Origin of the sequence: Nitrospirillum iridis (genome assembly GCF_014205765.1) — a bacterium.
In the GTDB taxonomy this organism is placed as follows: domain Bacteria; phylum Pseudomonadota; class Alphaproteobacteria; order Azospirillales; family Azospirillaceae; genus Nitrospirillum; species Nitrospirillum iridis.
The window spans coordinates 167,465-221,193 of sequence record NZ_JACIIZ010000008.1 but is presented as its reverse complement, the minus strand read 5'-3'; the positions used below and the strand labels follow the sequence as shown (position 1 = coordinate 221,193).

Sequence of the window (53,729 nt, the reverse complement as noted above, 5' to 3'; positions counted from 1 at the left end):
GCGGCGTGGTCGGCGGCTACGACGACTATCCGGAGCTGTATACCCGCTGGTTCCAGTACGCGACCTTCCTGCCGGTGCTGCGCACCCACGGCAGCCGCCCGGCCAATGAGATCTGGTCCTACGGTCCCGACGCCCAGGCCATTTTGGAAAAGTACGTGAAGCTGCGCTACCAGCTGATCCCGTACATCTACTCCCTGGGCTACAAGACCTATCAGACCGGCGCGCCCTTCCTGCGGGCCCTGCCGCTGGACTTCCCCAACGATCCGGCCGTGACCGACATGCGGGACGAATACATGTTCGGCCCGGCCCTGCTGGTGACCCCGGTGACGGAACAGGGGGCGACCACCCGTCAGGTCTATCTGCCGGCCGGCAGCGACTGGTACGATTTCTGGACGGACAAGCGCTACACCGGCGGCCAGACGGTAACGGTGGCCGCCCCCATCGACCGCATCCCGGTGTTCGTCAAGGCGGGCTCCATCCTGCCGCTGGGCTCCCCCATCGAGAACACCCACCAGAAGCAGACCATCGCCAAGGTCAAGGTCTATCCCGGTGCCGACGGCCACTTCACCCTGTTCCAGGACGACGGCTTCACCTATGCCTACGAACAGGGTGGTGGCACGGTCACCCAGCTGAGCTGGAGCGAGGCCACCCACAGCCTGACCCATACCGGCGGCAAGGGCTGGAGCGAGCCCGACGCCAAGGTGGTGGACGTCGTGCAGGCCAAGTAAGCGGCCGGCACAGGGGTTTGACGGAAACGGGGCGGGTCGTTGGCGATCCGCCCCTTTTTTATTTTGCTGTGACCCGTGTGGTTGATGCGCCCGCTGGAATGGGGCTTCAATCCAGGTCCCCAACGATGAGAAGCCCGATGACCGACCTGTCCGCCTTCCCCATCACCACGCGCTGGCCGGCCCAGCATCCCGACCGCATCCAGCTCTATTCCGTGCCCACGCCCAACGGCGTGAAGGTTTCCATCATGCTGGAGGAAACCGGCCTGGCCTATGAGCCGCACGCCATCAACATCGGCCAGAACGAGACCTGGACGCCGGAATATCTGTCGTTGAACCCCAACGGCAAGATCCCCGCCATCATCGACCCCAACGGGCCGGAGGGCGCCCCCATCGCCCTGTTCGAATCGGGCGCCATCCTGGTCTATCTGGCGGAAAAGACGGGCAAGTTCATCCCGGCCGGCGCCACCGCGCGCTATGAGACGCTGCAGTGGGTGTTCTTCCAGATGGCGGCCATCGGCCCCATGTTCGGCCAGGTCGGCTTCTTCCACAAATTCGCCGGCAAGGACTATGAGGACAAGCGTCCGTTGAAGCGCTACGTCGACGAGTCCAAGCGCCTGTTGGGCGTGCTGGAGGGCCGTCTGGCCGGCCGGCGGTGGATCATGGGCGATGACTACACCATCGCCGATATCGCCACGCTGGGGTGGGTGCGCGGTTTCGTCGGCTTCTACGGCGCCGGCGACCTGGTGGATTACGCCAGCCTGACCCACGTGCCCGCCTGGCTGGAACGGGGCCTCGCCCGCCCCGCCGTGCAGCGCGGCCTGGACATCCCCAAGCGGCCGGGGTGAGGGCATGGCCGCGGGCCAACTGAGCTACTTCCGCGGCCGGTGGCCAGAGGAGGTTGTTCCCGAGGGCTTTCCGGAATGGATGCTCTATGAGGTGGACAGAGACGGGGACAATGTCCTTCGCTGGGTCGAAGTGTTCACGGACGGTAAGATCGAACGGAACAGCGTGTCCCTTGAAGAACAGTGGGGAGCTTCTTGTCCCTCCCTGCTCGACAGTTCCTTCGAGGAAATCATCGGAATGAGTGTGGTTCACCCCATTCTGAAAGCTGACTTCGAGGCGCTGTGGAACCAGGGCGTGGACACCCCGTTCTGGGAGGTGGGGAAGCCTAGATAGCCTCCGCGTTCAGCGCCGCCCGCCAGTGGGCGGCGCGGTCCTTCAGCTGGGCGCGGGCCAGATAGGCGCTCTCCTCCGGTTCCAGCCGTTCCAGCACCTCGAAGCTGAAGGTGGCGGCACCGTGGGCGGTCCAGGCGGCCTGCAGGCCCCGGTGGGTATGGCCGCCGTGGCGCAGGCTGAACCACAGCCGGTTCTGGATGGTGTCCAGGGTCGGCGTGGGTCCCACCCAGACGGTGCCGGGCAGGGCGGCGCAACGCAGGGCGTAGATGCCGGGCTCCCCCTCCCGCTTCTTGTAATCGGCGATGGCCGCCTTCCTGTCCTGTCCCTGCATGACCCACCTATTTTACCCGGGTAATATCTCGACCTTATAATACCCGGGTAAAATAGGGTCAAGCCTCCCACCGCACATGCTATGCGGCTGCCAAGTTTGTCGCGGGGCCGCTGACTTTCGCCGGGCCAGCCCCATATCAGGCAGCGGCCCACCCGCCAAAGCCACCCACGGTCCGACCCCGGCCTTTACCGGGGCGGCCGGCACCCCAGCAGAAGAGGGTTCCCCCATGACGCAATCGGCACAGTCATCCACCCCCACCGCCGTCATCATCGGCGCCTCCCGTGGCCTGGGCCTGGCGCTGGCCCAGGAATATCTGGCGCGGGGCTGGCAGGTCATCGGCACCGTGCGTCCCGACTCGCCGCCGGGGGCGCTGCACCGGGCCGCCGAGGCGTCCCAGGGCCGCCTGACGGTGGAGACGGTCGACATCGTCCATGCCGACCAGATCGCGGCCCTGCGCCAGCGCCTGGCCGGCCGCCGGGTCGATGTCCTGTTCGTCAACGCCGGCGTCACCAACGACCCGGCGGAGACGATCGGCCAGGTGTCGACGGAGGAATTCAACCGGGTGATGGTGACCAACGCCCTGGCGCCCCTGCGCTGTGTCGAGGAGCTGGGCGGCCTGGTGACCCCCAAGGGCACCATCGCCGTCATGTCCTCGGGCCTGGGCAGCGTCGCCAACAACGTCGGCGGCGGGTGGGAGGTCTATCGCGCCAGCAAGGCGGCGGTGAACACCCTGATGCGCTCCTACGCCGCCCGCCAGCCGGCCGGCGGCCGCACCCTGCTGGTGATCGCGCCCGGCTGGGTGCGCACCGACATGGGCGGGCCGGCGGCCATGCTGGACATTTCCGACAGCATCCCCCGCGTGGTCGACGTGGTGACCGCCCAGGCCGGCAAGTCTGGCCTGCAGTACCTGGATTATCAGGGCCAGACCGTCCCGTGGTGAGCCGTCAGGGAGCATGAGGGCATGAGCAAGATCGCATTCCTGGGCCTGGGCGGGATGGGCGCCCGCATGGCCGCGAACCTGATCAAGGCGGGCCACGCCGTCACGGTGTGGAACCGCTCCCCCGGCCCGGTGGCGGGCCTGGTGGCACAGGGGGCCACGGCCGCCCCCAGCCCGCGCGCGGCGGCGGAGGGGGCGGAATTCGTCCTCGCCATGGTGGCCGACGACATCGCGTCCCGCGCCGTCTGGCTGGATGGGGAGACCGGCGCCCTGGCCGGCCTCGCCCCCGGCGCGCTGGCCATCGAGTGCAGCACCATCTCCCCCGCCTGGGCGGGGGAGATGGTGGCGGCGGTGACCGGCGCGGGCGCCGCCTTTCTGGAGGCGCCGGTAGTGGGCTCCCTGCCCCAGGCGCAGGAGGGCAAGCTGATCATCCTGGCCGGCGGTGACGCGGTGGCCTACGCCCAGGCCCAGCCGGCGCTCGCCCCCTTGGCATCGGCCATCCACCATGTCGGGCCCGTGGGGCGGGGTGCGGTGCTGAAGCTGGCGGTGAATAGCCTGCTGGGCATCCAGCTGGCCGCCTGGGCGGAGATGATGGGCTTCCTGGGCAAGGCCGGGTTCGACGGGCCCGCCGCCCTGGACATCCTGGCGACCCTGCCCGTGGCCAGCCCGGCCGCCGCCAACTATGCCCGCATGATGCTGGCCGGCGACTTCGCCGTGCGGTTCCCCGTTGACCTGATGGCCAAGGACTTCCGCTACGCGACGCACGGGGCGGACGCGGTCAAGGCCGACACCCCGGTGGCGGATGCGACCCTGGGGGTGCTGGAACGCGCGGCGGAGGCCGGCTTCGGGGCGGACAACGTCTCGGCCCTCATCCGCCTGTATACCGTACAGTGACGCCCTCAACCGCCGGGCGCCGGCGTCCGGCGGCTTGGCTTGTCCTCGTTTTCCAGTTTGCTGGCGTTCCCCGGAAAACTCCGGCGGACGCGGTCGCGTCCTACAGCGGTATGAGGCATGTCTCATACCGTTGGCATCAAGCTTCGGCGGCTGGCCGGGGCCGCGCGGGCCGCTGGGCCAACGCGATGCCCAGCACCACCAGGCCGCCACCCACCAGATGGTAGGGGTGCAGCACCTCGCCCAGCAGCAGGGCGGCCAGCACGGCGGTGGTGATGGGCAGCAGGTTCATGAAGATGGCGGTGCGCCCCGGTCCCAGATGCTTCACCCCCTGCATCCACAGCACCGGCGCCAGGATGGAGGTCGGGATGCCGGCATACGCCACCATGGCGATGGTGGCGGGCGTGGCCGGTGCCGATGGCGCCATGAGATAGCCCGGCAGCAGGAAGACCAGGCCCGCCGCCACCTGGGCATAGAGCGATGTCCACACCGGCAGGGGCAGGGGCCAGCGCTTCAGGCAGACGCCATAGGCCGCGTAGGCGAGGCAGGCACCCAGCATGAGGGCGTCGCCCCGGCCCACGCCGTGGGACCACAGGCGGCCATAATCGCCCTGGCCCAGCACGAACAGGATGCCGGCCAGTGACACCAGCCCGCCGACCACGGCCAGGGGGCCATGCCGCTGCCGCAGCCACACGGCGCTGATACCCAGGGTCAGCAAGGGCACCAGCGCCACGAAGATGCCGATGTTGGTGGCGCTGGTGCTGGCCGCCGCGTAGTAGGCCAACCCCTGGTACAGCGCCATACCCAGTAGGCCCAGAACGACGATCTGGGGCAGGTGCCGGCGGATGACCGCCCGCCGCGCCCAGCTGCCCCGCAGGCAGAACGGCGTCAGCAGCACGAACGCCAGGAACCAGCGGTCGAAGGCGATGACGCTGGGCGGGATGGCGCCGGCCGAGGCCCGGGTCACCAGGTTGTTGCCGGTCCAGATCAGCACGGCCATCAAGGGGAAGGTCAGGTATAGGCGGGGTGTCATGGCGCTTGTCCTCATGGGACGGCGACCCTAATGCCGCACGCGGCCGGACTGTAGAGCGACTTTGCCACGGCAGGTATCAGTCCAGGCCACTGGCTGGCCGGCCGGGCGAATGCCGCCAGGCGGGGCGGGTGAGATGCGCGGTGAAGAAATCAGCCAGAGCCTCTACCTTCGCGGGCCGGGCCCGGGTGGTCGGCGTCACCAGGTACAGCCCGCCCAGGGGCAGCGACCAGCCATCCAGCACGGTCACCAGCCGGCCATCGGCCAGATACTCGGCGGCCACGAATTCCGGAAGCTCGGCGATGGCCAAGCCATCCAGCACGGTGGGCAGCAGCGCCTCCGCATTGGTGGTGCGCAGAGGCCCGGTGGGGGTCACCACCGCCTCCTCCCCCGCCGGTGTGGCCAGGCGCCAGACATCCTGCCGGGCGCGGTAGGCGTAGCCCAGGCAGTGATGGGCCGCCAGCTCGCCCGGATGGTGGGGCCGGCCATAGCGATTGATGTAGGCGGGGGCCGCCACGATGTGCCGCGCGATCGGGCACAACTGGCGGGCCACCAGCGAACTGTCGGGCAGCACGGCGATGCGCAGGGCGGCGTCGAAGCCCTCACCGATCAGATCCACCACCGCGTCGCTCAGGTGCAGGTCGACGGTGATCTCCGGATATTCCCGCAGGAAGGCTGGGATCAGCGGTGCCACCCAGCGCACCCCGAAGGTCATGGGGACCGCCAGGCGCACCACGCCTCGGGGCCGGGTGGACAGCTCCCGCGCCGCGTCCTCCACCGCCTCCGCCTCGGCATAGAGGCGCGACGCCCGCGCGGCCAGGGCGGCCCCCACGTCGGTCAGGGCCAGACGGCGCGAGGTGCGGTTGAACAGGCGGGCGCCCAGCCTGTCCTCCAGCCGGCTGACGCCGCGCGACACGGTGGCGACGGAAACGCCCATGGCGCGGGCGGCGGCGGCGTACGACCGCTCCTCCGCCACCTTGGCGAACATGGCCAGGCCTTCGAAATCCGGCACCTTGGTCATCGCGAAACCGACATCATCAAACCTGCAACGATAGTTTTCAGTCCTTTCTATTTTGAAATGACGGCTTTGGCGACATCTTTCACCCATCAGCCGCCCACGACGCGGCGGCGGTCACCAAGGCACTGAAAGGAAAGATGAAATGGCTCGCAAACTTGAAGGTAAGATCGCTGTTGTCACCGGCGGCACCAGCGGCATCGGCTTCGCCACCGCCCAGGCGTTCGCCGCCGAAGGCGCCCGCGTCTTCGTCACCGGCCGCCGCGAGGCGGAACTGCGCGCGGCGGTGGCGGCCATCGGGCCCAACGCCACGGGCATCCAGGCCGACAGCGCCAAGCCGGCGGACCTGAACCGCCTCTATGAACAGATCAAGGCCCAGGCCGGGCGCATCGACGTGCTGTTCGCCAACGCCGGCGGCGGCAGCATGCTGCCGCTGGGCCAGATCACGGAGGAGCATTACGACGATATCTTCGGCCGCAACGTGAAGGCCGTGCTGTTCACGGTGCAGAAGGCGCTGCCCCTGCTGGTCGACGGCGCATCCGTCATCCTCACAGGCTCGATCGCCGGCAGCACCGGCACGGCGGCTTTCAGCGTCTACGGCGCGTCGAAAGCGGCGGTGCGCAGCCTGGCCCGCGGTTGGACCCTGGACCTGAAGGAACGCGGCATCCGTGTCAACGTCATCAGCCCCGGCCCCGTCCGCACGCCAGGTCTGGTGGAACTGGCCGGCCCCGATGCCGCCCAACAGCAGGGACTGCTGGACTACATGGCCAGCCAGGTGCCGCTGGGCCGCGTGGGCGAGCCGGAGGAGATCGCCAAGGCCGTCCTGTTCCTGGCGTCGGACGACAGCCGGTATGTGGCGGGCGCCGAGCTGTTCATCGATGGTGGCCTGGCCCAGGTCTAAGGGGCTGGCTTGCGACAAGGGTGCGGCCCCGGGGAGCTTTCTTCCCGGGGTCGTCGGCCTTGGGCAAAGTGGCCCCCTGCTCGCGATGATGGGCTGGTATATCAAGGGGGCGTCTCTTCTTGATCTTCCGGGAAACCGACCCCATGCCCTATCTCTGGCTGGAATCGCTGCACGCCGCCGCCGCCGTCACCTTCGTGGCCGGCCTGTTGGCCGCCGCCCTGCTGCTGGCCTTCGTGCCCAGCGCCGATGCCGTTTCCCCGGCGTTCTGGCGGGCGGCGCGGGCCTGGCACCGCTGGGTGACGGGGCCGGCCATCCTGCTGGTCTGGGGCCTGGGCCTCACCCTCGCGCTGAAGGGGGGATGGCTGCCCGCCGCCGGGTGGCTGTGGGCCAAGCTGGCCCTGGTCACGGCCTTGTCCGGCCTGCATGGGGCGCAAGCCGGGGCGTTGCGCCGCCTGGCCAACGGGCAGGAGGACAGGCGCGCGGCCTTCATCCGCTTCATCCCCGCCTTGATCGTGCTGGCGGTGGTGGGCATCCTGTTCCTGGTGATCGCCAAGCCCTTCTGAAGGCGGCTTTTCCTTATGCCGTGGGCCGCGCGCGCGCCCGGCCCGTGCCGAAAGGGCGCGCTGTCACAAAGCGGTAAGATATCAGGGCATTGACGTTGGCCGTTTTTGCCCGGCATCACAGAGGCCGGGCGGCGGCGGGACCGCCCCGTTTTGCGGGAGGGGCCATGGGCACGACGCGCGCGGCGGCGGACATCAGTGAGGAACATGGCCTGATCTGCGGGTTCCTCATCCGCGGCGGGACGGTGACGCCTGTCCCCTGGCCGGGCATCTCCGCCGCCATGGCCCAGGCGGACGGCCTGGTCTGGCTGCATTTCAACCTGGTGGACGTGCGGGCGCGGCAATGGATCGAGGCCATGCCCACCCTGCCGCGCGGCGGCCGCCAGGCCCTGCTGGGCCAGGACAGTCATTTCCGTCTGGAACCGGCGGGGGAGGAGGGGCTGACCGGTGTGCTGGCCGATCTGCACCACCGCTTCGACGATCCGGCCGGCGGCCTGGGCCAGCTGCGCATCTACATGGAATCCCGCCTGGTGATCACCGCCCGGCGTCAGCCGCTGATGGCGGTGGACCAGCTGCGCCGGTCCATCGCCCAGGGCTTGGCGCCCGTCAGCGCGGTGGACCTGGTCGCCCACCTGATGTTCCACCTGACCGACACCGTGGCGGCGGAGGTCAGCGAACTGGCCGACGACGTCGATGACGTGGAGGACGCCCTGCTGGCCGACCGGTTGGAGGATGAGGGGGAGAAGCTGGGCCGCATCCGCCGCACCTCCGCCCGCCTGCGCCGGCACCTGGGGCCGCAGCGCACCGCCTTGAACGTGGCGCTGGGCCGCATGCCCCACTGGTGTGGCGGGGAGGATCGCTCCCGCCTGCGCCAGGGGATCGACCGTCTGGAAGGTGTCAGCCAGGATCTGGACCTGGTGCAGGAGCGCGCCCGGCTGTTGCAGGACGAGCTGTCCAACCGCTTCAGCGAGGCCACCAACCGCAACCTCTACGTCCTGTCCATCGTCACCACCATCCTGCTGCCGGTGAACCTGATCACCGGCATCTTCGGCATGAACGTGGGCGGATTGCCGTGGAGCGGCCATGACGCCGGCTTCCTCTGGGTCTGCGGCGTCATGATCTTCACGATCGTGGCTTCCCTGGTGGTGCTGCACTGGCGGCGGTTGTTCTAGCCGCATCGACCTGCGCCCTGGGCGCTTCAGCGGGGCCCCGGTTGCCGCCACGCCGTCACCAGCGCGTCGCCGCTGGTGACGGCATGCCCCAGCGCCCCCCGGCCGTTCGGCTGGTCCGACACATCGGTCAGGGTGAAGGTCGCCGCGATGACCAGCATGGCGACGCCCGCCGCCAGGGCGGTCACCAGGGCGGCATCGGCCAGTGGATGGCGCGCCAGAGCCTCAGCACAGCGCGGGCATCGCCCTCCGCTTCCGTCCAGCCGCACGCCGCAGCTTTCGCAAGCAGGGGCGTCAGTCGATGGCATCGGCGGCAACGTCCAGCGGGGCCGCCACAACATTACCGGCCACCGGCACCACCTTGACCACGGCGCTGGCGGTCCGCACCGGCAGGGCGATCAGGCCGCTGCAACCGCTGAGGCCGGCGGCCAGGGTCAGCATCAGCAGGGCGAAGGGGAGCTTATGCGGGCGGCGGATCGTCATGTCGGGATTCCGGGGTGGCTGTTGGCGGGGGCGTCGAAGGGACGCGGGATCGGGGCGGGGCCCCGTTCTTGCCGCCAAGCATACCAGGAGTGTTTCCAAAATACAAACCATCCAGTCGGTTTGCATGGACGTCTTATTCCAGGGGCGCGGGATCACGCCATACGCCGCAGCCGGGACAAGGCCCGTCCCGTGATGAACCGGCGCTTCAGAACCATCCGCGCCCTGTTCCCCGATCCGGTGGAGCGGCTATCTGGGCCCGGTGGCGCAAGGCCCTGAAACGCGAAAGGCGCCCGGGAGGGCGCCTTCGATCTGCCGTGTCATGATTCCATGTCTTGGAAGAGACTGGAGCGGGCGAAGGGATTCGAACCCTCGACCCCAACCTTGGCAAGGTTGTGCTCTACCCCTGAGCTACGCCCGCGTACCACAGTCTCTGACCTTCACAGGGGATGTCCCCCGTAAAAGCGAAAGGCCGAACCTGCCGGCCCGGCCTTTTCTTTCGCTTGATCTTCCCGGAGGAAGACTGGAGCGGGCGAAGGGATTCGAACCCTCGACCCCAACCTTGGCAAGGTTGTGCTCTACCCCTGAGCTACGCCCGCGCTCCATCCCGTCGTTCGACGCTGACCTTGCGATCAGTGCCCCCCGGCGGTGAGCGCGGATAATATGCAGGTGCGGATCGAATGCAAGCGCTTTTTTCAGGGAAAAATCGGGTGGCTTTTTTCCCCGTGCCGGGACGGCTATAAGGTACCGGTCACCCGCGGTGGCCGGTGACGCCAGGGGTTCATCCCCCTTGCGGCGGCGGCCCCCCGGGATCATTTCAGGGACCTATGCGCGGGGCCCATGCCGCGCCCCAGGGGTGGGGCGGCGGTCCCGCGGCTGAGAAGGGATGGAGAACCCATGCAGTTTCCGACCAGTGCCGCCCCCGGCGGCAACGCCCCGGTGGACAAGTCCAGCCTGATCAAGGACAGCAGCGACCGCACCTTCATGGCCGATGTCGTCGAGGCCTCGCGCGAGGTGCCGGTGCTGGTGGACTTCTGGGCGCCGTGGTGCGGCCCCTGCAAGACCCTGGGTCCCATCATCGAGAAGGCCGTGCTGGCCGCCAAGGGGGCGGTGAAGCTGGTCAAGATCGACACCGACCAGAACCCGGCCATCGCCGGCCAGCTGCGCATCCAGTCCATCCCCGCCGTCTACGCCTTCTTCCAGGGCCGCCCGGTGGATGGCTTCACCGGCGCCCTGCCGGAAAGCCAGGTGAAGCAGTTCATCGACCGCCTAGTGCAGATAGCGGGGGGCGTGCCCGGCGCCGCCGACATCGCCGCCGTGCTGGAGGAGGCCGGCCAGCTGCTGGAGTCGGGCGATGCCCAGACCGCCGCCGCCCTGTACAACGAGGTCCTGGGCGAGGAGCCGGAGAACGCCATCGCCTACGCCGGCCTGATCCGCTGCCTGCTGGCGGCCGACCAGGCCGACACGGCGCAGGAGATGCTGGACCAGGCGCCGGCGGCCCTGGCCAAGGCGCCGGAGATCGTGGCGCTCCGCACCCAGATGGAGCTGGCCCGCCAGGCGGCGGACATGGGCCCGCTGGGTGACCTGGAACGGGCGGTTGCGGCCGACCCCGACAACCACCAGGCGCGCTATGACCTTGCCCTGGCGCTTTACGCCGGCGGGCAGCAGGAGGCGGCGGTGGACCATCTGCTGGACATCGTGAAGCGTGACCGCGAGTGGAACGAGCAGGCGGCCCGCAAGCAGTTGGTGAAGTTTTTCGAGGCGCTGGGCTTTAAGCATCCGCTGGCCATCGCGGGTCGGCGTAAGCTCTCCTCCATCCTGTTCTCCTGACGCCGCTGGTGTGATGCCCCCCTTCGCCCCCACGTTCGACCAGTTGCCGGCCAGCATCCCCATCTTCCCCTTGACGGGGGTGCTGCTTCTGCCCAGGGCCCGGTTGCCGCTCAACATCTTCGAGCCGCGCTACCTGGCCATGGTGCAGGACAGTCTGGGCAGCGACCGGCTCATCGGCATGATCCAGCCCATGGAACCGGGCGCGGAGGGGGACGGCGGCGTTGAGCCACCGCTGGCCGGCATCGGCTGCTGCGGCCGGCTGACGGCCTTCGCCGAAACCGACGACGGCCGGTACCTGATCACGCTGACCGGCCTCTGCCGCTTCCGCATCCAGCAGGAGGTGTCGACCATGCGCGGCTATCGCCGCGTCGTGGCCGACTGGTCGCCCTTCGCCGGCGACTATGCGGTGCCGGCCAACGGCGGCTTCGATCGTGTCGGCCTGCTGGCGGGGTTGCGGCCCTACTTCACCCGTCGCGACCTGACGGTCAATTGGCAGGCGCTGGAATCGGCGCCCGACGAACAGCTGATCTCGTCCCTGGCCATGCTGTGCCCCTTCACGCCGGCGGAGAAGCAGGCCCTACTGGAGGCGCCGGATTTCGCCGCCCGCGCGTCGATGCTGCTGGCATTGGTGCAGATGGCGGTGCATGAATCGGTGGACGGCGACACCGCGCGCCATTGATGTCGATTTCAAGGACCCTTTCCCATGTCCGATACCGCCAAGGTCGATCCCAAGCTGTTGGAGATCCTGGTCTGTCCCCTGACCAAGGGGCCGCTCAGCTATGACGCCCAGCGCCAGGAACTGATCAGCCCGCAGGCGCGCCTGGCCTATCCCATCCGCGACGGCATCCCCATCATGCTGGTGGATGAAGCCCGCCCGCTGGATGATTGAGGGACGGGCCATGACCCAGGAGACGTTCGCCACCGACGCCCACGGCACCCGGCACTGGCCCACGGAAGTGCGCCTGAAGCGGGCCGAGGGCGTGCTGGTCATCAGCTTCGACGATGGCGCCCGCGCCACCCTGCCGGCGGAATATCTGCGGGTGGAAAGCCCGTCGGCCGAGGTGCAGGGCCACAGCCCCGACCAGAAGCAGACCGTCCCGGGCAAGCGCGCCGTGGCCATCACCGCGCTGGAGCCGGTGGGCAACTACGGCGTCCGCCTGATCTTCGACGACGGCCACGACACCGGCATCTTCTCCTGGAAGTATTTGTACGAGCTGGGCCTGGACTATGACGAGCGCTGGGCCCGCTATCTCGCCGAGCTGGAGGCCAAGGGCCTCAACCGCGACACCGCCCCCCACCGGCATGGCCCCAGTTGTGGCTCGGGCGGCGGCGGATGTGGGTGATCACGTGGTCCACGGATTGATCACTTTCACAGCGCCAGCCTCGTAAGGCGACGTATCCCGGGACGCCACGATGAACCCGCGTGAAGCGGCAATGGCAGCGATATATCCATCAGGGGTGGGGAAACCACGACCGCGGTTTCGTGCCCCTATGGCCAAGATGGCATGATGACGAGCGGCGGCCGTGTCGAAGGGCAGCACCCGCCCCTCGAACAGCGCCAACAGCCCATCCAAGGTTTGGGTCATCGCGGCCTTGCGTCGGCCCTCGGGCAGCGCCGCGATGCCGAACCACAGCTCCGCGAGTGTCACACTGCTGAGGTAAAGCGTTTCGGCGGCTTGGTTATTCAGCCAGGCGCGGACGGTTGGATTCGGGTCCGGCTTCATCGCCTCTGAGACGACGTTGGTATCCAGGACTATCATTCAAACGTCATCGGCTCGGCTGGCGTTCTATCCCGCACTTCGTCGAAGATGGCGAAATCATCATTGCTAAGCCCTGCTTCCCGGCTGAGCTCCGCGAGCGCGTCCCCCAACAGAAGGCGTTTTTGCGGCTTAACGGCACGCTCGAGGATATCGCGTATTTCCGCCTCGGCGCTGCGACCATGTTGCGCCGCGCGCACCCGCAGAGCGCGGTGAACCTCATCCGGCACGTTTCTCACTGTGATGGACGCCATGACAGCACCTCAATGGCAATGCTTGAGATGTTTGCATAATCCCAAAACGCAAGCAGTTGCGCAATGCGGTGTTCGGCACGCGGCTCAAAGGCTGGGCGTTCCCGGTATCAACCCGCTCGCCAATATCCCGTCGATCACGAACTGGCAGGCCAGGGCTGACAGCAGAATGCCCAGCACCCGGTTCAGCACCGTGATGCCGGTGACGCCCAGGATGCGGCCGACCTGGGCCGCGAACAGCAGCACCAGCAGGGTCAGGGCCAGGATGCCCGCCAGCACGCCCAGGACCACGGCCTGCCGGGCCGGGTCGCCATGGGCGCGGCCCATGAACAGCACGATGGTGGTCATGGTGCCAGGGCCGCTGATCAGCGGGATGGCCAGGGGGAAGACGGAGATATCGGCGCGGTGGCGCGCCTCTTCCCGCTCATTCGCCGTCGCCGTGCGCACGCCGCTTTCGCGGGCGAAGACCATGTCGATGGCCACCAGCATCAGCAGCACGCCGCCGGCGATGCGGAAGGCGGCGAAGCCGATGCCCAGCGCCCGCAGCAGCAGGTCGCCGGCGAAGGCGAAGAAAAACAGGATCAAGGCCGCGATCAGCACGCCCTTGACCGCCATGCGGCGCCGATAGCGCTGGTCCATGCCGGCGGTCAGGCCGACGAACATGGGGCCCAGTCCCACCGGGTCGATGGTGACGAACAGGGCGACGGCGGTGGTGAGGATGAGGTCCGGCACGGGGGAGGGCCCAAAAAAGAGGTAGGCCTTGAGGGCGGAAAGCGGCCGCCCCGGCAGACCCTTCAGGGTCTAGCGCGTTGGGGCGCCTGCTGCAAGCGGCGGCGCGCGGGGGGCAGGGGTGACGAACTTGAAGAGTCGTTCAAGTTGACTTCACCCCCAGCGGGGCCGTAAGCAATGCTGCGGTGCGTCCATGCCCGGGAGAGGGGCCGGCACCACATTCCAAAACATTCTAGGGGGCCGTCCGGAAGAACGATGAGCAAGAAGGTCTACCCCGACGCCGTAACCGCCCTGGCCGGGCTGTTGCGCAACGATATCACCGTCATGGCCGGCGGCTTCGGCCTGTGCGGCATCCCGGAAAACCTGATCGAAGCGATCCGCCTCTCGGGTGTGACCGGGCTGACGGTCGTCTCCAACAACGCCGGCGTGGATGGCTTCGGCCTGGGCGTGCTGTTGGAAACCAGGCAGATCAAGAAGATGGTCAGCAGCTACGTGGGTGAGAACAAGCTGTTCGCCCAGCAGTACCTGTCCGGCGCGCTTGAGCTGGAATTCAACCCGCAGGGCACGCTGGCCGAGCGCATCCGCGCCGGGGGCGCCGGCATCCCCGCCTTCTTCACCAAGACGGGCGTGGGCACGCTGGTGGCCGAGGGCAAGGAACTGCGCGAGTTCGACGGCGAGACCTATGTGATGGAGCGCGGCATCGTCGCCGACCTGTCCATCGTCAAGGCCTGGAAGGGCGACACGGAAGGCAACCTCGTCTATCGCAAGACGGCGCGGAACTTCAATCCGATGATGGCCACCGCCGGCAAGGTGACCGTGGCCGAGGTCGAGGAATTGGTGGAACCCGGCAGTATCGACCCGGACCACATCCACACCCCCGGCATCTTCGTCCAGCGCATCATCCAGGGTGCGACCTACGAGAAGCGCATCGAGCAGCGCACCATCCGCAAGCGCGCCTGAAGGAGATAGCCAATGGCTTGGACCCGTGAGGACATCGCCGCCCGCGCCGCGAAGGAGCTGCGCGACGGTTTCTACGTCAACCTGGGCATCGGCATCCCGACGCTGGTGGCCAACTACATCCCTGACGGCGTGCACGTCACGCTGCAGAGCGAGAACGGCATGCTGGGCATGGGCCCCTTCCCCTTCGAGGGGGAGGAGGATGCCGACCTGATCAACGCTGGTAAGCAGACCATCACTGAACTGCCTTACAGCAGCTTCTTCAGCTCGGCCGACAGCTTCGCCATGATCCGGGGCGGCCATATCGACCTGTCGGTGCTGGGCGCCATGCAGGTCGCGGCCAACGGCGATCTGGCCAACTGGATGATCCCGGGCAAGATGGTCAAGGGCATGGGCGGCGCCATGGACCTGGTGGCCGGCGTGAAGAAGGTCGTGGTGGTCATGGAACACTGCGCGGTCGACAAGCAGACCGGCGCGCTGGAGCCCAAGATCCTGAAGGCCTGCACCCTGCCGCTGACCGGCACCCGGGTGGTGGACTTGATCATCACCGATCTTGGCGTCTTCGCCGTGGACAAACACGGCGACGGCGGCCTGACCCTCACCGAAGTCGCCCCCGGCGTGACGGTGGCGGAGGTCACGTCCAAGACCGAGGCTGAATTCAAGGTGGGCTTCTGAGCGGGTTTCCGCTTGGGGGCCGTTGACCGTGACCGGTCCACGGCTATCGCGAGCGCTTGAAAAAAGCGGCGGGTCGTCCCTGATGGGGCGGCCCGTTCGCCTTTTGGGGGTCAACTACCGGCGCGGCCGGTGGTGGTGACCCGCAGGTGGGTCAGCGTGCCGTCGGCCCGCATGGCGGCGATGGCGGCGTTCAACGCCGCCATGGACAGGGGGGAGTGGACGGCGTTGGCGCAGCGTTCCTCATGCTCGCCCATCGGCTGGGGCAGGACGGCCAGGCTGTCGGCCCATGTCCTGTCCGTCGCCTGGCGGTAGTCGACCTCCAGGTCCGTGGTCAGGATGGCGTCCACCCGGCGGTTGCGCAGCTTCAGGAAATTGCTTTCAGCCGAGGGCGCGTCCTCCCGCTGCCAGGTGCCGTCGATGAAGGCCGCCTCGATCTCCGGCGGATAACGGAAGCCCAGGATGGCCCCCACGCGCCGGCCGGCCAAATCGCTCAGGCCGCGCAGGTGGCCGGTATCGGCCCGGCGGATGGCCATCACGCTGTGGCTGATGAGGATCGGGATGGAAAAGCGGGGGACGGCCAGCCGGGGCAGCCAGTCGGGGCTATAGCCGCAAGCCAGGTCGATCAGGCCATCGGCCAGATCGCTTTCCAGGCGGTTGCGGGGGACCAGGCGATACAGCGGCTTGAAGCCGCCGCGCCGGGCGATCTCATCGCCGATGGCCTTGATCAGCCCGCCCGAAACCTCCCCGTCGCGTATCAGCACCAGCGGTGGCTGTTCCGTTTCCAGAATGCCGAAAACCAGGGTGTTGCCGCTGCCCGGGGGCGCCTCGGCCCTGGCTTGGCCACCGAAGGCGAAGGGTGCCGCCACCCCCGCCAGGATCGCGAGCAGGCGCAAAACCGCGCGGAAGATGGGTCGCGGCACGGGCGCTGGGTATCCTTACTTCCGGGAAGACCGGTGGGCCGGTGACCCCTCCATCTAAGGCCCTGTCGCGGCTCCGTTCAAGGGGGGACAGCCGCCCTGAGGGGCGACGGGGTCAGGACCGGGCGCGCCAGCCGGGCGACTCCGCGTCCAGCAGCCGTTCCAGCTGCTGCACCCGCTGTTCCAGCCGGTCGGCCCGCGCCAGCAGGTCGCCGGCGGCGGTGTCCGACAGGCCCTGGGCCTGCAACTCGCGCCAGCGGGTCATGTGGCGCAGCACCAGGGCGGTGATGGGGATCAGCAGGGCGACGATGGGAATGAGAAGGGGGGACATGGGGCTTCGTCCTGTCAGCGCCCGGCCAGTTCGCCGAGCTTGCGGTTGAGGTCGAATTCGGGGCTGGTGACGTGCCGTTCCATCTGGCCCACCCGGTATTCCAACTCATCGAAGCAGCGGAAGCGCTGGTTCTGTTGGGCCCGGCGCGACTGGGTCATGATCTCGATATCCTGCCAGCGCCGCAGCGCATGCAGCACCAGGGCGACGATGGGGATCATCAGCGCGACAAGGGGAACAAGTAACGGCGACATGGCAAGGCCACCTGCTGGGTCAAGGGAGGGATCGCGGACAAGCCGGGAACAGGGACGGGAATCCCGAAAGACGCCCCGTTCTCCTCCGCGCAATCTTAAGATTATTTTGTGCCTGGCGACAGGGCCCAAGGCAACCATCGGGTGGTCGCCGGGGTTGGCCCCCGAAAATCAGGGCTCAGCTGTTGGGCCCGCCCCCGGGGAAGGGGCCAAGGTCCGCCCGCTTCCCGATGATCCGGTGGAGACTTACTTTTCCAGATCCTTGAACTGCCGCCGCAGATCGAACTCCCGCGAAGCGACGGCGGTTTCCATGGCGCCGATCTCGCGATCCAGGTCACGGAACTTGGCGCGCAGTCCGGCCAGGGTCTGGTCGGGCCGGGTGGTGACCGACCGCCAGAACACCTCTTCCTCGCGGCTCTCGTACAGCCCCTGGGGCTGCGGCTTCAGCACGATGGCCAGGACGATGTAGGCGATGATCGTGGCCGGGAAGAAGAACAGCAGGCCCAGGACCATGCCCAGCCGCACCAGCCAGGCGTCGACGCTGAAATAGTCGGCGACGCCGGCGCAGACACCGGCCACCTTGCCGGCGCGGGGGTTGCGGAACAGGCGGTGGGGGTTGGGGCTGCGGAACGCCGCCCCGCCATGACCGCCGCCGGAACCGGCGGAAGGATTTGTCCAACGGCTGTTGCCGCCAGACCAACCCTGTCCCCCCCCCGGGGGGCGCCGCCCCGGGAAGGGCGGCGGATTAGAGCCTCTACCAGTCATTGCCGTGCCCTCCAGCCCGGGGCCTCCGCATCCAGGATCTTTTCAAGCTGCTGGATGCGGCTGTCCATTTCGGTGGCGCTGTGCCACAGGTCCGAAAGCATGCGCTCATCATCGACCGAAAGGGTCTTGGCGACCCGCCATTTGGTCACGTAGTGGGCGATGATCCACACCGGCGCCACGATGACCATGAAGATAATGGGTACGGCGACAAGTGCGTCCAGGTCCATGGACAGATTACCCCTGATTCTTGGTCGCGAGCTTGGCCTTCAGGGCCTGCAGCTCGGATTCGACCTTGTCATTGTTTTCCAGCTCGGCGATCTCGTCCGCCAGGCTGCGCTTGCGGCCCATGTCGAGGACCTCGGCTTTGCCTTCCAGGACGTCCAGGTTGCGCTCGATCTGTTCGAAACGCGAGAACGCATCGGTGATGCGGTCGTCGTGCAACTGGGTCTTAACCTTCAGACGCGCGGTGGCGGTCTTCTGGCGGGCGACGATGGCGCGTTCCCGCGTCTTGGCGTCCTGCAGCTTGGCCTGCAGCTGGCCGATATCGTCGTTGGTTTTCGCCAGCACCTCGTCCAGGCGGCCGAGATCGATGGTCAGGCCATCGGCGGCTTCGGTGATCTTGGCGCGGGCCATCAGCGCGCCCTTGGCCAGGTCCTCGCGGTCCTTGGACAGGGCCAACTCGGCCTTGCGCTGCCATTCCTCGGCTTCACGGCGAAGCTCAACCAGGCGGCGCTCGATCTCCTTCTTTTCCGCCACGGTCTTCACCGCGGCGGAGCGAACCTCGACCAGCGTGTCTTCCATCTCCTGGATGACAAGGCGGATGATCTTCTCCGGCTCCTCGGCGCGATCCAGGATGGCGTTCAGGTTGGAATTGATGATGTCGCTGAGGCGCGAAAAGATGCCCATGAGTCAGGTCTCCTTCAGGCAAGGGCGATGAAAAGGTTGCTCAACACGGTGGCGACCGCAAGGATGATCCAAGCTTCGGGCGGCACGGCGCGGAAATCCTCCGCCAACATGGCCAGATGGTTCTGGGCCCGGCTGGAGAAGAAGCCGGCGTCGCCGGACTTGTCATGGATCGTGTGGTCGGTCATCGCTGCATTCCCCTTCGATGAGTGCCTTGCATTCGATCGTGTGTCCCTACTTTAGCAAGGGGTGTGCCAGTCTTCCGAGAAGCCGATAACGCATTGATATTAAAAGAAACAGGGGCGTGCCCCCAAGGGCGGCGGCAGGCCTTTGTATCTGAATTGACGATTATGTGGCGAATTTCGCCAACTGATGCCATCATCCGCGAAACAGCCCCGTTTTTTTGAGGCGAGCGAATCACCGATGGCGTCCTCATCTTCCCCGCCGTCCCTGGTCGGCCAGGCCGCGTCCTTCCTGCAACTGATGGAGCATGTGTCGCGGGCGGCCCCGCTGAACCGCCCCACCCTGGTCATCGGCGAGCGTGGCACGGGCAAGGAGCTGGTGGCCGCGCGCCTGCATTATCTGTCCGCGCGCTGGGACAAGCCCTTCATCAAGCTGAATTGCGCGGCCTTGTCGGAAACCCTGCTGGAGACGGAACTGTTCGGGCATGAGCAGGGCGCCTTCACCGGTGCCGCCAAGCGCCATGTCGGCCGCTTCGAGCTGGCCGACGGCGGCACCCTGTTCCTGGATGAGATCGCCACCAGTTCGGCCTCCGTCCAGGAGAAGATCCTGCGCGTGGTCGAGTATGGGGAGTTCGAGCGCGTGGGCGGCACCCAGACGGTGTCGGTGGATGTGCGGGTGGTGGGCGCCACCAACGCCGACTTGCCCCGCATGGCCGCGGCCGGAAAGTTCCGGGCCGACCTGCTGGACCGCTTGTCCTTCGACGTGGTGACCATTCCGCCCCTGCGGTCGCGCAGCGACGACATCCCCATGCTGGTCGACCATTTCGGCATCGCCATGGCGCGTGAGCTGGGGCGGCCCTTCTTCCCCGGCTTCGCGCCCAAGGCCATGGCCCAGCTGCTGGCCTATTCCTGGCCGGGCAACATCCGCGAATTGAAGAATGTGGTCGAACGGGCGGTGTATCGCGCCCAAGGGGCGGAGCGCCCCATCGATGAGGTGGTGTTCGACCCCTTCGATTCCCCCTTCCGGCCAACCCCCATGCCCGGCGACCGCCGCGCTGTCGCCGAGCCCGCGCTTGCCGGGGATGACGGAGCGGCGGTGGAGGCGCCCGCCGTTGCGGCCCCTCCGGTGGGTTCGGTGCCGGGCGCGTCCGGGGGGCCCTGCAACTTCCTGGAACAGGTGGCGGATTTCGAGAAGGCGCTGCTGCGCGCGGCGCTGGAGCGCAACCAGTTCCATCAGAAGCGCGCCGCCGCCGATCTGGGCCTGAACTATCACCAGTTCCGGGGTTATTTGCGCAAATACGACCTGCTGGACCGCCGCACGGCGGTGGGGTGAGCCAGAACCTTCTTTCTGCATGCGGCCAAACGACGCCCTTAAAACGCCCTTTTTGCCAACTAACGCTGCGTTGGGGCCCTGGGGCGCCCGGGCGGTGGCCATGGGACAAAAGGGGTCAGGGTTGACCAGCCGGCGCTTTCCGCGAGTCGCCCCATGCCATAGATAAGGCCTGTCACCGTCTATCCCGGATTATCCCGGCGTCTTGAGATCAAGGACGCCCCAGTCGAGCCGCCCGCCTTGAGCCCTGACGACACCGACACCTCCTTGCGCGCTTTCCGCCCCGTGGCCAGCCAGCCGGCGCCCCGTCGCAAGCCGGCGCCCCCCGCCAAGCCGGCGGCGGCGGCCAAGGCGTCGCCGCGCCCGCGCCAGGACGAGGGGGATCAAGGTGGCGGTGGTCAGCCGCCCCGCCGCCCACCGCCCGCCCGCCGCCCATCGCCGAATGGCCGGCGCCGCGCCGGGGGCCCCCGTATGCCCTGGTGGGCGCGGGCGTTGGTGGTGCTGGCCATCTGGGGGGTGATGGTCTTCGCCGGCGGGGTGGCCTACTTCGCCTACGACCTGCCGGAAATCAGCCAGGTGGCCCAGTTCCAGCGCCGCCCGGCCGTCACCGTGCTGGCCGAGGACGGCAGCAAGCTGGCCCGCTTCGGCGACATGCGCGGCGAGACGCTGGAGGTGTCTGAGATCTCGCCCGACCTGGTCCACGCCGTCCTGGCGGTCGAGGATCGGCGCTTCTACAGTCATTTCGGTGTCGATCCGATCGGCATCGCCCGGGCGATCTGGATCGATTATCGCACCGGCCACATGCGCCAGGGGGCTTCCACCATCACCCAGCAGTTGGCGCGCAACCTGTTCCTGTCGCCGGCCAAGACCATGCGGCGCAAGGTGCAGGAGGCCATGCTGGCCCTGATGCTGGAGCATCGCTACACCAAGGACCAGATCCTGGGCGCCTACCTGAACCGGGTCTATTTGGGCTCTGGTACTTACGGCGTGGACGCGGCGGCCCGCACCTACTTCGAAAAGTCGGCGACCGAGGTGAACCTGCGCGAGGCGGCGATCCTGGCCGGCTTGCTGAAGGCGCCCTCCAAATACTCGCCCAGCGCCAACAACGAACGCACCGAACAGCGCATGGCGGTGGTGCTGGCCACCATGGTGGATGCCGGCTACATCACCGTGGATCAGGCCAAGGCGGTGGTGAACCAGCCGGCCCAGGTCCGCCGCAACCCCTCGGTGGAAGGCGATGGCCGCTATTTCGCCGCCTGGGTGGCCGACCAGGTCAACGCCTTCATCGGTCCCAACCACGGCGACCTGGTGGTGCACACCACCTATGACGCCAAGATGCAGCGGGCGGCCACGGCGCATGTGGCGGAGATCCTGAACGGCCCCGGCGTGGCCGCCAACGTGCACCAGGCGGCCGTGGTCATCATGGCGCCGGATGGCGCGGTGAAGGCCATGGTGGGCGGCCGCGACTACGACGAAAGCCAGTTCAACCGCGCGACCCAGGCCCTGCGCCAGCCCGGCTCGTCGTTCAAGCCCTTCGTCTACCTGGCGGCGCTGGAAGCCGGCCGCACGCCCGACGACCTGATCCTCGACGCGCCCTACAAGCGCGGCAAGTGGGAGCCGAAGAACTTCGAGCCCGGCTACATGGGGGAGATCCCGTTGCGCACGGCGCTGGCCCATTCGGTGAACACCGCCACCATCCGCCTGCTGGAAACCGTGGGCATTGACCGCGCCATCGCCGTGGCTCGGCGCCTGGGGATCACCGCGCCCTTGCGCCGCGACCTGTCGCTGGCGCTGGGCACAAGCGAGGTGACGCCGCTGGAGCTGACCGGCGCCTACACCGCCATCGCCAATGGCGGCCGCGCCGTCTTCCCCTATGGCATCACCGAGATCCGCGACGCCGACGACAGCGTGCTGTACCAGCGCAAGGGCAGTGGTGCGGGCTACGCCATCTCCGCCGCCGAGGACGCCAACCTGGTGCGCATGATGATGGGCGTGGTGCAGGTCGGCACCGGCCGCTCCGCCCAGTTGCCCGATCGCCCCATCGCCGGCAAGACCGGCACCACCCAGGACTATCGCGACGCCTGGTTCATGGGCTTCACCGCCGACTATGTCACCGGCGTGTGGCTGGGCAACGACGATGGCGATGAGATGAAGCGCATCACCGGCGGCACCCTGCCGGCCAAGCTGTGGAAGGCCATCATGACCGACCTGGAGCAAGGCCTGCCGCCCCGCGACCTCATCCCGCTGCAGCCCGCCGTGGTACAGGACCAGGCCCCCGACGGCCCGGCTGTGCCGCCCATGGCCACGGTGGAAACCGTGCCGCTGGACGGCGCCCCCGCCGCCGGTGACCCCAGCGGCCAGGCCAAGCCCGAGGCGGCGCAGAAGGCCGAGGACCAGGACGACGACAAGGACGTCCCCGAACAGGCACCGTCCAACAAGCCCGACCCCATTGGGGATTTGCTGAGCAAGCTGAAGAAGGAGCAGTGATGCCAGCGGCATGAGATTTTAGCTCATGCCGGCCTATGTCTCACTCCACCGGCTGATACAGGATGACATCCTCGAATGCCGCCAGTGCCGGTTCCACCTCCGTGGCGATGGGGTTGTGGTGGGCCAGCACACGGGCGGCGAAGCGGTTGGCGATCAGCAGCTTGCGGCCATCGCCCAGCTTCAGGTCGGCCACCGCCTCCTCGCACAGCAGGGCGGTGGCCAGGGTGTCGGACAGCAGGTCCAGCAGGCGCCGTCCGTGGCGGGGCGCCTGGTCCGGGTTGCGGCGCAGGTGGGCCAGGGCGGCACGGCATTCCTCCAGCGCCCCTTCCAGGATAGCGGCGGTGTCGCCCGCCTGCGGCGGCAGGTCCGAGAGGGCCGCACCCACCCTGCCTAGGAAGATCTGGTCGCCCGGCCGCTTGCCCGCCACCAGGCGCAGCAGTTCCAGCGCCTGGATGTTGGCCGGCCCCTCCCACACCGCCGTCACCAGGCAATCGCGATAGAGCCGCGCGGTGGGGAATTCCTCGGTGTAGCCGTTGCCGCCCACCATCTCCACGGCCGTGCGGCAGGCCTTCACCGCCTGGTCGGCGGTGCGGTACTTGGCCAGCGCCGTCACCAGGCGCAGCCAGTCGCCGCCCTGCTCCGGGTCGCTGTCGCCGGTGGCCAGCGCGTCGAAGGCGAACACCGACTCGAAGGACAGCGCCACCGCCGCCTCCAGTTCCATCTGCATGTCCAGCAACTGGTCCTGCACCATGGGGTACCGGATCACCGTCTGGCCGAAGGCTGGGCGGTGCACCGACCAGCCCAGCGATTCGACGAAGGCGCGGCGCAGCAGGCCGGCGGAGGCCACGGCGTTATGGATGCGGCTGTATTCCAGGGCGGCCATCATGACCTTCAGCCCCTCGCCCGGGCCGGCCACCTCGAACGCCGTGGCGCCCAACAGGTCCAGCTCCGCCGTCGCCAGGCCACGGGTGCCCACCTTCTCCTTCAGGCGGCGGACGGTGTGGGCGTTGAGCCGCCCGTCCTCCAGGTGGCTGGGCACCAGATAGCAGCCCAGGCCCTTTCCCCCTAAAGGCGCGCCCTCGGGGCGGGCGGTCGCCAGGGCCAGGCCGGATCCCGCGTTGCTGGTGAACCATTTCAGGCCGTGCAGGGCCCAGGCCTCGTCCGTCTTCACCGCCCGCGTGGTGCTGGCGCCCACGTCCGATCCGCCGTGCAGTTCCGTCGCCCAGGTGCCGCCGGACAGGGCCTTGCCGTCCATGCGGATGAGATCGGGCAGGAAGCGGTCGCGCACCGCGTCCGGCGCGATGGTGTTCAGCACATGGGCCACCGCGCCCGTCATGGTGACGGGGCAATGGATGGACACGTCCGCCTGGCTCAGCAGATAGCCCAGGGTGAAGCAGGCGAGGTGCCGGCCGGACGATCCCTTCTGATAGGGCAGCCCCACCGCCCCCCGGGCATAGGCCTCGGCATGGCAGGCGAGATAGCGCGGGTTGAAGACGATGGCGCCGCCCTGGTGGCCGTTCGGGCCATAGGGCTGGGGCGTGTGCCGGGGTGGGGCGTGGCGGTCGGTGTATTCCGCCTGCTCGTCCAGCGGGCCGCCGGCCCAGGCGCCGAAATCGGCCAGCCGCTCCTCGTTGCGCCGCAACTCCTCGGGCGCGCGGCGCTCCAGCAGGCGCTGCAGGTTGATATCGTCGATATACAGGTTGGTGCCCCGGGCGGTGCGGGGAACCTCATCGGGTTCGATCATGGCGCGCGTGTCTCCCTCATTTGGCGGCAGTGTGCGCCGGGGACCGTATGGGCTCAACCCGGCCCGTTCGCCACCGCGATAAGGGCCGCGATCAGGCGGTCGGCCTCGATGGTCAGGTGATGGCGATGGCGCGCTGGCCCCGTCCAGACCAGGGTCAGCGCCGTGCCGCCGCCGGGCGCACCTTCCAAGGAGAGGCGGCGTTCGCCCCGCGCCGGCAGCCGCATACGATGAATCAGGCGGCCGGGGGCCGTGCCGGCCGCCACGGAGAAGGCCTCCCGTCGCTGAACCCGGAAAAATCCCTGGGTACGTACGGGCCCAGCCAAGCGCCAGACTTCCTGGCCGCCGCCTACCCGTTCGGCGGTGACGAAACCCCGCCAATCCGGGTGGGACCCGTAGTCGGCCAACAGTCGCCATATGCGATCCTGGTCGGGCGCCAGGACGGCGGCCCGGGTGATGGTGCAGGGGGGACTTCGGGTCAGCGACGACAGCAGGCCCAATGTCAGCCGCCGCCGGCCAGGCCGGGGAACAGGGCGCGCAGGCCGGTGGCGATGGTTTCCACCGCGACCGAGGCCAGCAGCAGGCCGAACAGGCGGCTCATGATGTTCAGGCCGATCTGGCCCAGGCGGTTGCCGATGGGACCGGCCAGGCGCAAGGAGCCCCACAACAGCAGACAGACGAAGACGATGCAGCCGATGATCAGGCCGCCATGCATGGGACCATGGCCCTTCTGCATCTGGATGATGACAGTGGTGATGGCGCCGGGGCCGGCCAGCAGCGGCAACCCTAAGGGCACCACGCCGATGGCACTGCGCCCCTCCGCCTCGCTGGCCTCGCCTTCCGTCTGCTTCATGGCCGAGACGTTGGCGTTCAGCATGGACAGCGCGATCAGCAGCAGCACCAGGCCGCCGCCCACGCGGAAGCTGTCCAGGCTGGTTCCCAGCAGGCGCAGGACCAGGTCGCCCACCAGGGCCGAGACGATCAGCACCGAGGCCACGGTCAGCACCGCCTGCTGGGCGATGAGGTTACGTTCCCGCTCGCTGCGACCCTCGGTCAACCCTAAGAAGATGGGAATGGCGGCGAAGGGCGTCAGGATGGCGAACAGCGCGATGACGAATTTGCTGTATTCCTGCCATGACGCCACGAACGATGAAAAATCCAAGGCCACCCCCGCTTCCCATCCCGCGCCCAATCGCGGGTGGGGCAGAGTACCGTTGGTGACACCGCCCCTTCAACGCTCAAGCGAAACCCGTTTCAGCGGAAAAAAGCGGCCACGATGGCCAACGCCGTATCCACCGCACCCGCGTCCACGTCCAGGTGGGTGACCCAGCGCTGGGTGCCGTAGGTGCTGGTGACGGCGACGCCGTTTTCCTTCAGGTGGGCGTTGAAGGCCTCCGCCACCTCGGCGGCCACGGCCACGAACAGGATGTTGGTGTCGGGCGGGGTGACCGTCAGGGCGGGGAAGGCTGACAGGCCATCCGCCAGGCGGCGGGCGTTGGCATGGTCGTCCGCCAGCCGCGCCACATTGTGCTCCAACGCGTACAGGCCGGCGGCGGCCAGGATGCCCACCTGGCGCAAGCCGCCGCCCAGCATCTTGCGGATGCGCCGGGCGCGCTGGATCAGGTCTGCCTCGCCCACCAGCACGCTACCCACCGGGGCGCCCAGACCCTTGGACAGGCAGACGGACACGGTGTCGAAACCGGCGGCCACCTCCGCCGCCGGTACGCCCAGGGCCGTGGCGGCGTTGAACACGCGGGCACCGTCCAGATGGGTGGCCAGGCCATGGGCCCGAACCAGGGCGACGGCGTCCTTCATGTAGGCCAGGGGCAGGGCCCGGCCGCCCAGGGTGTTTTCCAGCGCCAGCAGACGGGTGCGGGCGAAATGCGGGTCGTCCGGCTTGATGGCCGCCTGGATGTCGGCCAGGGCCAGGGTGCCGTCCGCCTGGTGGGCGATGGGCTGGGGCTGGATGCTGCCCAGCACGGCGGCGCCCCCGGCCTCCCAGCGGTAGCAGTGGGCCATCTGGCCGACGATGTACTCATCCCCCCGGCCGCAATGGGCCATCAGCGCCGCCAGGTTGGACTGGGTGCCGGAGGGCAGGTACAGGCCCGCCGCCTTGCCCAGCATCCCGGCCGTCCGCTCCTCCAGCCGCTTCACCGTCGGATCGTCGCCGAACACGTCATCGCCCACCTCGGCATTCGCCATGGCCTGGCGCATGGCGGGCGAGGGGCGAGTGACGGTGTCGCTGCGGAAGTCGTAGCGGATCATGGAAAGGTCCTTTCAGGCGAAGTCAGCCAACGGCGCGGCGATTTTTACCATAAAAGGATAGAAGCTGGACCTGGGAGGCGGCGCGATCAGAATAGGCGTTGCAAGAGCAGGTCCATGCGCTGATGCAGAATGCGCAATATCTCGGTCAAGCCAGCGTGGTGCCGATAGACGATCAGATGTTTTTCGACCGCCAAAATGCGACAGCCTTCGGCCAAGTCGTCCCGCTTCCGGCTGCCGGGCATTGAGGGGGTGCCGCCCAATTTGCGAAAGGCGTGGGTCAGTTGGCCGGTATAGGTCAGAGCCTGGGCCTCGCCCCATTGTTTGGCTGTATATGCCGCGATGCACTCCAGGTCGGCTTCCGCCAATTCGGTGAGGCGGAAGGACATGGATCAACCGTGTTGGGATTGGCGGGCTCGAGCAATGCCGCGGGCAATGATCTCTTCCACGGTGCGGGTAGAGAAAAGGCCGGCGTCCGCCTGGCGAACACCTTCCTGCACGGCGGCGCGCAACGCCTCCATTTCCAGCTGCTCCAACCGGGCGGCCAAGGCGGCGTCCAGGACGGTATCAAGGTCCTGGCCGGTGAGCGCCTGCAATTGGGCCAACCGTTCGGCGGTGCTGTCCTGAATGTCGATGCGCTGGGTCATGGCCCCAAGTATATGCGGGCGGGAATGGGGTTTGTCCATTCCCGCCCGCGCGGCCGTCCTACTTGATGCCGTCGCCCAGCGCCTGGTCGATCAGGGCCCTGGTCTCGGCCACGCCGTAGAGGGCGATGAAGCTGCCCATGCGGGGGCCGGTGCTCTGGCCCAGCAGCACCTCATAGAGGGCCAGGAACCAGGCGCGCAGCTCGGGGAAGGCATGGCGCTTGCCGATCTCATAGACCTCGTTCTGCAGGGCCTCGGCGTTGGTCAGGTCTTCGGCCGGCCACTTCTCCAGCGATGCCCGCAGTTCTTCCAGGGCCGCGCGCTCCATATCGGTCGGGGCGCGATAGACCTTGGTGGGCTTCACCCGGTCCTGGTAGTAGGCGACGGCGTAGGCCACCAGCCGGTTCAGGAAGGGGCTGTTGGCGGGGGTCGCGGCCGGGGCGTAGCGGCTGATGAAGCCCCACATCACGTCCGCGTTCTCCGCGTTGGCGGCACCGGCCAGGTTCAGCAGGATGCCGAAGGACAGGTTGGTCTTCAACTGGTCCGCCGCGGTCGCCCACGCCGGCACCTGGCCGTTGTGGATGTGCCAGGCCGGGTTCTCCAGCGCCTTGGCCGGTTCCTCAACCTTCAGCTTGTCGACGAAGGTCAGGTAGTCGTCGACCGCGCGCGGGATGACGTCGAAGAACAGCTTCTTGGCGGCGCGCGGCTTCTGGAACATGTAGAGGGCCAGGCTTTCCGGCGGGGCGTAGCGCAGCCACTCCTCCATCGTCAGGCCGTTGCCCTTGGACTTGCTGATCTTCTGGCCCTTGTCGTCCAGGAACAGCTCGTAATTGAAGCCTTCCGGCGGCGTGCCGCCCAGGATGCGGCAGATCTTCCCCGCCAGCTCGACGGAGGGGATCAGGTCCTTGCCCGCCATCTCATAATCGACACCCAGGGCGAACCAGCGCATGCCCCAGTCGGGCTTCCACTGCAGCTTCACGGCACCGCCGGTGACGGGCGTCTCAACCTTGCGGCCATCCTCGTCCTGGAACACCACGGTGCCGGCGTCCGGGTTGATCTCCAGCATCGGCACCTGCAGCACCCGGCCGCTGCTGGGGCTGACGGGCAGGAAGGGGCTGTAAGTCGCCCGGCGTTCCTCGCCCAGGGTGGGCAGCATCACGCCCATGATCTCATCATAGTGGCGCAGAACGGCCAGCAGGGCGGGGTCGAAGCGGCCGGAGGTGTACCAGTCGGTGCTGCTCTGGAATTCGTACTCGAAGCCATAGCTGTCGAGGAAAGCCTGCAGTCGGGCGTTGTTGTGGTGGCCGAAGCTTTCATGGGTGCCGAAGGGGTCCGGCACCTTGGTCAGCGGCTTGCCCAGATGCTGGGCCACCATCTCGCGGTTGGGGATGTTGTCCGGCACCTTGCGCAGGCCGTCCATGTCGTCGGAAAAGGCGAACAGGCGGGTGGGCACGCCGGGGGCCAGGCGCTGGAAGGCCTGGCGCACCATGGTGGTGCGGGCGACCTCGCCAAAGGTGCCGATGTGCGGCAGGCCCGACGGGCCGTAGCCGGTTTCGAACAGGACGTAGCCTTTGGGCGGGGCCTTGTCGCCGTAGCGCGCGACCAGTTTGCGCGCCTCCTCAAACGGCCAAGCCTTCGCCTCGCGTGCCAGTTCCTGTTCCGTCGCCATCGCGGTCACTCACGTTCAAATCGAATGGATATGGATGTCCGATCCCGCCATTTCGCGAGTCGGGCCCGGCACCCTAGGCGCTGCCAGGGGTGGGGTCAATCCGGGGTCTAGGCGGCCCCGCCTTGCGCCGTCGGCGCGTCCTCGCAAGAATCGAGAACCCAGCGTTTGCGCGCCTCCGGCAAGGTGTCGCTGGCGATGGCGTCGCGCACCTCGCGCAGCAGGCGGTTCATGGTGGCGACGTTGTGGATGGACAGCAGCTGCAGGGCCAGCAACTCACCCGCCTTCAGCAGGTGGTGGATGTAGGCGCGGCTGAAATTGCGGCAGGCATAGCAGTCGCAGGACGGGTCGATGGGGGTGGGGTCATCGCGGAAGCGGGAGTTGCGCATGTTCATCCGCTCCCCCTTCGCCTTGGGCGCCAAGGCCCAGCCGTGGCGGGCGATGCGGGTGGGGCTGACGCAGTCGAAGGTGTCGATGCCCTGGACCACGCCGGCGAAGATGTCGCGGATGCCACCGATGCCCAGCAGGTGCACGGGCCGGTCGGGATGGGTGTGGGGCATGGTCATGGCCACCACCTCATCCATCTGCGCGGTGTTGGCGCCCAGGCTGCCGCCCACGGCCGTGCCGAAGAAGGGGCGGTCCTTGGTGTATGTCGCGCTTTCCTTGCGCAGATCCTCATACACGCCGCCCTGGATGATGCCGTAGAGCGCCTGGGGCAGGCCGTTGTAGCTGAGGCCGCCGCCCCGGGCGAACTCCTTCAGGCTGCGGTCGCCCCAGCGATGGCTCAGCGCCATGGACTTGGCGGTGTAGGCGCGGTCGACATGGAAGGGTGTGCACTCGTCGAACTGCACGATCAGGTCGGCGCCCAGCTTGCGCTGGATGTCGATGGAGGATTCGGGGCTGAGGAACAGCTTCTCGCCATTCATGTAGCTGCGGAAGGTGGCGCCCTTCTCGCTGATCTTCAGCAGGGTGGTCTCGCGCGTCTGGGTGCGGCGGCCCTTGATCTCGTCCGCCACCGAGCCGTGACCCATGGAGAAAATCTGGAAGCCGCCCGAATCGGTCAGCATGGGCCCGTCCCAGCCCATGAAGCGGTGCAGGCCGCCCATCTTGGCGACGATGTCGGCGCCCGGTTGGATCATCAGGTGATAGGTGTTGGACAGGATGATGTCCGTCTTCTCCGCCCGCATCTGCGCCGGCGTCACGCCCTTGATGGAGGCCTTGGTGCCGCAGAAGATGAAGTTGGGGGTGGCGATGGTGCCGTGCGGCGTCGTCAGCAGGCCCAGGCGCGCCCGGCTGTCGGAGGCCTTGTGGGTGATCTCGAACGAGAACCCGGGGTAGCTGGTGGGCAGGGCATCGGACATGGGGGCCACTCTAAGACTCGAAAGAAAAAAGGAAGGACGCTCAGGCGCCTCTGGTGCCGAGATGGGGGGCCAGCGCCCGGCGCGACAGGTACATGAACGGGGTGTCCAGCAGGCTGGAGGCCACCCGCATCAGATACGTGCCCAGGATGTAGGTGAACACCAGGGCATGCCAGTCCACCGGGTTCTCGGCGAACACCCGCCAGGCCAGCACGCTGAAGACGGTGTTGTCGATCAGGGCTGACACCAGGGTGGAACCGTTGTTGCGCAGCCACAGATGCTTCTGCCCGGTGGCGCCCCGGATCTTTTGATAGATCCAGACGTCGCACAGCTGGCTCGCCAAATATGACACCATGCCCGAGGCGAACAGCGCCGGTGCCGGCAGGAACAATGCTGCCAGATGGTCCTGGGTCGGCAGGGCCCAGGCCATGTCCTCACCCGCCTGCTGCGCCGTCATGGGGCGGAAGCCCAGGGTCAGCAGCATCATCAGCGTGAACAGCAGGTATCCCGCGAAGCTGAGGTAGATGCCACGCCGCGCCGCGTCCCGCCCGTAATGCTCAGTCAGGATGTCGGTGGCGAGGTATGTGGAGCTGAACAGGATCGTGCCCATGGCCACGGGGTGTTCGTAGAAGGGGAATTGAACCGCCTTCAACACCTCGACGTTGGCGCCGATGATGGCGACGATGATGTAGATATAGAGGCCGGACTGTCCGAACAGCCGAGCGAGCGCCAGGATGGCGCTGAAGCAGAACAGCATCTGCCCAACCAGCAACAGGGCTGGCGGCACGCCATTCAGAAAGTCGACCAAAGCGGCGGGGGAGAGCGTCATGGTCCTGAGGCCCCGACCCGCGGGCAAGGCAAGCGTCACGCGGGATGTCGACCGGCCGCAAATGGGGCAATCACCCACGCGGGCCGTTCTCAAGGACACCCCTCAACCAAGGATCGGGGCGGCACCCGATGGGGCCGCCCCATTCCCGGAAGGCGTGCGATGCTTAGGCGGCGGCCTTGTTGGCCAGGACCTTGGCGATGCGGCGCTTCACGCGGCGCGCATCCAGCGACAGCTCGCTGTCGCGCATGTCCAGCAGGGCGCTATCCAGACCGCCCTTGTGCTCGATCGTGCGGATGCCCTTGGTGGACAGGCGCAGACGGACCATGGTGCCCAGCGCGTCGCTCAGCAGCGAGGTCTCCTGGAGGTTGGGCAGGAAACGCCGACGAGTCTTGTTGTTGGCATGGCTAACGTTGTTGCCGAACTGCAGACCTTTGCCGGTCACATCGCACTTGCGGGCCATTGGAGCACCTTCACGGAATAACAAGAATGACGACCCCGGGGCACACCGCTCCGGAGGGAAGCGGCGATATAACCGAAGGGGCGGCGGAGAGTCAAGGGCACCCCTGGAAAAACCAGGGGCCAGTCATCAGCATCCCTGCCATGGCCAATCATGGAATCTGACACAGCACAGGGGCTCACGACCACGGGGCGCTACTGATGATGCCTCGGGCGCCGGGAGTCAATGCCGTGTCGCCGTCTTGGGGTCCCGGTCGGGGGCTATTCGCCGAGGGCCGTCGGCAACTCAATCCCCCGTCCGGGACATTTCCAGATCGACGCGGTGGGGCTTGCCCTTGTGGAGGAACTCCCCGACGAAGCTCAGCCTGTCCTTGGTGCGGGCATAGGTGATGCGCTCCCCGGCGTGGGCGCCTTGGCCCTCGAACGCCACGTCGCCGGGGCCGCAACGGGTGGCGACGAAGGTGACGGGGGCGGACTTGTCCTCCCAGGCGCGGGCCAGGGTGCCGTCGAAATGGCGCATCCGCAGGGTCACCCGGCCATTGGCCAGCGACAGGCTCAACGCTTCGATGAAACGCGGGGCGCCGTCCTTGGACGTTTCCCAGGCGCTGCCGGCCAGGGCCCCGCCGGGCAGCAGCACCCAGCGCTCCTCCCCGGGAGAATCGATGGCGGTATTGCGCCAGGCGCCCTGCAGCCAATGCAGGGCGTCCAGCGTGCAGTCCGCCGCCCGCGCGGGGGCTGACGCCATCAGCGGCAACAGCAGGACGGCGCGGAACCAGCGTCTCTTCATGGGGTTTCCCTCATCCCTCGCGGCGGAAGCGCGCCAGCAGGGCGCGGGCGGCCATGGCCGGTGTCTGGGTGCCGGCCGTCACCGCTGATTCGGCGGCGCCCAACTGGGCGCGCACGGCCGGGTCGCCGGTGAACGCCGACAGCAGGCTCTCGCGGATCTCGTTCCACATCCAGGCCCGCGCCTGGTCCGCCCGGCGCCGGTCCAGACCGCCGCTGGCCGCCTGGATGTCGCGGAAGCGGGTGATGGTGTCCCACACCCCGTCCACCCCCTGGGTGGTCAGGGCGGAACAGCTCAGCACCGGTACCGTCCAGTCCGTCACGGCGGGGCGCAGCAGGGCCAGGGCGTGGCGGTACTCGGCCACGGCGTGGCGGGCCTGGGAAACCAGGTCGCCGTCGGCCTTGTTCACCACCACCAGATCCGCCAACTCCACGATGCCCTTCTTCAGGCCCTGCAACTCATCGCCGCCGGCTGGCAGCAGCAGCAGCAGGAACAAATCCACCATATCGGCCACCGCCGTCTCCGACTGGCCCACGCCCACCGTTTCCACGATGATGACGTCGAATCCCGCCGCTTCGCACAGCAGCATGGCCTCGCGCGTGCGCCGGGCCACGCCCCCCAAGGTGCTGCCGGCGGGCGACGGGCGGATGAAGGCCGCCGGTGCGCGTGACAGCTGTTCCATGCGGGTCTTGTCGCCCAGGATGGAACCGCCGGTGCGCTGGCTGGACGGGTCGATGGCCAGCACCGCCACCTTGTGGCCCTTGCCGATGACGTGCAGGCCGAAGGTCTCGATGAAGGTGGACTTGCCCACCCCCGGCACGCCGGTGATGCCCACCCGCACCGACTGCCCGGTATGGGGCAACAGTCGGGCCAGCAAGGCGTCCGCCTGGGCGCGGTGGTCGGCGCGGGTCGATTCGATCAAGGTGATGGCCCGCGCCAGGGCACGCCGGTCCCCCGCCAACAGGGGCGCCGCCAGGCCGGTGGGATCACCAGCGGAATCCGGGTGCGACTCGGGATGACGGGCGATGTCGGCGTTCATGGGATCAGGCAGCCTCGAAGAAACGTCCTCGGGTCGGTCCATACCTCAGAACTTTGGTCCGGGCGATTCCCGATGTCAAAAGCGGGAACCTTAGGCGGAGGCGGGCTGGGGTTGCGTGGAGACGACCCCATCCTTCGCCGGATCGGCCGTCTGCTGGCGGACCCACAAGGCGGCATAGGCGCCGCCCATAGCCAGCAGGTCGGCGTGGCGGCCGCGTTCGCGCACGCGGCCTTCCTCCAGCACGATGATCTCGTCGGCATCCACCACGGTGGACAGGCGGTGGGCGATGATCAGGGTGGTGCGGCCCCGGCTGACCTCGCGCAGGTTACGTTGAATCTCCCGCTCGGTGTGGGTGTCCAGGGCGCTGGTGGCCTCGTCGAACATCAGGATGGGCGGGTTCTTCAGGATGGTGCGGGCGATGGCCACGCGCTGCTTCTCGCCGCCGGACAGTTTCAGGCCGCGCTCGCCCACCGTGGTGTTCCAGCCGTCGGGCAGGCCCGCGATGAAGCCGTCGATGTGGGCCAGGGCCGCCGCATGCTCCACCTCGCCTTGCGTGGCGTCGGTGCGGCCGTAGGCGACGTTGTAGCGGATGGTGTCGTTGAACAGCACCGTGTCCTGGGGAACGATGCCGATGGCGGCGCGCAGGCTGGCCTGCGTCACCGCCGAAATCTCCTGCCCGTCGATCAGGATGCGGCCGCCGCTGGCGTCGTAGAAGCGGAACAGCAGGCGCGACAGGGTGGATTTGCCGGCACCGCTGGGGCCGACGATGGCGACGGTCCGCCCGGCGGGCACGGTGAAGCTGACGCCCTTCAGGATCGGCCTGCGGGGGTCATAGCCGAAGGACACGTCCTCGAACCGCACCTCGCCGCCATTGACGACCAGGGGCTGGGCGCCCGGCTTGTCGGCGATCTCCCGGTCCACGCCCAGCAGCACGAACATCTTCTCCATGTCGATCAGGGCTTCCTTCACCCCGCGATAGACGAAGCCGAAGATGTTCAGCGGCTGGTACAGCTGCAGCAGATAGGTGTTCACCAGGACGAAGTCGCCCAGCGTCAGGGTACCGGCCTGGATACCGCTGGCCGCCATCCACATGACGGCCACCAGGCCCAGGGCGATGATGAAGCTCTGGCCCACGTTCAGCACGGACAGCGAGGTCTGGGTGCGCACCGCCGCCTGCTCATAGACCTTCAGCGCGCGATCGTAGCGCTGGGCCTCATGCTCCTCATTGCCGAAATACTTCACCGTCTCATAGTTCAGCAGGGTGTCGATGGCGCGGGCGCTGGCCTTGGTGTCGCTTTCCACCATCTGGCGGCGGATGCGGGTGCGCCAGTTGGAGATGACGACGGTGAAGGTGATGTAGCCCGCCACCGCGACGAAGGTGACGACCGCGAACCAGATGTTGAACAGCCGCCACAGGATGCCGGTGACCAGCAGGATCTCCAGCACCGTGGGCAGGATGTTGAACAGGGCGGTCGAGAGCAGCGTCTCGATCGCCTTGGTGCCCCGCTCGATGGAGCGGGACAGGCCCCCGGTCTGCCGTTCCAGGTGGAAACGCAGCGACAGGCCGTGCAGGTGGCGGAAGACGCTCAGCGCCGCCTTGCGCATCGCGCGCTGGGCCACCCGCTCGAACACGCTGTCGCGCAGCTCGCCGAAGGCCAGCGACAGCACGCGGGCCAGGCCGTAGGACAGGATGGCCAGCACCGGCACCACGGCCGCGTGGGCGGTGATGCCGGCGCCCAGCTGATCCACCGCGTGCTTGTAGAAGATGGGGATGGTGACGCTGGCGCTCTTGGCGCCCAGCAGCAGGAGCATGGACACGATGACCCGCCCGCGCGTGCCCCAGTCGCCCTGGGGCCAGATGTAGGGCATCAGCATGGCCAGCGCCCTGCCCTCGCCCATCTCGGGCCGGGTGGGCCGCGTCTCGGGAGCAGGCGGCGCGGAATGGGGAGAGGCGGTGTTCGGGGCGGCGGTCTGGGTCATCAGCACTACATGGGGCGGAGGGGCCGGGGGAACAGGGGCGGGAAGGGAGAGGCGGCCATGTCGTGCCGCCTGCAGGGGATGCCGGTCAACGGGGGTCGTTCAGCGGCGGTCGTTCAGCAGGCTGCGGATGGCCTCGGCCAGCAGGCGATAGGCGCGGTCGTCGCCCTTGTCGGCGGCGGCCGCCGCCTTGTCCGCGTGGGCGCGGAAGCGGGCATAGCCCTGGTCGCGGCGCAGGGTGTCGCGGGCGCCGGCGGCCAGCACCGCGTCCAGGCTGGAGGGTGTCTCCGCCTCCTGGGGGTGGGGTGGCTGGCCACCCCTGGGTCGGGGGGCCGAGGGGCGTGGGGCCGGCCGTTTGGGTGGTTTGACAGGGGACATGGGCGGGGCGTCCTGCGCCGAAACCGAAAGAATCCATCATGCCCCGATCAGGACGGCATCGCCAGCGCCGGCCCTGGCGGTACTTGGCGGTCGGGGGGGAAGACGACGGTGACTCGGGTGCCGCCGCCGGGGGGGCATTCCACCGACAGCGTGCCGCCGTGCAGGTCCATCAGGCGGCGGACGATGAACAGGCCCAGGCCGCTGCCGCCATGGCGCCGACGCAACGATGGCTCCGCCTGCAGGAAAGGCTGGGTGCCCAGGTGGTCCAGCACATAGCGGGAGATACCGGGGCCGGTGTCGGCCACCGACAGCGCGACTCCGTCCTGGCGGATTTCACCCGTGACCGTCACCTGGCCGCCGTCGGGCGTGAACTTGACGGCGTTGCCCAGAAGGTTCAGCAGCACCTGGCGCAGGGCCGTGGGGTCCAACATGGCATGCAGGCCGGTGGCGCCCGGGGACACGGTGATGTCCAGTTGTCGTTTCAGATTGCCGGCCTGGATCTGCCGCACGGCCACGGCGATCTCCGCCGCGATGTCCACCACCTTGTCCTCCAGCTCGAACCGGCCGGCCTCCATGCGCGCCACGTCCAGGATGTTGTTCACCAGTTCCAGCAGGTGCAGGCCGCTGACCCTTATGTCCTCCGCATATTCGGCATAGCGTGGGTCGCCCACGGGACCGTAGGTCTGCTCGGTGATCAATTCACTGAAGCCGATGATGGCGTTCAAGGGCGTGCGCAACTCATGGCTCATGCTGGCCAGGAAGGCGGTCTTGCTGCGGCTGGCCATTTCCGCGTCGTGGCGGGCCCGGGCCAGTTGGGCATCCGTCTCCTTGCGCACGGTGATGTCCATCAGCGAGCCCAGCAGTCGGGACGGTTTGGCGTCGCCGACGCCTTGGGGCCAAACGCCCTGGCCGCGCCCGTGGAACCAGCGGGTCTGGCCATCGGCGCAGACCATGGGCAGTTCCAGGTCGAAGGGCTGGCGCAGGCGCAAATGGGTGCGGACATGGCTGAACACCCGGGCCCGTTCCGTCCGCGGGATCATGCCCAGGATGCGCCGCGCGCCGCACGCGCCCGCCGGCAGGCGCAGCAAGGTCAGGGCCTGGGCGGACAGGTGCAGGCTGCCGTCCCCCAAGTGCCAATCCCAGATGCCGACGGCGGACCCGGCCGTCGCCAGTTCATACCGTTCCTTTTCCTGCTCCACGGCTTCCGCCGCCACGTGCTGGGCCGTCAGGTCGACGGCCACCCCGATATAGCCCAGCCGCTCACCCTCGCGCGCGGTGACGGGCACGGCCTCGCACAGCACCCAGACGATGCGCCCGTCGGGGCGACGGATACGGAACTCCTCGGCATAGCGTTGGCCCGCCTGGGTGGCGGCGAGCCAGCGTGACTGCGCCCGCTTATGGTCGTCGGGATGGATCAGCCACCATTCCCAGCTGCCGCCGGGCTCCAGCTCCTCCGGCATGCCGGTGATTTCGCGCAGGCGGGGATTGCGGTAGGTGATGTTGCCGTCGGCGTCGACATGGAAGATGCCCACCGGGGCCATTTCCGACAGCGCGCTGTAGCGCGCCTCGCTGATCGCCAGATCCCGGGCCTTGCGCGCATCGACGGCGAAGACACGTGCCAGGACGCGGTGCAGCAGGAAGGCCGTCACCAGGACGAAGCCAATTCCCTTGACCGGGGCCATCCACGCCGACGGGCCATGCCCGAGGGACGGCGCCAGCGCCTGAAGCACAATGTCGGACCCCAGGACCCACAGCCCGCCCAGCAAGGCATAGCCCAGGCAAATCCGTGTCGCCGCCCCGAACCGCACCCTGCGCCCGTCCTTCGTGCCATTCCGGGGCATCCTCTCGAAAGGGGGAGGGGACGGCCGGTTGTCTCTACCAATGGGCTAGTTTAGGCACGGGCTTCGATTCGGCGCAATCGGCCCTAGGGCAGACGCGCCACTGGACGGTAGGGATAGGAACTTATTCGCCGCCCAACACGATATCGCCGCTGCCCGACTTGCCGATGCGCGGCGTGCCGGTGTGCTTGGCGATGGTTATGGTGCCGCTGCCCCCCATGAACAGGTTGGGGTCCTTGGCGGTGCCGTCGAAGGTGAAGTCGCCCTGGCCCAGGACGGCGACTTTCAGCTGGTCGGCGGACCCGTCGGTGATGTGGATGTCGCCCCGGCCGTTGATGACCGTTTCGATCACGCCGTCCACCCGGTCGGCGGAAACGTCGCCATTGCCATAAACGGCCAGGCGCAACGCCTTGCTGATGGTGCCCAGTGAAATGTCGGCCTGCCCCATCACCCGGATCTCGGCATCGGCCGCCCGGCCGACATGCAGGTCGCCATGGCCGGCGATGATGAACTTCAGCGACTCCGTCACCTCGTCCACGCTGACCTCGCCGCTCTCGGCGATGTTGGCCTGCAGCGACTTGACCTTCTTCAGCGAGACTTCGGCCTTGCGCACGTCCAGCACGACGTCGCCGTCCAGCGCGCCATCCACCGTCAGCTCCCCTGACAGGCCGGTGGCCACCAGCTTGGTCTTGGACGGCACGGTGATGGTCAGTTCGGTCGACCGTCCGCTGCCCGATATTTGCAGGCTGCCGTCGGCGGCAGCGGCGCGCACGGCCCCGCCGCTGCTGGTCACGGTGATGACGGTGGTGCTGTCGGACGGACGGATGACCGTGTTGCCGGACAGGTTGGCCAGGTTCAGCACCGGCTGGGCCGGGAATTCCTGGCTGGCATCGCTGAGCGCCCTTGCATCGCGGGCGGCGGCCCGGGCGGCGGTGGCCGCGGCCATGGCGTCGCGCTTGATGGCGTCCACGTCCAGGCCCTTCATCGCCTCTTCCACGTCGCGGCGAATCTGGTCCGCGTCCGCCCGGCTGATGGGGCTTACGGGAGCAACGGGTGCCACCGGCGCCATGGGGGGGATGGGCGGGATCGGCGGAATGCTTCCGTCCATCTTGATCTTGACCTTGGTCGCGTGGGACGACCCGGTTTCATGCCGGCCGATAAAGGTGAAGCCCAGCGAAACCACGACCACGATGATGGCGATGACGCCACCGGCGGGTATGCCCGGCGTGAGGCGGGGCCGGGGGGGAAGGACACTGGTTTCCATGGGGCGTACCCTGCGCGACATCGTAGAATTCCCCCGACTATTGGCCACTTGAAACCGCCTGTCCGCAGCGTTTGCCTAACCGTTACACTTTTAACCCGCCCGTTACACGATCGCCAGGGGCGCGAGTGGCCCCCAAGCGGCCTACCACCGTCTTTACCACGCCAGGCGGTTCATGGCGGCGCTGACGCGCAAGCCGGCGTGTGCGGCCAGGTCGGCCAGGCGCCCCAGGTCCGGCAGGTCGGCCAACGGATCGGCCACGCCCAACTCCTCGCGGTGGATGCCGCCGGTGATCAGCAGGCCGTCGATGCCGGCGGCGTTGGCGCCCGCCATGTCGGTGCGCAGGCTGTCGCCCACCGCCAGGATGCGCGCCGGCGGAATGCCGCCCAGCAGGTCGAAGCAGCGGGCGTAGACGCTCGCATAGGGCTTGCCGTGCTGGCGGACATCACCGCCCAGTTCCTCATACCGCCGCGCCAGTTCCCCGGCGCAAATCACCAGCTGCGCGCCGACATGCACCACCAGATCAGGGTTGGCGCATACCATGGGGAGGTTCAGCGCGGCGCAGGCGGCCAGCACCGGTTCGTAATCCGCCAGCGTCTCGTCGAAATCGACGATGCCGGTGTTCAGCACGAAGTCGGCCTCCGTCGGCGTGTCCACCCGCACCCGGCCGGCCAGGTCCAGATAGACGCCGGCGTCGCGGTCGGGGCCGATATGCAGCAGCTTGGGTCCCAAGGCCGCGTGCCAGGCGTCGGGCGGGTCGCGCAGGGCGTCATGCGTCGCCTCGCCCGAGGTCAGCAGCGCGTCGTAGTGGTCGGGGGTCAGGCCCATTTCAGTCAGGCGGGCGGCCGCGGCATCCACCCGGCGCGGCGCGTTGGAGAGCAGGCAGACGCGCTTGCCCGCCGCCCGCAGCGCCTTCAGGCAGTCCGGCACGCCCGGATAGGGCGCGATGCCGTCATGCACCACCCCCCACAGATCCAGGATGAAGCCGTCGTATCGGTCGGCCAGTTGCGACAGGCCGGTGTACAGGGGGATGGCAACGGTCATGTCTTCAAATCTCAGGAGGGCAGGCGGCGGGCCATGCGCGGTTCCCCGAACAGATAGCCCTGGCCGAAATCGATGTAGAGGTCCAGCAGGTCCAGCAACTGCTGATCCGTCTCGATCTTCTCGACGATCAGGTCGATGTTGTTGCGGTCCAGCTGGCGCTTCAGCAACGTCACCTTGTCGGGGTTGGCGAAGCGGCCATCGGGGTCCAGAAGGCGGGCGGCGTCCAGTTTGACGAAGCGGATCTCGTGCGCCGCCAACTGGTCCCAGTCGACGTCGAACCGGTCCACCTGGTCCATGGAAAAGCGGAAGCCCAGGCTGCGCAGGCCATCGAGGAAGCCGGTGGCGAAGACGTCGCCCTGCATCAGGTCCGCCTGGCTCAGTTCAAAGATGATCTTCTGCACCAGGTTGGCATGCTGCCCCATGAACTGGACGAACTCCTGCATGAAGGTGCCGTCGTTCAGCGTGGCGGCGGAGATGTTGCAGAAGAAGCCCACGTTCTGGTGGCGCTTCTCGGTCTCGCGCAGCAACTGGACGCAGCGGAACAGCAACAGATTGTCGATGGGCGCCATCAGGTTGTGGCGCGCCGCCACGCCCAGATAGCGGTCGGGCGTCAGGTAGCTGCCATCCTCCAGCCGGATGCGGGAGAACACCTCATAGAAGCGGTGCTTGCGCTGGGGCAGGCTGACGATGGGCTGCAGGAAGATGTCCACCCTGTCGGAGCGCAAGGCCTCGCGGATGCCGTTCATGACGGAGCTGTCGTCCTCCGGCGCCACCCCGTCCAGGGGGCCAAAGGCGGTCCCCAGGGTGGGCGTCATCGGGGTCCTGGGAACCGGCGCGGCGGCGGGGGCCGCCTTCAGCGTCGGCGCCATCGTGCCGGCCGCGGCGGCGCCGCCCACCGGCATCTGGTCGGCCAGGGTGCGCAACATGCGGGCGTCGCTGACCACGGCGGCCACGGTGCCGTCGGTCCCGCTGGGCCGCATCAGCCGGTCCAGCGCCGCCAGCACGTCGCGCTGGCGGTCCAACAGGCGGTCCAAGCGGTGTTCCAGCCGTTCCGCTTGTTCCATGCGGGCGTAGAACTCGTGCAGCAGGCCGCCGAAGACGAAGACAACCAAGCCCAGCAGCAGGCTGTAGGACCGGTCGACGCCGACGCCGGCCAACGGCAGGGCCAGGGCCACGGCCACCGCCACGGCGACGTAGCAGGCGGCGAAGATGATATGGCGCAGCACGTTCATCTCAGCTGTTCCCTCAAGCGCCGGGCGGCCACAGCGGTGGCCTTGGCCCATACGAGCTATCGATGATCCGCCCCCACCGCCTGGGTGATGGTGGTGAAGCCGTCGCGGCGCAGCAGGGACAGCAGGTCCCGCTTGATGGCCGTCACCAGGCCCGGGCCGTGGTAGATCAGGGCGGAATAGACCTGCACCAGGCTGGCGCCCGCGCGGATCTTGGCATAGGCCTGGGCGCCCGATCCCACGCCGCCGACGCCCACCAGGGGCAGTTTCCCGCCCGTCAGCCGATAGAAATCCCGCAGGACGGACGTCGACTTATCGAATAGCGGCTGGCCGCTGAGGCCGCCGGATTCCGCCCGCAGGTCGGGCGGCAGGCTGGCGGGCCGGTCCAGCGTGGTGTTGGAGATGATCAGGCCATCGATGCCGCTGGCCAGCGCCACCTCCGCGACGTCGATCTTGTCATCCTCCGTCAGGTCCGGCGCCACCTTCAGCAGCAAGGGCGTGCGGTGGGCGCCCCCGTCCACCGATGACCGGGCCTCCAGGCAAGCGTTCAGCAGATCGCCCAGGGCCTGGCGGCCCTGGAGGGAGCGCAGGCCCGGCGTGTTGGGGGAGGAGACGTTGACCACCAGATAATCGGCCAGCGGCGCCAGGCGGCGGATGCCGATGACATAGTCGGATGCCGCGTCCGCAGTGTCCTTGTTCTTGCCCACGTTGGCGCCGACGATGCCGGGCAGGCCGGCGGCGCGGCGCGCCTCCAGCCGCTGGGCGAAGGCCTCCAGCCCCTCATTGTTGAAGCCGAAGCGGTTGATGACGCCTTCCGCCTCCACCGCGCGGAACAGCCGTGGCTTGGGGTTGCCGGTCTGGGGCCGGGGGGTGACGGTGCCGGTCTCCACCAGGCCGAAACCCAGGCGCAGCATGGCGTCCGGCACCAGGGCGTTCTTGTCGAAGCCGGCGCCCAGACCCACCGGGTTGGGGAAGGCGAGGCCCAGCAGGTTTTGCCCCAGGGCGGGGTCGTCCGTCCCGCCGGCCCCGAGGATCGCGGGCGGCACCAGGCCGGACTTCAGCAGGCTGATGGTCAGATCATGCGCCCGTTCCGCATCCATGGCGAACAGCGCGGGGCGGGCAAGGCGATAGGCCAGGCTCACGGCTGGACCCCGTCGGTCACGTGGGCGGGGAAGACATGGCGGCCGTCATCGCCCAGGGGCAGGGGATCGGCCCGCAGCACCGCCGTGACCGGCAGCACGCCATAGAGATGGGGGAACAGTTGGCCGCCGCGCGACGGCTCATACTTCAACGCCTCGCCCAACGGGGCCGGGTCCACCGTCAGGATCAGCAACCCGGTCTGGCCGGCACGGTGCTTGGCCGCACTCTCCACGATCTGCGCGGCCGTGGAGAAATGGATGAAGCCGTCGGCCAGGTCCTGGGAGGATCCCGGATAGCCGCCCGATGCCAGGGCTGCCAGCCATTCGTCGGCCCGGCACATGTGGAAAATCAAGTCGTTCATCGTGGTCGCCCCCGTCTCGCGCCCGACCCTAGAGCAGATCGTGGAAAAGCGGAATCGCTTTGAAGCATGGCCGGGCCCGCAAGGCGGACTCCGCGGCCGCCGGCGCTCGGGGTGAGCGCAACCTGGGCTTATTCAGCTCTGACATATTTCGCCATCAGGGACGATGGGGAAACCGCCGTCGTCGCATTTTGAGACGAGACCTGCGGGCGCTGTCGCAAAATGACAGGAAACCCGTATTGAAATTTTGTGACCGGTATCGGGAAGCAAACGGGATGCCGGCCTATTCCTTAGGGGAAAGCCGAATCTATCCATTGGGAATAGGGCCCGGTCACGGTGGCACCGCTCTTGCGTTGGCCAGGGCTCGCTATTCCCGAAGGAGACGGAGACCATGAGCCTGTTGGACGCCCCGCACCGCGACGACCATAGCCTGAGCGCCGGTTTCTTCAGCCTGGATGGCTGCGGCAGCGGCCGCCTGGCTGACGTGCCCGCCACCACCCATACCCCGGCCCCCCTGAAGCCCACGACCGAGATGCTGACGGCCGGCGCCCGTGCCGGCGGCGTCAGCGTCGCCGTGGCCTGGGCCATCTATACGTCGATGCTCAAGTCGGCCTGAGGCCGACGGGATGCTCAAGTCGGCCTGGCGCCGACGGGATGCTCAAGTCGGCGTGACGCCCACGGGGATTTTTTCCGTCGATCCGGGCCTCAGTCCAGGTCGAAGCCGTGCAGGTGGAAGGGCTCGTCGCCCCACGGGTCTGCCCCGTCTCCGGAAGGGCTGGCCAGCCGTGGGGGGGCCGGTGGCGCCAATGGCGCCCCTGGGGGCGGCAGGGCCACGCCCGGCATGTGCAGGAAATCGCGCGTGATGCGCACGGCCTCGGCCAGGCCCACCCGCTGCGGCTCCACCCCGCCGGGGAAGGCGCCCTTCAGCCGGCTGGGCATCATCGGGTCCAGCAACACGAACACGCCCGTATCATCGGCCCGGCGCACCAGCCGGCCAAAGGCCTGGCGCAGGCGCAGCCGGGTGATCATGTCGTCATAGTGCCGGCGCCGGGCGGTGCGGTCGAAATAATCGCGCCGCGCCTTGTGCAGGATGTCCGGCCGGGGCCAGGGCACACGGTCGAAGACGATCAAGCGCAGCGACCGGCCAGGCACATCCACGCCGTCGCGCACGGCGTCGGTGCCCAGCAGGCAGGCGTTATCCTCCCCCCGGAAGATGTCGACCAGGGTGGACACGTCCAGCCCGTCCAAATGCTGGGACAAGAGCGGCAGCCCCGCCGCTTCCAGGGGGGCGCCGATGCGCTCGTGCACGGCGCGCAGGCGCTGCACCGCGGTGAACAGGCCGATGGCTCCCCCGCCCGAGGCCAGGAACAGCTCGCGATAGGCCGCCGCCACCTGGGCCAGGTCGTCCTTGCGCACGTCATTGACGATCAGCACGCGGGTCTGGCTGGCATAATCGAAGGGGGAGGGCACCTGGGCGCGCAGGGCCGGCCGGGGCATGTGGATGGCGCCGGTACGAACCTGGGCCGCCTGCCAGTCGGCCTCCACCTCGCCGGTGCCGTCCGTCAGGGTGGCGGAGGTCATGACCAGGCCGTGGGCCTGGGCGCTCAGGATTTGGGCCAGCGGCCAGGTGGGGTCCACCCAGTGGCGGTACATGCCCACGTCCAGGTCGCGGCCATCCTGCCGCTCCACCCCGAACCAGTCGACGTAGCGGTTCGGCGTTTCCTCGCCCAGGGCGGCCAGCATCTGGCGCCAGCCGCCGATCTCATTGGCGGAGCGGCGCTTCAGGCTGCGGGCGATGGCGTCGATGCGGCGGCGTGTGTCGCTCTCCAGCTCGTCCGACTCGTCGTCCAGCCGCTCGCGCAGCCGGTCGGCCAGGGCTTCCAGCGGGGCGGACAGCTCGCCCAGGGCGGAGGACAGCGCCTGCGCCGCCTCCAGCACCCCATCCACCAGGGGCTGGACCTCCACCTCCAGGCTGTAGGGGTTGTCGGGCCCGTGGGCGCGGGCATAGACCTGGGCGCGGACCTGGGCCAGGAAGGCCTCCGTCGGGCCCACCGGCTCGCCCCCGCCGACGCGCTGCGGCCAGGCCTCCCCCGGCAGCAGGTGGGCGGCCCGCGCGATCTCATCCAGCAGACGGCTGGCGTGGTCGTCGCCGCCGATCAAATCCTCCACCCGGCGGCGCAGGCCCCGCGCCCGGCTGCGCCCGCCGCTCTCGGCGCCCAGCAGCCAGCGGCGCAGCTCCGCCGTCTCGAATCCCGTCAGGTGGCCGGCGAAGGCGTTGTCGGCGGCGTCGAAGACATGGTGGCCCTCGTCGAAGACATAGCGGGTCGGGATATAGGCGTCATCGCCGCCGCCCAGCGCCGCCTGGATCATCACCAGGGCGTGGTTGGCGATGACGATGTCGGCCCGCCGCGCCCGGCGCACGCTCTTCTCGATGAAGCACTTGGTGTAGTGGCTGCAGGCGCTGTAGACGCACTCCCCCCGCCGGTCGGCCAGGGCCAGCGTTCGGCCCTTGCCCAGCAGGTCGACCAGCCAGCCGGGGAAGTCGCCGCCCTGCATGTCGCCGTCGCGGGTGACCGCGGCCCAGCGCGCCATCAGGCCGATGGCCACGGCGTATTGCGGGTTGGCGGTGGCGACGCCGGCCGCCTCCTCCAGGTTCAGCAGGCACAGATAGTTTTCGCGCCCCTTACGGATCACCACCTTGCGCGCCTTGGTCGCCGGGTCGTGGTGCAGGCGGTCCATCTCCTTGTCGATCTGGTGCTGCAGCTGGCGGGTGTAGGTGGAAATCCAGACGGGGCCCTTGTTCTTCTCCGCCCACACCGTGGCCGGCGCCAGGTAGCCCAGGGTCTTGCCCACGCCCGTGCCCGCCTCCGCCAGCACCACGTTGGGCTCCCCTTCCGCGTCGCGGGGGGTGAAGGCGGTGGAGACGGCGCTGGCGTAGTCCGACTGTTGCGGCCGGGGCTCGGCCTGCTGGCCGTTCATCACCAGGTCGGCCAGGCGGCGGCGGGCCTCGGCCGGCTCGACCGGCAGGTGGCCCGGCGGTGGTTCCGGCGCGTCGGCCTGCCATTCCTTCATGCCGGCCCAAACCTGGTAGGCGCGGATGGCCCCGCCGCGCCAGCGCGACTTCTCCGGTCCCGCCGGCGCGCCCAAGGCCGCCAGCACCAGGGGCGACCACAACCAGCCGCCGCCTTGTGCGCCCCCTTGGCCCTCAGCCCCCCCCATGGCCCAGGCGAGGCCAATGGGGTCGGACCGCTGGTCATCCACCGGACCCATCAGCTCGCGCAACAGGGCCTCGGCCGCCCGCACCAGGGTCAGGGCTTCCGCCTCCACATCCGCCGGTCGGGGCAGGTCCAGGGCCTGGGCCAGGCCGCGCGGCGTGGGCAGGCAGAAGGTGGCCGGCCGCACGAAGGCGAACAGCTCCAGCAGGTCATAGCCCTGGATCAGCCGGTCGGTGCCCAGCCGCCGGGCGGTGGCGCGGGCATGGCACAGCAGGTGGGGTTTGCCGAGGGCGCGGCGCACCGCCTCCCCCTTGTCGATCACCTCCACCTCGCCGTCGGGGCTCAGCCACACCGCCTGGCGGGCGCCCGGCACCAGGGCCGGCGCATCCGGCACCAGCAGGCGCCGGGGCCCGGTCGGCGCCGTCACCAGGCTGGCGGGCGGGGATTTGGGAGGGGTGGGTTCGGGCATCGGATACTTCAGGTCGGGCGGCGGAGTATAGACGGCGACTCGCGGCTTTTCATGAACAAAAGTGGTACGGCTTGCCCCTCAAATGAACGGTGCGGCCAATTTCTCCTGGGCGAAGGCCCGCCGCACGGCCGGGCGGGCCAGCAGCTCGGCGCACAGCCGGCCCACATGGGGCAGGTCGCGCGGCGGCCGGGCGAAGCTTCGGCCCCAGCGCACCAGCATCAGCAGCAGGAAGTCGGCCACCGTGACATGCTCGCCGGCGATGTAGGGCCGCGTGGCCAGCTCGCGATCCACCAGCACGAACATCTCACCCAGGCGCCGCTCCGCCGTGGCCTTGGCGTCGGCGGCATGGGACGGGTCGGTCACATGCTGTTCGGGATAATAGAATACGCGATATTCCGGCTGGATGGTGTTGGTCAGATGGATCAGCCATGTCAGGAATTGCCCTCGGTCGGCCGATCCCGGCGCCGGTGCCAGTCCGGAATCGGGATGGTTGTCGGCTAGGTACAGCAAGATGGCGGCGGTCTCGAACACCGTCTGGTCGCCGCCGTTGGGTTGGGGGGCCAGCAGGGTGGGGATGCGGCCGGTGGGGTTGCGGGCCAGGTAGGCGGCCGACTTATGCTCGCCCCCAGCGCGGTCCAGCAGGGCCAGCTCATAGGGAACGCCCAGTTCCTCCAGCGCCATATGCGGTGCCAGGTTGGCATTTCCCGGGAAATAGAACAGCGTGTAGGCCATGGATGGATCTCCTTCAGTCAAGGCCGGCGCGAGTCGGCCACCCCATCGGCGCGCGATGCTAAGGCGGGTGTCGCGCTGGGCACAATACGCGCTGCTCGCCGGTGGGGCCCTCACCCTGGCCTGGGTTTGCCTCTACGCCGTGATGGACCCGCCGGGCACGCCCCTCATGCTGATCCGCCGGGTGCAGGGCGTGCCGGCCAGGGGCTGGGCGCCGGTGCCGCTGGACCGCATCGCGCCCGCCTTGCAGCGGGCCGTCATCGGCGCGGAGGACAGCCGCTTCTGCAGTCACCACGGCGTGGACTGGGGGGCGGTCGACGCCGCCCTGGACGAGGATGAGGATGGCCACACGCTGCGCGGCGCCAGCACCATCAGCCAGCAGACGGCCAAGAACGCTTTCCTCTGGCCCGGCCGCACCTGGCTGCGCAAGGGAATGGAATTCGGCTTCACCGAACTGATCGAGCTGATCTGGGGCAAGCGCCGCATTCTGGAGATGTATCTGAACATCGTGGAATGGGGCGATGGCCTCTATGGGGCGGAAGCCGCGGCCCAGGCCTATTTCGGGGTGTCGGCCGGCGCGCTCACGCCGTCGCAGGCTGCGGCGCTGGCTGCGGTGCTGCCCAGCCCCCGGAAGTGGAACGCCCGGCACCCCGGCCCTTATGTCGCCCGGCGCATCGGCATCCTGGAACAGCGGGCGGCCATCGTCGCCCGTGATGGGCTGGATGCCTGCGTGCGCCGCTGACCCCATGCCCATGGGACCGCATGCTTCTGCGACCCCATGCTCATGCGACGCAGTATCGCGCGGGCATCCCTTGTGCGACGCTCTGAGAATCACTATTAATTTCCAGGACGACCCGGGCTGTTCCCCGGGTCAGCCCCCTTTACGGGTCCCGGCGACGGGGTCCAAGGCGTTCGCGATGCACATCTCCTCCCGTCCAGCCGCCGCCCCTGCCGTGCCCGATACCGGTCGGACCACGCTCCCCGCCGATGCCCGCCCGCTGAGCCGCGCGGCGAAGGGGGAGGTGGGACGGGTTGTTCGCGTGGGTTTGGACGGTGTCATCCATGACAGCCTGAACCCGGAAGAGCTGGAACGCCGGCTGCTGGAGATCGGCTTCGTCGAGGGCGCGCGGGTTGAGATCCTGCATGAGGGACTGTTCGGCCGTGACCCCATCGCCGTCCGGGTGGACGACATGCGGGTGGCGCTGCGCCGCCGGGAGGCGGAGGCCATCCTGATCACCCGCTGGCAGCCGGATGGGGCGTCCCCCGCCGGCGCCGCCTTGCACGTCATCGCTGAAGATACCCGTCCATGAGCCTGGCAAGCCCCTTCAGCCACGGCGGCGCCCCGCGCATCGCCCTGGTTGGCAATCCGAACTGCGGCAAGACCGCCCTGTTCAACGCGCTGACGGGCAGCCGTCAGAAGGTCGCCAACTACGCCGGCGTGACGGTGGAGCGCAAGGAAGGCAGCTTCACCACCCCCGGTGGCCACCGCGTCCAGGTGCTGGACCTGCCGGGCACCTATTCCCTGCGGGCGCGCAGCCCGGATGAGGAGGTGACGCGCGACGTGGTGCTGGGCCGCTTCCGGGGTGAGGCGGAGCCGGACCTGCTGGTCTGCGTCGCCGACGCCACCAATTTGCGCCTGGTGCTGCGCCTGGTGCTGGAACTGAAGATGGTGGGGCGGCCGCTGCTGCTGGCCCTCAACATGTTCGACATCGCCAAGCATCGCGGCATCGAGATCGATGTCGACCGTCTGTCGGCGGAACTGGGCGTGCCGGTGGTGCCCACCGTGGCGGTGCGCCGCGCCGGCACCGTGGATCTGCTGAAGCGCATCGACGCCGCCGCCGAAGGACTGGAGGTCGTGGCGCCCGGCACGGGCAACACCTGGCACGAGCCCTCGGCAGAAGAGGTGCGCGCCACCCACCGCGAGGCGGAACGCATCATCAAGCTGGCGGTCCGTCCGCCCACGCGGCCGGACACCTGGACCACGCGGCTGGATACCGTGCTGCTGAATCCGGTGGCGGGGCTGCTGATCCTGCTGACCATCCTGTTCTTCATGTTCCAGGCGGTGTTCACCTGGGCGCAGCCGGTGATGGATGGCATCAAGGCCGGCTTCGACGGCCTGTCCGCCTGGATCAACGGCACCCTGCCGGATGGCCTGCTGCGCAGCCTGATCACCGACGGTGTCATCGCCGGCGTGGGCAGCGTGGTCGTGTTCCTGCCGCAGATCGTCATCCTGTTCACCTTCATCATCCTGCTGGAAGATTTCGGCTACATGCCGCGCGCGGCCTTCCTGATGGACAAGATCATGGGCGGGGCGGGGCTGCACGGCCGTGCCTTCATCCCCCTGCTGTCCAGCTTCGCCTGCGCCATCCCCGGCATCATGGCCACGCGCGTCATCGACAACCGGCGCGACCGGCTGGCCACCATCATGGTGGCGCCCTTGATGACCTGCTCCGCCCGCATCCCCGTCTATACCCTGATCATCTCGGCCTTCGTGCCGGACCGGACGGTGGGCGGCGCCTTTTCGCTGCAGGGGTTGGTGATGTTCGGGCTGTACGCCGCCGGCATCCTCAGCGCCCTGCTGGTCGCCTTCGTCATGCGCCGCCTGGTGTGGCGCGGCACGGTGGAGCCCTTCCTGATGGAGCTGCCGGCCTACAAGGTGCCGGACGCCAAGAACCTGGTGATGGGGGTATGGACGCGGGCCAAGGCCTTCCTGCAGCGCGCCGGCACCACCATCCTCAGCATCATGATCCTGATCTGGTTCCTCAGCTCCTTCCCCGGCGCGCCGGAGGGGGCGACCGACCCCGCCATCGATTACAGCATCGCCGGCATGGTCGGCCATTGGCTGCAGCCGCTGGTGGCGCCCATCGGCTTCAACTGGCAGATGACCGTGGCGCTGATCCCCGGCATGGCCGCGCGCGAGGTGGCGGTGGCGGCGCTGGGCACCGTCTATGCCGTGGGCGGGGGCGAGGAGAACGTGTCCGCCCTGATGGACACGCTGGGCCACAGCTGGTCGCTGGCCACCGCCCTGTCCTTCCTGGCCTGGTACGTGTTCGCGCCGCAGTGCGCCTCCACCCTGGGGGTGGTGCGACGTGAGACCAACTCGCTGAAATGGCCCATCATCATGTTCGTCTACATGACGACGCTGGCTTACCTGGCGTCGCTCGCCACCTACCACATCGCCGCCAGCCTGGGCTGGGCGTAAGGGGACGATAGGATGCAGCAGGTCATCGTCGGTCTGGTGGTGGTGGCGGCGCTGGCCTGGGTGCTGCGCCCCAGCGTGATGCGCATCGTGCGCCGCCGTCGGGTGGCGGCCGGCAAGGCCCCGGGCCCGTGCGGCAGCGACAACTGCAACTGCGGCGGCTGAGGCGCAACCGTATCCCGCAGCGGGTGCCCCCGGTTGACGTGAAAAGCCGCTACCTTGGCGCCGGCCGGTTGGCCAGGCGCCACTGGGTCGCCTGGCTGTAGCGTTTGGCCAGGAAGTGGTAGGTGCGCTTCATCAGCGCCTCCAGCTGCGGGCTCTTTTCCACGACCACGCTCTTCCAGCCGTCCAGCACCTCGTCCCAGGGCAGCAGCGACTGGTGCAAATCGTCGCGCATCTCCCGGATATAGCTAATGTTCTGGTCGAACTTCTTCAGCATGGCCAGGATTTCCCCGGTCTGCGCGTCCACCTGGGCGAATCTGGCTTCCAGGTCGGTGATCGGTGGCAGCGACAGGGTCTGCATGCGCACGATCTCTTCCTTGACGATGCGCTCCGCCTTGTAGATGCGGTGGGCCGTCTCCAGGCCCTGGCGGATGGTGTGCAGGGTCTGGGCCCGCTCCCGCAACGCCTCGATATAGGACAGTTCCTTGGCCAGCATGTCGATGCGCAGGCCAAGCTCCTCGTCCGGGTCGCCACTCAACGCCAGCCGGTTGGCGATCATGCGGAAGGCTTCGTGGACACGGGCCTTTATGTTGGGATCCTCGACCAGCTGTTCCAACTGTTCGGGACTGGACACCACCGTCTCGCCACCCGTCAGCCAGGTGACCAGCTGCACCGTCAGCCGGCCGCGGGCCACGTTGTAATGACGGTCGTCCACCCGCCAGCTGGCGGTGCCGTCGATCAGCTCATTGGGGATGGTGTCGCCCGGGCGGATTTCGCGGACGTACTGCAGGCCCTTCGCCGCCATGGTCAGCAATTGCCCGTCAAAGGATTTGGGCTGGATGCCGAACTCGGTGCACAGCTTTTCGATGGGCACCTCGACGTCCAGCTTGCCCAGCTTCATGCACATCACGGGCTCATCGTTGCCCTTGGACAGGATGAAGCGGCAGCCCTCCACCGTGAAGACCTTGTGGTCGAACAGGAAGTGGGTGCTGCGGTTGGCGGCGGGCTGGATGCCGGTGCTCATGGGCGAGGGACGAACCTGATGATGGCGCTTCGATGCCACCCTATCACGTTTGGCGAAGGCTGCATCGCCGCCGGTGGATCGGGATGCCAGCCTTGCGGCAGGAACAGGAAACCTCTTTCCGTACCGGGCGCCGCACGGTAGTTTTGCCGGCTTCGGGGTTTGCCTGCAAGGCGGCCCCCCCATCATTGATGTCCCGGTGGGCGCGCGGTGCAGCGCCGCGCCCACCGGGATGCGTTTTTCAAGGTCCGGATGGGTCCGGACGAATTTCGGGGTCCTATGACGCAATCGCCGGCTGTCGCTGTGGACGATCAGGCCAACACGGCCATCCTCGTTCGGGATTTGCATAAGCGGTTCGGCGAGACGGAGGTGCTGAAGGGCGTCTCCCTGACGGCGCGGGACGGCGACGTCATCTCCCTCATCGGGTCATCCGGGTCGGGCAAAAGCACGCTGTTGCGCTGCATCAACCTGCTGGAGACACCGGATGAGGGCCAGGTCTGGGTCAATGGCGAACTGATCCGCATGGGCCGCGACCGCCGCGGTCAGGCGGTGCCCGCCGACCGCCGGCAGGTCGATCGCATCCGCCAGCGCCTGGGCATGGTGTTTCAAGGGTTCAACCTGTGGACCCACATGACCGTGCTGGAGAATGTCATCGAGGCGCCGGTCCACGTCCTGGGCGTGCCCAGGCCCGAGGCGGTGGACCGGGCCAAGGCCTTGCTGGACAAGGTGGGCCTCAGCCAGCGCCAGGATTATTATCCCAGCCAGCTGTCGGGCGGGCAGCAGCAGCGCGCCGCCATCGCCCGCATGATGGCGATGCAGCCCCGCGTCATGCTGTTCGACGAGCCGACGTCGGCGCTGGATCCGGAACTGGTGGGCGAGGTGCTGCGCGTCATCCGTCAATTGGCCGACGAGGGCGCCACCATGCTGATCGTGACGCACGAGATGGCCTTCGCCCGCGACGTCTCCTCCCATGTCCTGTTCCTGCACCAGGGACGGGTGGAAGAGGAGGGGACGCCCGACGAGGTGTTTGGCAACCCCCGCAGCGAACGCTGCCGGCAATTCCTGGCCCGGCGCGCTTAAGGCATATTGGACAACAAAGAGCGGCGGCCGATCGGACACCGGGTGTTGATGCGGACCGTCCCGTCATTGGTTTCTTAGGGGGTTTCATGAAGAAGCTGGTCTTGGGCCTTATCGCCGTGGCGGTGGTCGCCGGTGGGGCGTACCTGGCGATGCACCGCACGCCGTCCGGCGTGGGCGCGCCCGCCATGACGGACCGTGGGGTGCCCAATCCCCTGCGCGTGGCGACCGAGGGGGCCTATCCCCCCTTCAACGTGGCGGAGCCCGACGGCACCCTGAAGGGCTTTGAGATCGACCTGGCCAAGGATCTGTGCCGGCGCATGGGCGTGACGTGCGAGATCGCGGCCCAGGCCTGGGATGGCATCATCCCCGGCCTGCAGGCCGGCAAGTATGACGTCATCCTGGCCGGCATGTCGGCCACGGACGAACGCCGCCAGGCGGTGGACTTCACCGTGCCCTATGTCCTGACCCCCGCCTATTTCGTGGCGCCGAAGGACAGCCCGCTCACCAAGATCGACTTCGGGCTGCAGCGCCTGGACCTCGCCAACCTGGATGAGGCCTCGACCCAGGCGCTGGACAAGCTGAAGGCGGCGCTGAAGGGCAAGACGGTGGGGGTTCAGGTCGCGACCATCCACGCCAACTTCCTGGACACCTATCTGGGCGACACGGTCACCATCCGCCGCTACGACACCCTGCAGAACCTGTCGCTGGATTTGGCCACCGGCCGCGTCGACGCCGGCCTCGCCGACATGACGGGGTGGCAGCCTTTCCTGGAGGGGACGGATGGGCAGAACGCCGCCACCTTCGGCCCCGGCATCACCGGCGGCCTGCTGGGCCCCGGCATCGCCGCCGCGCTGCGCAAGGACGATGGCCGCCTGCTGGACGCGCTGAACAACGCCATCACCGCCGCCAAGGAAGACGGCACCATGAAGAAGCTGGCGGAGCAGTGGTTCCACTTCGACGCGTCGGCCAAGTAGTCGGGTGTTCCTTCAGGCGCTTAAGGCTTTGTTTTGGAGCGTAGCGACCAGGCACCGACGGGGCCGCCGGAGATTTCCGGGGAACGTGGTGGACTGGAAATCGAGGACAAGCCAAGGCGCGGATGCGCCGCCGGCGTTTGAGGGACTGTAATGCTCGACCTGTTGGGCTTTGGAGGGCGGGGCTGGGGTTTGCAACTGCTGCAGGGCATGGGGATGACCGTGCTGGTGGCGGTCTCGGCCTATCTGTGGGGGCTGCTCCTGGGCGGCATGGCGGCGACGTTGAAGCTGTCCGGCCA

Annotated in this window: 62 protein-coding genes and 2 tRNA genes (2 of these 64 running past the window's edge); 24 read left to right on the top strand and 40 right to left on the bottom strand. The window is 68.3% G+C overall.

Features of this window, described 5'->3' with window-relative positions; translation table 11 throughout:
• The 3 genes from FHS74_RS15780 to FHS74_RS15770 all read left to right on the top strand — a co-directional run.
• A protein-coding gene (locus FHS74_RS15780; RefSeq protein ID WP_184802208.1) for a glycoside hydrolase family 31 protein crosses the window boundary here: on the top strand, positions 1–728 show its 3' portion. Its footprint begins 1,738 nt before the window's first position; the window shows 728 of its 2,466 coding nt (coding positions 1,739–2,466); its start codon lies off the left edge, out of view; the stop codon is at positions 726–728.
• A gap of 137 nt (positions 729–865) precedes the next feature.
• Positions 866–1,573: a glutathione S-transferase N-terminal domain-containing protein gene (locus FHS74_RS15775; protein WP_184802206.1), complete on the top strand. Its 708-nt coding sequence runs from the start codon at positions 866–868 to the stop codon at positions 1,571–1,573.
• A 4-nt stretch (positions 1,574–1,577) separates the two neighbouring features.
• Positions 1,578–1,904 (top strand): hypothetical protein, encoded by a 327-nt coding sequence (locus FHS74_RS15770; RefSeq protein WP_184802204.1) that lies wholly within the window; start codon positions 1,578–1,580, stop codon positions 1,902–1,904.
• Here the strand turns inward: FHS74_RS15770 and FHS74_RS15765 are convergent.
• The gene (locus FHS74_RS15765; RefSeq protein ID WP_184802202.1) at positions 1,897–2,235 is read right to left on the bottom strand and encodes a GIY-YIG nuclease family protein; all 339 of its coding nucleotides are present in this window, start codon (positions 2,233–2,235) and stop codon (positions 1,897–1,899) included. The two genes, FHS74_RS15770 and FHS74_RS15765, sit on opposite strands and share 8 nt — an antisense overlap.
• Before the next feature lie 226 nt (positions 2,236–2,461).
• On the opposite strand from FHS74_RS15765, the gene FHS74_RS15760 reads away from it, so the two are divergent.
• Together FHS74_RS15760 and FHS74_RS15755 are read left to right on the top strand one after the other, a co-directional pair.
• On the top strand, positions 2,462–3,175 hold the full coding sequence (locus FHS74_RS15760; RefSeq protein ID WP_184802201.1) for an SDR family NAD(P)-dependent oxidoreductase: 714 nt from the start codon (positions 2,462–2,464) through the stop codon (positions 3,173–3,175).
• A gap of 21 nt (positions 3,176–3,196) precedes the next feature.
• On the top strand, positions 3,197–4,066 hold the full coding sequence (locus tag FHS74_RS15755) for an NAD(P)-dependent oxidoreductase (RefSeq protein WP_184802199.1): 870 nt from the start codon (positions 3,197–3,199) through the stop codon (positions 4,064–4,066).
• A gap of 136 nt (positions 4,067–4,202) precedes the next feature.
• Here the strand turns inward: FHS74_RS15755 and FHS74_RS15750 are convergent, their stop codons facing one another.
• Positions 4,203–5,096: a DMT family transporter gene (locus FHS74_RS15750; RefSeq protein WP_211106328.1), complete on the bottom strand. Its 894-nt coding sequence runs from the start codon at positions 5,094–5,096 to the stop codon at positions 4,203–4,205.
• A gap of 76 nt (positions 5,097–5,172) precedes the next feature.
• A complete protein-coding gene (locus tag FHS74_RS15745; RefSeq protein ID WP_184802195.1) occupies positions 5,173–6,114 on the bottom strand; it encodes a LysR family transcriptional regulator in 942 nt (313 codons plus the stop codon).
• A gap of 139 nt (positions 6,115–6,253) precedes the next feature.
• On the opposite strand from FHS74_RS15745, the gene FHS74_RS15740 reads away from it, so the two are divergent.
• The 3 genes from FHS74_RS15740 to FHS74_RS15730 all read left to right on the top strand — a co-directional run bounded on the left by FHS74_RS15740 (position 6,254) and on the right by FHS74_RS15730 (position 8,741).
• Complete coding sequence (locus tag FHS74_RS15740; protein WP_184802194.1) at positions 6,254–7,009, top strand: SDR family oxidoreductase; 756 nt, start codon at positions 6,254–6,256, stop codon at positions 7,007–7,009.
• Positions 7,010–7,128: 119 nt separating this feature from the next.
• Entirely contained in the window at positions 7,129–7,572 is a 444-nt protein-coding gene (locus FHS74_RS15735; protein WP_184802192.1) for a CopD family protein, read from the top strand.
• Between the two features lie 164 nt (positions 7,573–7,736).
• Entirely contained in the window at positions 7,737–8,741 is a 1,005-nt protein-coding gene (locus FHS74_RS15730; RefSeq protein WP_184802190.1) for a CorA family divalent cation transporter, read from the top strand.
• A gap of 26 nt (positions 8,742–8,767) precedes the next feature.
• Here the strand turns inward: FHS74_RS15730 and FHS74_RS15725 are convergent, their stop codons facing one another.
• The 4 genes from FHS74_RS15725 to FHS74_RS15710 all read right to left on the bottom strand — a co-directional run bounded on the left by FHS74_RS15725 (position 8,768) and on the right by FHS74_RS15710 (position 9,817).
• A complete protein-coding gene (locus FHS74_RS15725; protein WP_184802188.1) occupies positions 8,768–9,046 on the bottom strand; it encodes a hypothetical protein in 279 nt (92 codons plus the stop codon).
• On the bottom strand, positions 9,033–9,221 hold the full coding sequence (locus FHS74_RS15720) for a DUF6726 family protein (protein ID WP_184802186.1): 189 nt from the start codon (positions 9,219–9,221) through the stop codon (positions 9,033–9,035). Before FHS74_RS15720 ends, FHS74_RS15725 begins: the two co-directional genes overlap by 14 nt.
• 343 nt (positions 9,222–9,564) lie before the next feature.
• Positions 9,565–9,639 (bottom strand) — tRNA-Gly (locus tag FHS74_RS15715).
• A 103-nt stretch (positions 9,640–9,742) separates the two neighbouring features.
• Positions 9,743–9,817 (bottom strand) — tRNA-Gly (locus FHS74_RS15710).
• Positions 9,818–10,115: 298 nt separating this feature from the next.
• Between FHS74_RS15710 and FHS74_RS15705 the strand changes: the two genes are divergently transcribed.
• Genes FHS74_RS15705 through FHS74_RS15690 form a run of 4 tightly spaced genes read left to right on the top strand, consistent with a single transcriptional unit; the run spans position 10,116 to position 12,391 of the window.
• On the top strand, positions 10,116–11,048 hold the full coding sequence (locus FHS74_RS15705) for a thioredoxin family protein (RefSeq protein WP_184802184.1): 933 nt from the start codon (positions 10,116–10,118) through the stop codon (positions 11,046–11,048).
• 13 nt (positions 11,049–11,061) lie between these two features.
• Entirely contained in the window at positions 11,062–11,727 is a 666-nt protein-coding gene (locus tag FHS74_RS15700) for an LON peptidase substrate-binding domain-containing protein (RefSeq protein ID WP_184802182.1), read from the top strand.
• A gap of 24 nt (positions 11,728–11,751) precedes the next feature.
• A complete protein-coding gene (locus FHS74_RS15695; RefSeq protein ID WP_184802180.1) occupies positions 11,752–11,937 on the top strand; it encodes a Trm112 family protein in 186 nt (61 codons plus the stop codon).
• Positions 11,938–11,947: 10 nt separating this feature from the next.
• The gene (locus tag FHS74_RS15690) at positions 11,948–12,391 is read left to right on the top strand and encodes a gamma-butyrobetaine hydroxylase family protein (protein WP_184802178.1); all 444 of its coding nucleotides are present in this window, start codon (positions 11,948–11,950) and stop codon (positions 12,389–12,391) included.
• On the opposite strand, the gene FHS74_RS15685 is transcribed toward FHS74_RS15690, so the two are convergent.
• The 3 genes from FHS74_RS15685 to FHS74_RS15675 form a co-directional block, all read right to left on the bottom strand.
• A complete protein-coding gene (locus FHS74_RS15685) occupies positions 12,392–12,808 on the bottom strand; it encodes a type II toxin-antitoxin system VapC family toxin (RefSeq protein ID WP_184802176.1) in 417 nt (138 codons plus the stop codon).
• Positions 12,805–13,059: a FitA-like ribbon-helix-helix domain-containing protein gene (locus FHS74_RS15680; RefSeq protein ID WP_184802174.1), complete on the bottom strand. Its 255-nt coding sequence runs from the start codon at positions 13,057–13,059 to the stop codon at positions 12,805–12,807. Before FHS74_RS15680 ends, FHS74_RS15685 begins: the two co-directional genes overlap by 4 nt.
• Positions 13,060–13,143: 84 nt before the next feature.
• A complete protein-coding gene (locus FHS74_RS15675) occupies positions 13,144–13,788 on the bottom strand; it encodes a MarC family protein (RefSeq protein ID WP_184802172.1) in 645 nt (214 codons plus the stop codon).
• 252 nt (positions 13,789–14,040) lie between these two features.
• Here FHS74_RS15675 and FHS74_RS15670 point away from each other — a divergent pair, with 252 nt between their 5' ends.
• Both FHS74_RS15670 and FHS74_RS15665 read left to right on the top strand, forming a co-directional pair.
• Positions 14,041–14,745 carry a CoA transferase subunit A gene (locus FHS74_RS15670; protein WP_184802170.1) on the top strand — a complete coding sequence of 235 codons (705 nt, stop codon included), beginning with the start codon at positions 14,041–14,043 and terminating at the stop codon, positions 14,743–14,745.
• A 12-nt stretch (positions 14,746–14,757) separates the two neighbouring features.
• Positions 14,758–15,417 (top strand): 3-oxoacid CoA-transferase subunit B, encoded by a 660-nt coding sequence (locus tag FHS74_RS15665; RefSeq protein ID WP_184802168.1) that lies wholly within the window; start codon positions 14,758–14,760, stop codon positions 15,415–15,417.
• A gap of 110 nt (positions 15,418–15,527) precedes the next feature.
• Here FHS74_RS15665 and FHS74_RS15660 read toward each other — a convergent pair whose 3' ends face one another.
• The 7 genes from FHS74_RS15660 to FHS74_RS15630 form a co-directional block, all read right to left on the bottom strand.
• The gene (locus tag FHS74_RS15660) at positions 15,528–16,337 is read right to left on the bottom strand and encodes a transporter substrate-binding domain-containing protein (RefSeq protein WP_184802166.1); all 810 of its coding nucleotides are present in this window, start codon (positions 16,335–16,337) and stop codon (positions 15,528–15,530) included.
• A gap of 112 nt (positions 16,338–16,449) precedes the next feature.
• On the bottom strand, positions 16,450–16,665 hold the full coding sequence (gene pspB, locus FHS74_RS15655; RefSeq protein WP_184802164.1) for an envelope stress response membrane protein PspB: 216 nt from the start codon (positions 16,663–16,665) through the stop codon (positions 16,450–16,452).
• 14 nt (positions 16,666–16,679) lie between these two features.
• Entirely contained in the window at positions 16,680–16,916 is a 237-nt protein-coding gene (locus tag FHS74_RS15650) for a hypothetical protein (RefSeq protein ID WP_184802162.1), read from the bottom strand.
• 243 nt (positions 16,917–17,159) lie between these two features.
• Positions 17,160–17,678 (bottom strand): envelope stress response membrane protein PspC, encoded by a 519-nt coding sequence (gene pspC / locus FHS74_RS15645; protein WP_184802160.1) that lies wholly within the window; start codon positions 17,676–17,678, stop codon positions 17,160–17,162.
• Positions 17,675–17,905, bottom strand: coding sequence for an envelope stress response membrane protein PspB (gene pspB, locus FHS74_RS15640; protein WP_040845458.1), 231 nt, complete (start codon positions 17,903–17,905; stop codon positions 17,675–17,677). The genes pspC and pspB (FHS74_RS15640) overlap by 4 nt, the downstream gene beginning before the upstream one ends.
• 7 nt (positions 17,906–17,912) lie before the next feature.
• The gene (gene pspA / locus FHS74_RS15635; protein WP_184802158.1) at positions 17,913–18,584 is read right to left on the bottom strand and encodes a phage shock protein PspA; all 672 of its coding nucleotides are present in this window, start codon (positions 18,582–18,584) and stop codon (positions 17,913–17,915) included.
• Positions 18,585–18,598: 14 nt separating this feature from the next.
• Positions 18,599–18,769: a hypothetical protein gene (locus FHS74_RS15630; RefSeq protein ID WP_184802156.1), complete on the bottom strand. Its 171-nt coding sequence runs from the start codon at positions 18,767–18,769 to the stop codon at positions 18,599–18,601.
• A 235-nt stretch (positions 18,770–19,004) separates the two neighbouring features.
• Between FHS74_RS15630 and pspF the strand changes: the two genes are divergently transcribed.
• Together pspF and FHS74_RS15620 are read left to right on the top strand one after the other, a co-directional pair.
• Entirely contained in the window at positions 19,005–20,096 is a 1,092-nt protein-coding gene (gene pspF, locus FHS74_RS15625) for a phage shock protein operon transcriptional activator (RefSeq protein ID WP_184802154.1), read from the top strand.
• Positions 20,097–20,333: 237 nt separating this feature from the next.
• Positions 20,334–22,580 carry a transglycosylase domain-containing protein gene (locus tag FHS74_RS15620; protein WP_246463160.1) on the top strand — a complete coding sequence of 749 codons (2,247 nt, stop codon included), beginning with the start codon at positions 20,334–20,336 and terminating at the stop codon, positions 22,578–22,580.
• A gap of 40 nt (positions 22,581–22,620) precedes the next feature.
• On the opposite strand, the gene FHS74_RS30980 is transcribed toward FHS74_RS15620, so the two are convergent.
• The 20 genes from FHS74_RS30980 to FHS74_RS15520 all read right to left on the bottom strand — a co-directional run bounded on the left by FHS74_RS30980 (position 22,621) and on the right by FHS74_RS15520 (position 42,587).
• Complete coding sequence (locus FHS74_RS30980; protein ID WP_184802153.1) at positions 22,621–24,324, bottom strand: acyl-CoA dehydrogenase family protein; 1,704 nt, start codon at positions 24,322–24,324, stop codon at positions 22,621–22,623.
• Positions 24,325–24,377: 53 nt separating this feature from the next.
• Complete coding sequence (locus FHS74_RS15610) at positions 24,378–24,821, bottom strand: SRPBCC family protein (protein ID WP_184802151.1); 444 nt, start codon at positions 24,819–24,821, stop codon at positions 24,378–24,380.
• Between the two features lie 2 nt (positions 24,822–24,823).
• A complete protein-coding gene (locus tag FHS74_RS15605) occupies positions 24,824–25,465 on the bottom strand; it encodes a MarC family protein (RefSeq protein WP_184802149.1) in 642 nt (213 codons plus the stop codon).
• Positions 25,466–25,575: 110 nt separating this feature from the next.
• The gene (gene ltaE / locus FHS74_RS15600; RefSeq protein ID WP_184802147.1) at positions 25,576–26,586 is read right to left on the bottom strand and encodes a low-specificity L-threonine aldolase; all 1,011 of its coding nucleotides are present in this window, start codon (positions 26,584–26,586) and stop codon (positions 25,576–25,578) included.
• Positions 26,587–26,672: 86 nt separating this feature from the next.
• Positions 26,673–26,972 carry a type II toxin-antitoxin system RelE/ParE family toxin gene (locus FHS74_RS15595; RefSeq protein WP_184802144.1) on the bottom strand — a complete coding sequence of 100 codons (300 nt, stop codon included), beginning with the start codon at positions 26,970–26,972 and terminating at the stop codon, positions 26,673–26,675.
• Between the two features lie 3 nt (positions 26,973–26,975).
• On the bottom strand, positions 26,976–27,230 hold the full coding sequence (locus FHS74_RS15590) for a hypothetical protein (protein WP_184802142.1): 255 nt from the start codon (positions 27,228–27,230) through the stop codon (positions 26,976–26,978).
• A 58-nt stretch (positions 27,231–27,288) separates the two neighbouring features.
• Positions 27,289–28,896, bottom strand: coding sequence for a lysine--tRNA ligase (locus FHS74_RS15585; RefSeq protein ID WP_184802140.1), 1,608 nt, complete (start codon positions 28,894–28,896; stop codon positions 27,289–27,291).
• 107 nt (positions 28,897–29,003) lie between these two features.
• Positions 29,004–30,254, bottom strand: a complete 1,251-nt coding sequence (gene tgt, locus FHS74_RS15580; RefSeq protein ID WP_184802138.1) for a tRNA guanosine(34) transglycosylase Tgt — start codon at positions 30,252–30,254, stop codon at positions 29,004–29,006.
• A 40-nt stretch (positions 30,255–30,294) separates the two neighbouring features.
• A complete protein-coding gene (locus FHS74_RS15575; RefSeq protein ID WP_184802135.1) occupies positions 30,295–31,080 on the bottom strand; it encodes a queuosine precursor transporter in 786 nt (261 codons plus the stop codon).
• A 163-nt stretch (positions 31,081–31,243) separates the two neighbouring features.
• Positions 31,244–31,540 carry a 50S ribosomal protein L28 gene (gene rpmB / locus FHS74_RS15570; protein ID WP_145749224.1) on the bottom strand — a complete coding sequence of 99 codons (297 nt, stop codon included), beginning with the start codon at positions 31,538–31,540 and terminating at the stop codon, positions 31,244–31,246.
• A 282-nt stretch (positions 31,541–31,822) separates the two neighbouring features.
• A complete protein-coding gene (locus FHS74_RS15565) occupies positions 31,823–32,323 on the bottom strand; it encodes a DUF6265 family protein (RefSeq protein WP_184802133.1) in 501 nt (166 codons plus the stop codon).
• A 10-nt stretch (positions 32,324–32,333) separates the two neighbouring features.
• On the bottom strand, positions 32,334–33,359 hold the full coding sequence (gene meaB / locus FHS74_RS15560) for a methylmalonyl Co-A mutase-associated GTPase MeaB (RefSeq protein WP_184802131.1): 1,026 nt from the start codon (positions 33,357–33,359) through the stop codon (positions 32,334–32,336).
• Between the two features lie 90 nt (positions 33,360–33,449).
• Positions 33,450–35,339 (bottom strand): ABCB family ABC transporter ATP-binding protein/permease, encoded by a 1,890-nt coding sequence (locus FHS74_RS15555; RefSeq protein WP_184802129.1) that lies wholly within the window; start codon positions 35,337–35,339, stop codon positions 33,450–33,452.
• Between the two features lie 99 nt (positions 35,340–35,438).
• Positions 35,439–35,714 (bottom strand): hypothetical protein, encoded by a 276-nt coding sequence (locus tag FHS74_RS15550; protein WP_184802127.1) that lies wholly within the window; start codon positions 35,712–35,714, stop codon positions 35,439–35,441.
• Positions 35,715–35,761: 47 nt separating this feature from the next.
• A complete protein-coding gene (locus FHS74_RS15545; RefSeq protein WP_184802125.1) occupies positions 35,762–37,522 on the bottom strand; it encodes an ATP-binding protein in 1,761 nt (586 codons plus the stop codon).
• Between the two features lie 154 nt (positions 37,523–37,676).
• Positions 37,677–38,816, bottom strand: a complete 1,140-nt coding sequence (locus FHS74_RS15540) for a head GIN domain-containing protein (protein ID WP_184802114.1) — start codon at positions 38,814–38,816, stop codon at positions 37,677–37,679.
• Between the two features lie 153 nt (positions 38,817–38,969).
• Positions 38,970–39,857 (bottom strand): TIGR01459 family HAD-type hydrolase, encoded by an 888-nt coding sequence (locus FHS74_RS15535; RefSeq protein WP_184802112.1) that lies wholly within the window; start codon positions 39,855–39,857, stop codon positions 38,970–38,972.
• 11 nt (positions 39,858–39,868) lie between these two features.
• Positions 39,869–41,089: an EAL domain-containing protein gene (locus FHS74_RS15530; protein ID WP_184802110.1), complete on the bottom strand. Its 1,221-nt coding sequence runs from the start codon at positions 41,087–41,089 to the stop codon at positions 39,869–39,871.
• Between the two features lie 56 nt (positions 41,090–41,145).
• Positions 41,146–42,228: a quinone-dependent dihydroorotate dehydrogenase gene (locus FHS74_RS15525; RefSeq protein WP_184802108.1), complete on the bottom strand. Its 1,083-nt coding sequence runs from the start codon at positions 42,226–42,228 to the stop codon at positions 41,146–41,148.
• A complete protein-coding gene (locus FHS74_RS15520) occupies positions 42,225–42,587 on the bottom strand; it encodes a DUF952 domain-containing protein (protein ID WP_184802106.1) in 363 nt (120 codons plus the stop codon). Before FHS74_RS15520 ends, FHS74_RS15525 begins: the two co-directional genes overlap by 4 nt.
• A gap of 388 nt (positions 42,588–42,975) precedes the next feature.
• Here FHS74_RS15520 and FHS74_RS15515 point away from each other — a divergent pair, with 388 nt between their 5' ends.
• Entirely contained in the window at positions 42,976–43,200 is a 225-nt protein-coding gene (locus FHS74_RS15515) for a hypothetical protein (protein ID WP_184802104.1), read from the top strand.
• Between the two features lie 89 nt (positions 43,201–43,289).
• Here FHS74_RS15515 and FHS74_RS15510 read toward each other — a convergent pair whose 3' ends face one another.
• Positions 43,290–46,268, bottom strand: a complete 2,979-nt coding sequence (locus FHS74_RS15510) for an ATP-dependent DNA helicase (protein WP_184802102.1) — start codon at positions 46,266–46,268, stop codon at positions 43,290–43,292.
• A gap of 78 nt (positions 46,269–46,346) precedes the next feature.
• Positions 46,347–47,000 (bottom strand): glutathione S-transferase family protein, encoded by a 654-nt coding sequence (locus tag FHS74_RS15505; protein ID WP_184802100.1) that lies wholly within the window; start codon positions 46,998–47,000, stop codon positions 46,347–46,349.
• A 67-nt stretch (positions 47,001–47,067) separates the two neighbouring features.
• Between FHS74_RS15505 and mtgA the strand changes: the two genes are divergently transcribed.
• The 4 genes from mtgA (at position 47,068) to FHS74_RS15485 (ending at position 50,361) form a co-directional block, all read left to right on the top strand.
• A complete protein-coding gene (mtgA, locus tag FHS74_RS15500) occupies positions 47,068–47,739 on the top strand; it encodes a monofunctional biosynthetic peptidoglycan transglycosylase (protein WP_343066924.1) in 672 nt (223 codons plus the stop codon).
• Between the two features lie 175 nt (positions 47,740–47,914).
• On the top strand, positions 47,915–48,307 hold the full coding sequence (locus tag FHS74_RS15495) for a FeoA family protein (RefSeq protein ID WP_184802095.1): 393 nt from the start codon (positions 47,915–47,917) through the stop codon (positions 48,305–48,307).
• The gene (gene feoB / locus FHS74_RS15490) at positions 48,304–50,199 is read left to right on the top strand and encodes a ferrous iron transport protein B (protein WP_184802093.1); all 1,896 of its coding nucleotides are present in this window, start codon (positions 48,304–48,306) and stop codon (positions 50,197–50,199) included. The genes FHS74_RS15495 and feoB overlap by 4 nt, the downstream gene beginning before the upstream one ends.
• A 12-nt stretch (positions 50,200–50,211) precedes the next feature.
• A complete protein-coding gene (locus tag FHS74_RS15485) occupies positions 50,212–50,361 on the top strand; it encodes a hypothetical protein (RefSeq protein ID WP_184802091.1) in 150 nt (49 codons plus the stop codon).
• Positions 50,362–50,410: 49 nt separating this feature from the next.
• On the opposite strand, the gene FHS74_RS15480 is transcribed toward FHS74_RS15485, so the two are convergent.
• Positions 50,411–51,382, bottom strand: a complete 972-nt coding sequence (locus FHS74_RS15480; protein ID WP_184802088.1) for a hypothetical protein — start codon at positions 51,380–51,382, stop codon at positions 50,411–50,413.
• Between the two features lie 276 nt (positions 51,383–51,658).
• Here FHS74_RS15480 and FHS74_RS15475 point away from each other — a divergent pair, with 276 nt between their 5' ends.
• The 3 genes from FHS74_RS15475 to FHS74_RS15465 form a co-directional block, all read left to right on the top strand.
• Positions 51,659–52,459 (top strand): ABC transporter ATP-binding protein, encoded by an 801-nt coding sequence (locus FHS74_RS15475; RefSeq protein ID WP_184802086.1) that lies wholly within the window; start codon positions 51,659–51,661, stop codon positions 52,457–52,459.
• An 86-nt stretch (positions 52,460–52,545) separates the two neighbouring features.
• On the top strand, positions 52,546–53,433 hold the full coding sequence (locus tag FHS74_RS15470) for a transporter substrate-binding domain-containing protein (RefSeq protein ID WP_184802084.1): 888 nt from the start codon (positions 52,546–52,548) through the stop codon (positions 53,431–53,433).
• Positions 53,434–53,583: 150 nt separating this feature from the next.
• Positions 53,584–53,729 carry the start of an ABC transporter permease gene (locus tag FHS74_RS15465; protein ID WP_184802079.1) on the top strand. 565 nt of this gene lie beyond the right edge of the window, so 146 of the gene's 711 nt are visible here — the first part of the coding sequence; it begins with the start codon at positions 53,584–53,586; its stop codon lies beyond the right edge, outside the window.

Excerpts from the sequence above, each read along its gene's own strand:
- FHS74_RS15775 (WP_184802206.1), top strand. The coding sequence starts at position 866 with ATGACCGACCTGTCCGCCTTCCCCATCACCACGCGCTGGCCGGCCCAG.
- FHS74_RS15770 (WP_184802204.1), top strand. The coding sequence starts at position 1,578 with ATGGCCGCGGGCCAACTGAGCTACTTCCGCGGCCGGTGGCCAGAGGAG.
- FHS74_RS15765 (WP_184802202.1), bottom strand. The coding sequence starts at position 2,235 with ATGCAGGGACAGGACAGGAAGGCGGCCATCGCCGATTACAAGAAGCGG.
- FHS74_RS15760 (WP_184802201.1), top strand. The coding sequence starts at position 2,462 with ATGACGCAATCGGCACAGTCATCCACCCCCACCGCCGTCATCATCGGC.
- FHS74_RS15755 (WP_184802199.1), top strand. The coding sequence starts at position 3,197 with ATGAGCAAGATCGCATTCCTGGGCCTGGGCGGGATGGGCGCCCGCATG.
- FHS74_RS15750 (WP_211106328.1), bottom strand. The coding sequence starts at position 5,096 with ATGACACCCCGCCTATACCTGACCTTCCCCTTGATGGCCGTGCTGATC.
- FHS74_RS15745 (WP_184802195.1), bottom strand. The coding sequence starts at position 6,114 with ATGACCAAGGTGCCGGATTTCGAAGGCCTGGCCATGTTCGCCAAGGTG.
- FHS74_RS15740 (WP_184802194.1), top strand. The coding sequence starts at position 6,254 with ATGGCTCGCAAACTTGAAGGTAAGATCGCTGTTGTCACCGGCGGCACC.
- FHS74_RS15730 (WP_184802190.1), top strand. The coding sequence starts at position 7,737 with ATGGGCACGACGCGCGCGGCGGCGGACATCAGTGAGGAACATGGCCTG.
- FHS74_RS15725 (WP_184802188.1), bottom strand. The coding sequence starts at position 9,046 with ATGCCATCGACTGACGCCCCTGCTTGCGAAAGCTGCGGCGTGCGGCTG.
- FHS74_RS15720 (WP_184802186.1), bottom strand. The coding sequence starts at position 9,221 with ATGACGATCCGCCGCCCGCATAAGCTCCCCTTCGCCCTGCTGATGCTG.
- FHS74_RS15705 (WP_184802184.1), top strand. The coding sequence starts at position 10,116 with ATGCAGTTTCCGACCAGTGCCGCCCCCGGCGGCAACGCCCCGGTGGAC.
- FHS74_RS15700 (WP_184802182.1), top strand. The coding sequence starts at position 11,062 with ATGCCCCCCTTCGCCCCCACGTTCGACCAGTTGCCGGCCAGCATCCCC.
- FHS74_RS15695 (WP_184802180.1), top strand. The coding sequence starts at position 11,752 with ATGTCCGATACCGCCAAGGTCGATCCCAAGCTGTTGGAGATCCTGGTC.
- FHS74_RS15690 (WP_184802178.1), top strand. The coding sequence starts at position 11,948 with ATGACCCAGGAGACGTTCGCCACCGACGCCCACGGCACCCGGCACTGG.
- FHS74_RS15685 (WP_184802176.1), bottom strand. The coding sequence starts at position 12,808 with ATGATAGTCCTGGATACCAACGTCGTCTCAGAGGCGATGAAGCCGGAC.
- FHS74_RS15680 (WP_184802174.1), bottom strand. The coding sequence starts at position 13,059 with ATGGCGTCCATCACAGTGAGAAACGTGCCGGATGAGGTTCACCGCGCT.
- FHS74_RS15670 (WP_184802170.1), top strand. The coding sequence starts at position 14,041 with ATGAGCAAGAAGGTCTACCCCGACGCCGTAACCGCCCTGGCCGGGCTG.
- FHS74_RS15665 (WP_184802168.1), top strand. The coding sequence starts at position 14,758 with ATGGCTTGGACCCGTGAGGACATCGCCGCCCGCGCCGCGAAGGAGCTG.
- pspB (WP_184802164.1), bottom strand. The coding sequence starts at position 16,665 with ATGTCCCCCCTTCTCATTCCCATCGTCGCCCTGCTGATCCCCATCACC.
- FHS74_RS15650 (WP_184802162.1), bottom strand. The coding sequence starts at position 16,916 with ATGTCGCCGTTACTTGTTCCCCTTGTCGCGCTGATGATCCCCATCGTC.
- pspC (WP_184802160.1), bottom strand. The coding sequence starts at position 17,678 with ATGACTGGTAGAGGCTCTAATCCGCCGCCCTTCCCGGGGCGGCGCCCC.
- pspB (WP_040845458.1), bottom strand. The coding sequence starts at position 17,905 with ATGGACCTGGACGCACTTGTCGCCGTACCCATTATCTTCATGGTCATC.
- pspA (WP_184802158.1), bottom strand. The coding sequence starts at position 18,584 with ATGGGCATCTTTTCGCGCCTCAGCGACATCATCAATTCCAACCTGAAC.
- FHS74_RS15630 (WP_184802156.1), bottom strand. The coding sequence starts at position 18,769 with ATGACCGACCACACGATCCATGACAAGTCCGGCGACGCCGGCTTCTTC.
- pspF (WP_184802154.1), top strand. The coding sequence starts at position 19,005 with ATGGCGTCCTCATCTTCCCCGCCGTCCCTGGTCGGCCAGGCCGCGTCC.
- FHS74_RS30980 (WP_184802153.1), bottom strand. The coding sequence starts at position 24,324 with ATGATCGAACCCGATGAGGTTCCCCGCACCGCCCGGGGCACCAACCTG.
- ltaE (WP_184802147.1), bottom strand. The coding sequence starts at position 26,586 with ATGATCCGCTACGACTTCCGCAGCGACACCGTCACTCGCCCCTCGCCC.
- FHS74_RS15595 (WP_184802144.1), bottom strand. The coding sequence starts at position 26,972 with ATGTCCTTCCGCCTCACCGAATTGGCGGAAGCCGACCTGGAGTGCATC.
- FHS74_RS15590 (WP_184802142.1), bottom strand. The coding sequence starts at position 27,230 with ATGACCCAGCGCATCGACATTCAGGACAGCACCGCCGAACGGTTGGCC.
- FHS74_RS15585 (WP_184802140.1), bottom strand. The coding sequence starts at position 28,896 with ATGGCGACGGAACAGGAACTGGCACGCGAGGCGAAGGCTTGGCCGTTT.
- tgt (WP_184802138.1), bottom strand. The coding sequence starts at position 30,254 with ATGTCCGATGCCCTGCCCACCAGCTACCCCGGGTTCTCGTTCGAGATC.
- FHS74_RS15575 (WP_184802135.1), bottom strand. The coding sequence starts at position 31,080 with ATGACGCTCTCCCCCGCCGCTTTGGTCGACTTTCTGAATGGCGTGCCG.
- rpmB (WP_145749224.1), bottom strand. The coding sequence starts at position 31,540 with ATGGCCCGCAAGTGCGATGTGACCGGCAAAGGTCTGCAGTTCGGCAAC.
- FHS74_RS15565 (WP_184802133.1), bottom strand. The coding sequence starts at position 32,323 with ATGAAGAGACGCTGGTTCCGCGCCGTCCTGCTGTTGCCGCTGATGGCG.
- meaB (WP_184802131.1), bottom strand. The coding sequence starts at position 33,359 with ATGAACGCCGACATCGCCCGTCATCCCGAGTCGCACCCGGATTCCGCT.
- FHS74_RS15555 (WP_184802129.1), bottom strand. The coding sequence starts at position 35,339 with ATGACCCAGACCGCCGCCCCGAACACCGCCTCTCCCCATTCCGCGCCG.
- FHS74_RS15550 (WP_184802127.1), bottom strand. The coding sequence starts at position 35,714 with ATGTCCCCTGTCAAACCACCCAAACGGCCGGCCCCACGCCCCTCGGCC.
- FHS74_RS15540 (WP_184802114.1), bottom strand. The coding sequence starts at position 38,816 with ATGGAAACCAGTGTCCTTCCCCCCCGGCCCCGCCTCACGCCGGGCATA.
- FHS74_RS15535 (WP_184802112.1), bottom strand. The coding sequence starts at position 39,857 with ATGACCGTTGCCATCCCCCTGTACACCGGCCTGTCGCAACTGGCCGAC.
- FHS74_RS15530 (WP_184802110.1), bottom strand. The coding sequence starts at position 41,089 with ATGAACGTGCTGCGCCATATCATCTTCGCCGCCTGCTACGTCGCCGTG.
- FHS74_RS15520 (WP_184802106.1), bottom strand. The coding sequence starts at position 42,587 with ATGAACGACTTGATTTTCCACATGTGCCGGGCCGACGAATGGCTGGCA.
- FHS74_RS15515 (WP_184802104.1), top strand. The coding sequence starts at position 42,976 with ATGAGCCTGTTGGACGCCCCGCACCGCGACGACCATAGCCTGAGCGCC.
- FHS74_RS15510 (WP_184802102.1), bottom strand. The coding sequence starts at position 46,268 with ATGCCCGAACCCACCCCTCCCAAATCCCCGCCCGCCAGCCTGGTGACG.
- FHS74_RS15505 (WP_184802100.1), bottom strand. The coding sequence starts at position 47,000 with ATGGCCTACACGCTGTTCTATTTCCCGGGAAATGCCAACCTGGCACCG.
- FHS74_RS15495 (WP_184802095.1), top strand. The coding sequence starts at position 47,915 with ATGCACATCTCCTCCCGTCCAGCCGCCGCCCCTGCCGTGCCCGATACC.
- feoB (WP_184802093.1), top strand. The coding sequence starts at position 48,304 with ATGAGCCTGGCAAGCCCCTTCAGCCACGGCGGCGCCCCGCGCATCGCC.
- FHS74_RS15485 (WP_184802091.1), top strand. The coding sequence starts at position 50,212 with ATGCAGCAGGTCATCGTCGGTCTGGTGGTGGTGGCGGCGCTGGCCTGG.
- FHS74_RS15480 (WP_184802088.1), bottom strand. The coding sequence starts at position 51,382 with ATGAGCACCGGCATCCAGCCCGCCGCCAACCGCAGCACCCACTTCCTG.
- FHS74_RS15475 (WP_184802086.1), top strand. The coding sequence starts at position 51,659 with ATGACGCAATCGCCGGCTGTCGCTGTGGACGATCAGGCCAACACGGCC.
- FHS74_RS15470 (WP_184802084.1), top strand. The coding sequence starts at position 52,546 with ATGAAGAAGCTGGTCTTGGGCCTTATCGCCGTGGCGGTGGTCGCCGGT.